Raw genomic sequence first — 57,671 nt, forward strand, 5'->3', positions numbered from 1 at the left:
ATTGTGGCGTTGGTGTCGAAGGATTTCGTAAAATTGGTATTATTGTCTGTTATGATAGCAGCGCCTATTGCCTGGTATGTAATGGATCAATGGCTGCAGGATTATGCCTACCGTATACATATCAATATCACCGTATTTGTGGCGGCAGGCGGGATTGCGTTACTCGTAGCAGTGCTTACCGTAAGCATACAATCCGTAAGAGCAGCCCTTATGAATCCCATTAAGTCTATCAGAACAGAATAAAACAATCTAGCTATGATACAATTAAAACATATTTCCAAGCATTACCCGGTAGGATTTGGTAAAAATGAAGTACTGAAAGATGTCGACCTGACCATTTTCCCCGGTGAGTTCGTGTCCATTATGGGTCCTTCCGGATCAGGAAAATCTACCTTATTGCATATCCTGGGATTGCTCGAAGAGCCATCCACCGGAGAATACCTGTTTGAGGGAGAGCCTGTGCAGCGTATGAGCGAAAAAAAACGTACCCAGCTGCACCGCGGCAGTATTGGCTTTGTATTCCAGGCCTATCACCTGATAGACGAGTTAACGGTATACGAAAACATAGAAACCCCATTACTATATAAGAATATGCCCGCTTCTGAGCGTAAAAGCCGGGTGGCAGATGTGCTGGACCGCTTTAACATGGTGGCCAAAAAAGACCTGTTCCCTAACCAGCTTTCCGGCGGCCAGCAACAGCTGGTAGGTATTGCCAGGGCTATTGTAGCAGAGCCCCGGGTAATACTGGCAGACGAGCCTACCGGCAACCTGCACTCTGACCAGGCACGCGTAATTATGCAAATGTTTAAACATCTCAACGAAACAGACAAGATCACCATCATCCAGGTTACTCACTCAGAACAGAATGCCGCCTTTGGCCACCGCGTTATCGAGATAAGGGACGGAAAGATTCAGTAAATGACTTCATAAATCTGCATTTAACATACATTTCAAAAAAAACTATAAATAGAATGTTATGTTTTATACTAAATTAGTGTGGCCATCTGCCATACCTAATAAAATTTTGCCTTTTATAAAGAAGTGGCAAAGGCTATCATCACAATTACTATATTTTTGTTACGCTATGAAGTTATTCCGTTTTCCGGGAGCCCTCCTGGTAATGTATTTGTTGTTTGCTAACACTGTACAAGTAGCTGCCCAGGATAAGTGGAGCCTCAAACGTTGCGTTGATTACGCTATGGAAAACAACATATCCATCAAGCAACAGGATGTGCAAAAAAGGTTGGCGGAACTGGCGTTGAAACAAAGCCAGTTATCACAGATCCCTTCCCTTGGCGCCGGCTTAAACGGTAACTATAACTCTGGCCGTAGCGTAAACCCCACTACTTATCAATTCGTAACACAATCATTCTTTACCTCCAATGCCAGCCTTAGCTCACAGGTAACCTTGTTCAACTGGTTCTCCAAACGCAATACTATTGCGGCTAATGCCTACCAGGCGCAGGCAGGTGGCTTTTTGCTGGAAAAGGCCCGGAATGATGTGGCATTTAATATAGCTTCTACCTTTTTGCAGATCTTACAGAATAATGAGCAGGTACATGTCAATGAGACCCAGCTAACCCTTACCAAGGCCCAGCTATCTAACACACAGAAGCTGGTCATTGCCGGCTCTGTACCGGAAAGCAACCAGGCAGACCTGGAGGCGCAGCTGGCCCGCGATAGCGCTAACCTTATCACCGCCCAGAATAATGTGATCTTGTCTACCCTGCAAATGAAGGCCCTGCTGAACCTGGGGTTTGAGGTCCCCTTTCAGCCGGAGATCCCTGCGGATATTTCCAATATACCCCTGGCCAGCCTAAATGAGGTAGACCCGGAAATGGTGTTCAGCGCTGCCACAACCACTAATCCGCTGATACGGGCAGACTCCCTGCAGATCAAGGCCCAGGAAAGGAATGTAGCCGCCAATAGAGGCGCTATGTACCCTACTTTGTCCCTTTCTGCCAGCATAGGTACCAGTTATGCCAATAACGTGAATGAGGCGGACCCCGGTAAAATCCTGGGCCCCTTTGTAGATACCCTTGGCCTGGTAAATGTAAATGGGACTCCCTACAAAGTGGTGTCTAATCCGGCCTATAGTTTCGGCACCCGTAAAACACCCTTCAACACCCAGTTAAGCAATAACTTCCAGCAGGGAGTAGGCATTACCCTGAATATTCCCATTTTTAATGGCTGGCAGCTGCGCGCCAATTACAAGCGCTCCAAGCTGAACCTGTATAACCAGCAGCTTACCCGTGACCAGGACAACCAGCAGCTGCGGCAGGATATTTATACCGCTCATGCCAACGCGGTAGCCGCCATCCAAAAGTTCTACGCCGCCAGCAAAGGCGTGGATGCATCGCAAAAAGCTTTTGATTTTGCTACTAAACGCTTTAATTTGGGATTAATGAACACGATCGATTATATTACAACACAAAATAATTTGTTTCAGGCGCAGATTAATAAGGTCTCAGCACAATACGACTACATTTTCAGGATGAAATTGCTGGAGTTTTACCGGGACCAAAAAATTACCCTGTAAGCCCCTTTTTGTAATAAACCGCTCTATGAAGAAAAAGACACTTTTTTGGGTATTAGGAGGTCTGGTAGCATTCATTTTACTTTTAATCGTACTGAAAGCATCTGGTGTGATAGGTAAGGATGAAGGCGCCAAGGTAGCCGTGGATAAAGCGGCCGATAAGGATATTATCGAGGTGGTGGCTGCCACCGGTAAGATCTATCCTGAGATAGAAGTAAAGGTTAGCTCCGATGTATCCGGCGAAATTGTAGACCTGCCTGTACTGGAAGGTGATTCTGTAAAGAAAGGCCAGGTGCTGGTGCGTATCTATGCAGATATCTACGGCTCCCAGCGGGATAAGGCGATGGCTGCCCTTAGCCAGTCGCAGGCGCAGATGGCCAATACCGCCGCCTCCCTGCACGCCTACAAGGCCAAGCTGGAGCAGTACAAAGCCGCATATGACCGTACCAAAGAGCTGTTTGCACAGAAAGTAGTATCCAAAAGTGAATTTGAGACCGCAGAATCTGCCTACCGTTCCGCACTGGCAGATTATAATGCAGCCGTAGAGCAGGTAAATAGTTATAAATATGCCGTAGCCAGCGCACAGGCCGGACTTACAGAAGCCAATAAGAACCTGGGCCGTACCACCATCGTTTCTCCTATGCACGGCATCGTATCCCTGCTCCCGGTTAAAAAAGGGGAGCGCGTAGTGGGCACCCTGCAGATGACCGGTACGGAGATCATGCGCATAGCAGACCTGAACATAATGGAAGTGCAGGTAGATGTAGGGGAGAACGATATTCCCCGCGTGAAATACGGCGATACCGCTGTCATAGAAGTAGACGCGTACTCCAACCGCCAGTTTAAAGGTATCGTTACCCAGATAGCCAGCTCCAGCAAGGGTGCGGCTACTGCCAGCGCTACCGGTACCACCTCCTCCGCGGAGCAGGTGACCAGCTATATTGTACACATCCGCATACTCAATAGCAGTTACCAGGATCTGATAGATCCTTCCCAACCCAAGAACTTCCCCTTCCGCCCGGGTATGAGCGCTAGCGTGGATATCCAAACCCGCCGCAAATCAAAGGTGTTGTCTGTCCCTATTAACGCGGTAACTACGCGCGAGGCAGAAACCGCCAAAGCAGCCGCCGACCGGAAAAAAGGCCAGGAAGGCGACCAGGTGGAAACCACTGCCCCGGCAGCCAAAGACACCAAAGAAGTGGTATTTGTACTACAGAAGGACAATACCGTAAAACAGGTGGAAGTAAAGACCGGCATCCAGGATGATAATAACATCGAGATCCTCTCCGGCCTGCAACCTGGCGAACAGGTGGTAAGCGCCCCCTATGCCGCTGTTTCCCGCGATCTTAAGACCGGTAAAAAGGTAAAGGTAGTACCCGCCGCACAGTTGTTTGAAGGCACAAAATAATAGGCGATAGCCAGTCCCTGACAGTTAGTTGTTAGTAAACGAAGCGGATATTATGTATATATTCGCGCCAATTACTAATGACTAATAACTGGCAACCAGTAACTATTATGAGAGCAGGCATTATCGGCAGTGGTAGCTGGGCTACCGCCCTGGCGAAAATACTAACAGACAACGGGCAGCAGGTACATTGGTGGATCCGGAGCGAAGATACCATCCGCCATATGCAGCAACGCCATCATAACAAACATTATCTCACCTCCGTATATTTCGATACCCATCAGTTACAGTTAAGCAGCCAATTGCAGCAGGTGGTCGCAAATAGCGACCTGCTGGTGCTGGCCGTACCCTCCGCCTTCCTGGAAGAGGTACTGCAGGTGCTGCCGCCCGATGCATTACAGCATAAAAAGGTGATCTCCGCCATCAAAGGCCTGGTGCCCCAGAGTAATCTGTTCATCAACGAATTCCTGGAAGATGGCTTTGGCTTGCCGATGGAGCAATATTTTACCATTACAGGCCCCTGCCATGCAGAGGAGGTGGCCAATGAAAAGCTCTCTTATCTTACCTTCTCAGGGGTAAATACAGACGCCACGCAAAAAGTGGCGGATCTTTTTACCAACAGCTACCTGCAAACCACGGTAAATAATGATGTGATGGGCGTGCAGCTGGCTGCCGTGTTAAAGAACATCTATGCGATGGGCGCCGGCATAGCCCATGGCCTGGACTATGGCGATAATTTCCTGAGTGTGCTTATTACCAACAGCTTCCGGGAAATGCAGCATTTCCTGGAAAAATATACCGCCTGGGCCGGCCCGGCCCATATGCCGGTCATGCAGCATAACTATAACGCCAGTGCCTACCTGGGCGATCTGCTGGTAACCTGCTACTCCCTGCATAGCCGTAACCGTACTTTTGGCAATATGATAGGCAAGGGATACAGCGTAAAAGCCGCCCAGCTGGAGCTGAACATGGTAGCGGAAGGTTACTACGCCAGCAAATGCGTATTTGAAATAAATCATGAAATAGGCGCTTATATGCCGGTAGCACGGGCCGTATATGCCATCCTGTGGGAGCAGCTCAATGCGGAAGAAGCGTTCCTGGCCCTGGAAAAAGGATTTGTTTAGAACGGGAAAGCGGAGTAAAATCTCTGTGTAAAAAAGAGGCCGGGCCGCAAGTCATTTTAATGGTTGGTTCATGACTTTTGCTTTGGCCCGGCCGTTTGGCAGCTAACAACAAACCGGAACGGTTATATGAGCTGTTTGGTCTTAATAAAGTAATGCCTTATCATCCACTCTATATGCGGTAAGAGCGCAGTGTCGGGCAACTGAACATCATCTGCCGGCGTAATAGTATCCTCCTCTGTTAACGAATACTCTGCTTGTACGCCTTCTACTGTCACACGGAATTTTCTTTCCTTGGCGATCTTTTTCAGGCATACCCGCTTGGGAATGCCATTTACTTTAAAAGTACAGGCCAGATTTCTCATGCGTAGTGTTTTTAATGTCCCAATAAATGATAATAAGCGTTTGATTTTGCTATAGTAGGTATGGGGGTGGTCGTGTACTTGCACAACCTCAGGCGCAAATCTAAAAGCTCCTCCTTATTTAAAAGTGAATTTTCTGTTAACGCCCTAAAAGAAATAGTGTCATCTTATTCCTGCATGCCAAAATGAGTGTATCCGTTTCATTTGTGGAGCGGGCGGTTAAATTGTGGAATAATTTCCACACATTTTTATCAGCTGATCCGTGAAACCGGTGGAAGGGCAATACAGCCGCGGTTGGAGTGATATTTGAAAGAATTTGTCCTGCATAGGGCAGTGAACCTACCAGCAAAAAAATTGTGAATATGTTGAATAAGACCTTGCTTTTTGTTACATCCTTTCCGCCGCGCGAGTGTGGTATTGCCACATTTGCCCAGGATCTGGTAAACTCGCTGCACAAGTCTTTTGCAGGGAAATTGAAGATCGACATCTGTGCGCTGTCAGAGGCGGGCAAAGCGCCCGCTGCCTTACAGGGGCCTGTGAAATATGTCGTCGATCCATTCAATATTGATAGTTGTATCCAGTTTGCCCACCAGGTAAATGCTGATGAAAAGATAGACCTGGTGTGTTTTGAGCATGAATTTGGGCTGTATGGAGGCGAATACGGGCATAATATGCTGGCCATGCTCTCCTTACTGGACAAACCTTTTGTAGTACGGTTCCATACCGTATTGCCCTATCCGGACGCTAAATGTCTGAAGGTAGTGAGCATTATAGGGGCGTTGGCCAGCAAGATCATCGCAATGACGCAAACCTCTGCAGAGATACTGTTGTCTGTTTACCACTTGCCGGCGGATAAGATCGTGCACATCCCACACGGGGTGCACGCCCGTATTACGGAAGATATGGCTGCGCTAAAAAAGCAGTACGGCCTGCAAAACAAAAAGGTGCTGACCACCTTTGGCCTCCTGAGCGAAAATAAGGGGCTGGAAACAGCTATCCGGGCTATGCAGCCTATTGCACAGCAGTTTCCGGATACGGTGTACCTGATACTGGGAAAAACGCACCCCGTGGTGCTGGCCCGTGAAGGGGAACAATACCGCCAGCGCCTGGAGCAGCTGATAGCAGAATTAGGGCTAGAGGAGCATGTACGTTTTGTAAATTCTTATCTGAGCCTGGATACCTTACTGGACTATCTGGCTTTAACTGATATCTACCTTTTTACATCCAAGGACCCCCACCAGGCTGTGAGCGGTACTTTTCTGTACGCTATGAGCGCCGGTTGCCCCATTGTGAGCACGGCGTTCTCACAAGCCCGGGAAATGCTGGACGAGTGTTGCGGCTACCTGATAGAGATGGGCAGCCATGAACAGCTGGCGCAATGCGCCTTACGCCTGTTAGGTGATCCGGAGCTGCGTAAGCGGATGAGCAGTTATGCGATCGAAAAAACGCGCAGCGCCATTTGGGATAATGTGGCTATCGCCCATATGTCCATGTTCAACGAGATACTAGCCGAAAAAAATATGCTGCTACCAAGTCTGCCGCCGGCGTACCTGGACCATATGGACCGTATGACGGACGAATTTGGAATGATACAGTTTTCCCGCCACGACCAGCCGGACCCTTCCTCCGGGTATACCCTGGATGATAATGCCCGTGCGCTGATAGCCATGTGTATGTATGTCAGCAATGCCCGGGAAAGCAGTTTTGTGTACTCGCTCTGCCATAAATACCTCGATTTTATAGAATATTGTCAGCAACCTACCGGGCGTTTCCTGAACTATGTGAACGTGCGCGGGTACTTTGATCCTATGAATTACGAGGTAAACCTGGAAGATGCGAACGGGCGCGCCGTATGGGCCCTGGGTTACCTCCTGCAAATGGAAGCGGAGTTGCCTCCGCTGCTGGTGCAGCAGGCCAACCGGATCCTGCAGCCCTGTTTTAACTGGCTGGAAACGCTAACTTCGCCCCGCGCCATGGCTTTTGCCATCAAGGGACTGTACTACTACATGCAATACCGCCCCGGCGGTATAGCAGAAGATATATTGCACACGCTGGCAGGCCGTTTACATAAGATCTACCAGCTGGAGGCAGATGCGCAATGGAAATGGTATGAGCCATACCTGACCTACGGCAACGCCGTGCTGCCGGAAGCCATGATGATGGCCTACCAGGTAACCGGCAATACCGCCTGGCTGCAAATAGCCCGGGAAAGCCTGGACTTCCTGTGCAGCAAAACATTTACGGACAATTACATGAAAGTGATCAGTAACAAAACATGGTATCATAAGCACACAAATGACGATGTTACTGCTGAAGGAGGAGAACAATCTATCGAAGTAGCTTATACCATGCTAACCCTGCACACCTTTTTCCAGGTTACAGGCAACCACGCCTACATGGAAAAAATGCGGCTGGCGTTTAGCTGGTACCTTGGCAATAACCACCTGAAACAGTTGATATATAACCCACTTACATACGGCTGTTACGACGGTTTAGAGAAAAACAACGTCAATCAGAATCAAGGCGCCGAATCGAGTGTTTGTTACCTGATTGCCAGGTTATTAATGGAACAATGGAATAAACACAAGTATGTTACAACACAGAAAACAGGGATCGAGTCTGGTGTCAGACTTAGTCTCAACTGAAAACATGAAAGGGGCGTTTATCCTGATCATAGATGATGAACCAGACATATGCCGGTTGTTGCAGATGAGTTTAGTTAAGCTTGGATATAATGTAAAATATGTACACGAACTACGGGAAGGACTTCAGTATATACAACGCCAGCAGCCGGATATTCTTTTCCTGGATATTCACTTACCGGATGGTTCCGGATTAGAAGCATTACCAGTCATAAAGAAGAAATGTCCAAACCTCCGGGTGATCACGATCAGCGCCTATGATAATGGTATGGAAAAACAAAAAGCACTCAATGCGGGCGCCAGTTTTTTTCTGGCCAAACCCTTTAGTGTAAAGAATCTGGACGAGCTAATGAATGATGTTAAAATTTAGCCGCCCTGTAAATTTATTCGTAACTTTAAAAGCTTATCGCCAACATCATACATACCCATTATGAGAAATATAATGATCATAGATGATGAGATCAATATCTGTACTTTGTTGAGCAAATTCCTCGGCAAACATGGGTTTAAGGTAGACACCACAATGTCAGGGAATGCCGCCCTGAAAATGATGAAGGAAAAACCTTACGACCTCGTACTGTGTGATTATCGTCTCAAGGATACTGACGGCGCCCAGCTCTTACAGGATATCAGGCAATTGAACCCCCGTACCATTGTTATCATCATAACAGGATATACAGATGTGCGCGTGGCAGTGGAAATGGTAAAGAACGGCGCTTACGATTACCTGTCCAAACCATTATACCCCGATGAAATACTGAACCTGGTACATAAAGCATTTGCCCACCTGGATGCGGAAAGCGAAAGGGAAAGCATACATGTGGTATCCCAACCGCAAACGGGTGGCAGTAGCAGCGTTCCTCAGAACGATGGCAAGGCCCCGGTATCCGAAATGCTGGATAAAACTAACAAATACGTATACGGCGAAAGCAGCGGCGCTACAGAGCTGTTCCGCCAGATAAAACTGGTAGCCCCCACAGATTACAGCGTGATCGTGTTTGGGGAAACCGGTACCGGTAAAGAGTCTGTAGCACATCTCATCCATCATCATAGTAAAAGAAGCTCCCAGCCCTTCGTGGCGCTGGATTGTGGCAGCCTTTCCAAAGAACTGGCGGCCAGTGAGCTATTCGGACACGAAAAAGGCTCCTTTACAGGCGCTATCAATACCAAAATAGGGGCCTTTGAACAGGCGCATGGCGGTACCCTCTTCCTGGACGAAGTGGCCAACCTGTCTTACGACATCCAGGTGGCCCTGTTACGCGTAATACAGGAAAAAGTAATACGCCGCGTAGGCAGCCTGAAGGAAATACCGGTGGATGTGCGCATTATTGTCGCCTCCAATGAAAAGCTGTCTGAGTCCGTACAAAAAGGCCGCTTCCGCGAAGATCTTTTCCACCGTTTTAACGAGTTTACCATTTACATTCCGCCGTTGCGCGAACGTAAGGAAGACCTGCCCCTGTTCGTGAATTCCTTTATTGCTCAGGTAGAGAAAGAGCTGCAGAAAAACTGCGGCAAGATCACTGCAGAGGTGTGGGAATGCTTCCAGAAGTATTCCTGGCCAGGCAATATCCGGGAGCTTAAGAACGTGATACGCCGGGCCTGCCTGCTTACGCCGGAGCACCAGGATATTACCATGACCGCCCTGCCGCTGGAAATGAAAGAAGCGTTTACCCAAAGCTTTGAGGAAGACCATGTAAGCGAACTGGCAGCCATTGCCAACGATAATGATCTGAAGACCGTAGCCTTGCAGGCGGAATACAACAAGATCATTAACGTGCTCAAAGAGGTGAAGTATAACAAAACAAAGGCTGCGCAGCTGTTGAACATAGACCGTAAAACCTTGTACAACAAACTGCGGCTGCTGAATATAAATTATTGAATGCGCTGGGAATGAAAAAGAAAGAGTTAACTCAACAACCGCCGGAAAATAAGAAAAGGGGAGGAGTAGCCGGCTTTTTTGAGCGCTTTTCCAGCCAGGTCATTTATGCTACCGGTTCTGCCTGGGCATTTTGTACCGCATTGGGCGTAATTATCTTATGGGCCGTAACAGGCCCTGTTTTTGGCTTTTCCGATACCTGGCAGCTGGTGATCAATACCGGCACCACCATCATCACTTTCCTGATGGTATTTGTGATCCAGAAATCCCAGAATAAAGAGTCCAAATCCGTGCAACTAAAGCTGAATGAGCTGATTGCCGCCAACCGTTCCGCCAGCAACCGGCTGATCGTGGCAGAGGACCTTTCAGAAGAGGAACTGGATGTATTGCATAAGTACTATTGCAAGCTGGCAGATGAAACCAAACGCCGTATTGATATGAGGGAGTCCCATTCTGTGGAGGAAGCTATCGATAATACGGAAGAGAAGATGCAAGACTAGTCTGAAGGATATATAAAAGTGCAGATGTTGATCTTAATGATCGTACATCTGCACTTTTTTTATTAGTTGGTGGGTAATATGATGCTAAAGGTGGTACCCCTGCCCGGCTCACTATCCACATGAATATTCCCTTTGTGGTTAATGATGATATTCTGCGTGCTGGTAAGCCCTAAACCGCTGCCTTTAGGCTTGCTGGTAAAGAAAGGGTCAAAAAGTTTGGCCTTCATATCCTCCGGGATACCAGGCCCGTTATCGCGGATCTGTATAATGGCCTTATCATTATTGCGGGTGGTGTAGATCTCCAGTTCACCCTGGCCGGGCGTCATGGCCTCTATGGCGTTAATGATAATATTCAGCAGGGCGATCTCCACTTTTTCCGCGTCAGCAGGTATCATTACATCCGGTTCTGAGAATTGTTTCTCCACTTTTATCTCGTTCAGCTGCAGGCGGTCCTGCGCCAGTACCAATGCTTTTTCCGTAAGCTCGTTAATGCCGTGCTGCTGTATGTGCAGCTCTATCATACGGGTGCTGTGCAGCAGCTCTGTGATCAGCTGGTTAATGCGTATACAGTTCCTTTCGATAATATCAGTATACAGCTGGCTGTCTTCTGTGGCGGCTGTGGGCTCCAGTTTAAACTGGCTTACCGCCAGCAGGATATTGGTAAGCGGGTTACGCACCTCATGGGCTATTACCCGCGCAATACGGCCGGTGATCACAAACTTCTGCTGTTGTTGTTTTTCCTGCTCCTCCCTTTTCTTTTCTGTAATATCCTGCACTACGCACAGGAAGATCTGGGCGGCGGCGTCCAGCATAACGGCATTCACCATTACATCCAGCTTTTTGCCCGTTTTGGTCACGAAATTGTATTCTGAAGGGCCGCAGCCGTCTTCCCCGAAGATCTGTTCAAAGAAATGCCGGTACTGCTCCTCAAACAGGAACAGGTTCTTCAGGTTCATATACAATATATCGTCTTTCTCGTACTGGAGGGTCCTTAATGCAGCGGGGTTGGCGTCAATGATGTTCTTATCGCAGTCCGCCAGCAGTATCAGGTCATGCGCCTTCTCAAATACGCCGTAATATTTCTTCTCGCTTTCCGCCAGGGTACGCAGGTGGTTCATTTCATCCAGCGCATAACGGATGCTCCTTTCCAGCAGGTCAGCGCTGATCTCGCCTTTTACCAGGTAATCAGAGGCGCCGGCCATCATGGCTTCCTTATCTATGGTATAATCCCCTTTACCGGTCAATACGATCACCGGGGCTTTATACCGCAGCTGTTGAAAATGGTGGAGGATATCAATACCGGTGTAAGGTCCCAGGCGGTAGTCCACCAGGTAAATATCATGGGCTTTGCGGCCTATCTCTTCTACACCCAGGGCGTAGGTAGATGCCCAGTCCAGCTGGTACTGGCCGGGGGAAATATCCTGTAATAACTCATTTACAAGGAAAAAATCGTCCTCGTCATCGTCGATCATCAGGATATGTATCGGTTGATCCGTCATGATTATGTGTGCAAGTTTGGCAATTCAACAAATTCAAACCAATATTTCCACAGTGTTTGGGTAAACTCCACCAATTTGCGGAAAGTGACAGGTTTTATGATAAAACTGTTCACGCCCAGTTCATAGCTTTTTTTTACATCCTTCTCTTCCTGGGACGTGGTTAATACGATAACGGGAATGCGCTTCAGGTAATTGTCTGTCTTGATCTCCTTTAAGGCTTCCCTACCGTCTTTTTTTGGCATATTCAGGTCCAGCAGTATGATCTGGGGTAGTGGATGCCGCAGATCGTCCGCATAGCTGCCCTTTCTTTTCAGATACCGCAATAGTTCTTCTCCATTCTCTACAAATTTAATGTTGTGCCCAATATTACTTTCCTCAAATGCCGCCTTCAGCATTTCCCGGTCATCCGCGTCATCATCTGCAATTAGAATGCTAAACTTTCCGGCTGGCATGTTTTGCATCATTTTTTTTGTTTTAGCGGTAAGATAATTACAAAGGTGGCTCCTTTATTGGGGTAACCATAGGCCTGGATGAAGCCCTGGTGGCTGTCAACGATCTTTTTACAGATGGCCAGCCCAATGCCGGTACCGGAGTACTCGCTGATACCGTGCAGGCGCTGGAAAATGAGGAAAATACGCTCCGCATAGGCCTGGTCAAACCCAATACCGTTATCCTCTATACAGATCCGGCAGAATTGCTCGTCCCAGCGGTTTTCTTTTACTACCGTGATGTCTTTGCCGTTCAATATCTGGTAGCTGATATTGATCTCCAGCTGGCGGCCGGTATGGGCAAATTTGATGGCATTGGTCAGCAGGTTCTGGAACAGCTGCTGGAAATTGGTGATATTACCTTCTATTACCGGCAGTTGCGCGGCATGTACTACGGCATTCTTTTCCTGCAGGGCTACTTCCAGGTCGCTGAGCACATTCTGTAGCAGCGCGCTCATATCCACTTCCGTAATACTTTCCGGGGCAATGCGCCCGGCCCGGGAAAACATCAGCAGGTCATTGATAAGTACCCGCATACGGGATACGGCAAGCACCATCCGGTCTAACAGCTGGGAGGCGTCCGGGGGCAGCTGGTCCCGGTATTTTATCTGCAACCGGTCGCTGAAAGTGGAGATCTTGCGCAGGGGCTCCTGCAGGTCATGCGAGGCTACATAGGCAAACTGTTCCAGTTCCTGGTTGCTTTTATTCAGCAGCATGATGTTCTGTTGCAGGTCGCGCTGATAGGACTTTAGTTTGGACTCTATATGCAGCTGCAGCTTAAATTCCTTGGTGAGGGTAACATAGGAGTAAATGCCGATCAGGATGGCTACCAGCGAGGAGATGAAGATCACCGGCACCCATAGTACGGAGAAGAAGCGGAACAGCTCCGCTTTTTCATGCAGCTGGGTATCCTCTATATGCATCATGTCATCCACCTTCTGCTCTATACGGTCCATTACTTTTTCCCCTTCCGTTACGGACCGTTTTTCGCCATTAGGCGTGTCGCTATGGGCGCCTAGCTTCAGCTGTTTGTATTTGATGTCCAGCAATGTTTTAAGGGTATCCAGGTGGCGTTGCTGCCGCTGGCTATCGGTGGTAATATGGCGTAAAGCGGCGTATTCGTTCGCTATCCGGTTGCTCCGCTCCCCCATATCAGGGTGCAGAAAGGCGCTGTCCTTAGTAAGGTTAAAGCCACGTATGGCCGCTTCCGCGTCCTTTAATTGCTTGATGATAGTTTCCAGACGTTTGGAGACCTCTATGGTATGGTTCAGCCTGGTCGCATTATCCAGCAGGTTTTTCGTAACAAGATAAGAGAAAAACGAAGCTGCGATAATAACAGAGAAAGCTATAAAAAAGCCCAGGCGTATTTTTCGTTGTACCGGATTATGCATGTTTCGATCGAAAAAAAGGGATGACTCTGGAGCCATCTAATTTACTACATCTCTATGAAACTAAATAATTTAAAACTTACGCCGGGCAAGAATTTCCACATAGTGAAAATTGATTTCTACAGCAATGACGGGCATTTCGGACGATTTTAACGATGGTTTACCTCTTACGCAGACACGTATCCGCAAATCCGTTTTCACCGGTTTGCTAATGGAATGAACTTTGTTTTCATAAAAGCACTGTTACTGTATACACATTGTTTCACTAAACTTTAATAAACTATGAAACAGCATCAGGACAAGGATGTGAATAAACATCCAACGCAAAAGCAGCCGGGGAAGCAACAGATGCCTGCTAAAGATGATAACAAGAAGAACCCTTCACAGCAAACACCGGATAAACAAGATATTCCAGACGAAATACCCGAACGCGAAATAAAACGTAGCCCTGCCAATCCGCAAGATAAAAAGCAGGGTAAGTAAACAGAAGACCTATTTTTTCAACGCTTAAAAAACATTAAATATGGCTGGTACCACAAAAACAAAAACAACTGCCTCCAGGTCATCCAGACCTGCTACTGCCACCAGGAGTAAAGGCAACGCAGAACCTCAGTCCAAGTTCCATACGCTTTTCATGGACGAATTAAAAGACATTTACTGGGCAGAGAAACACCTGGTAAAAGCCCTGCCCAAAATGCAGAAAGCCGCTACTTCAGAAGAGCTGGCGGAAGCTATTGGCGAGCACGTAGAAATTACCAAGGAGCATGTAGCCCGGGTAGAACAGATCTTTGAAATGATGGGCGCCAAAGCTGCCGCTAAAAAATGTGAAGCTATGGAAGGATTGATAGCTGAAGGACAGACCGTAGTAGAAGATACGGAAGAAGACACTGCCGTAAGGGACGCAGGTATTATTATCGCATCCCAGAAGATAGAACACTACGAAATAGCCGCTTATGGCAGCCTGCGGGCCCTGGCCAATAAGATGGGCCAAAGCGAAGTGGTTTCCTTGCTGGAACAGACGTTGGGCGAGGAAAAGGAGGCAGATCAGATGCTTACACAGATCGCGGAATCTTCTATCAATGAAGAAGCCGCTGCAGAATAAATGCCGTTCATCTTATTGTAGGTAAACCTTTAAGGCCTCTGCATTGCTTATGTCGGAGGCCTTTTTAAATCATAATCTACCCGGCATGGATGCTGAAATTAACTATATACATGACCATTGCCTGGCTAACGGTCTAACCCTGGCAGTAGCGGAAAGCGTTACCTCCGGCAGGCTGCAGCTATTATTTAGCAAAGCCACCGGCGGGGCGCAGTTCTTCCAGGGTGGCATTACCACCTATAATACAGGACAAAAGACAAAGCACCTGCAGGTGGAACCTATTCATGCCCTGGCCTGTAACGCCGTATCCCAGGAGGTAGCCATACAAATGGCCCTGGGTGTTTGCCACCTGTTTAACTGCAATGTAGGTATTGCGGTAACAGGTTATGCAGCGCCGGCCCCGGAAATGGACATACATGAGCCATTTGCATTCTTTGCTATCACCTGCCGGGGACAGACCGTTATGGCGCAGAAAATAGTGCCCGTAGCCCATGAGCCGGAAGAGGTGGCGCAGGAATATGCCTTGCAGATCATGCATAGCTGCTACCAGTATTTCAGGCAGCAGGGCACTAAAATAAACAGTGAGGCCGTGAAAGGTGAAAAGGAAGATCCGGCTCGCCATTAAGTAATGATAAAGCCTACCGCATTATGCAGAAATCTTCTAAGAAAAAACCCGTACGCCCACCCCAGCATCAGAAAAAACAGCCGGGTATTGAAGCTAAAATGCGCCCGGAACCGGAATATGCAAAGCCTTCTAAGCCATTAGGCGGCCGCCTGCTGGGCAAGGTTGCCGTTATTACCGGCGGGGATAGCGGCATAGGACGCGCCGTAGCGGTGGCCTTTGCAGAGGAGGGCGCGCATGTGGTGATCGCCTACCTGGATGAGGAGGTGGATGCGCGTAAAACCCAGGAACTGGTAGAGGAGCGGGGTGGCAAAGCCTTGCTGATAGCCGGGGATGTATCTAAGGAAAAACACTGCCAGCGTATCATCGACCAAACGCTTAAGAAATTTGGTCAGCTGGATATACTGGTGAACAATGCCGCCGTGCAGTACCCCCAGGCCCGCCTGGAAGATATTACCGCGGATCAGCTGCAACGCACATTTGCCACCAATATCTTTTCGCATTTTTACCTTACTAAAGCGGCCTTGCCACACCTGGCCAAAGGCAGCTGCATCATAAATACCACTTCTGTAACCGCCTATCGCGGCAGCAGCCACCTGATCGATTATTCCGCTACCAAAGGCGCTATTGTAAGCTTTACCCGCTCCCTGTCTTCCGCACTGGCGGAAAAAGGCATACGGGTAAATGGCGTAGCGCCGGGCCCTATCTGGACGCCCCTGATACCCGCCACTTTTAAAGCGGAAGAAGTGTCGAAGTTTGGGACGGACGTGCCCCTTAAGCGGGCCGGAGAACCGTCAGAGGTAGGCCCCTGTTATGTATTCCTGGCCAGCGATGACGCCAGTTATATCACCGGGCAGATACTGCACCCTAATGGAGGAGAGATTGTGAATGGATAAGACCATGGAAAATACTATCGTTATAGACGTAATGGAAGCCGCCAAAGCGGCCCGCCTGCGCTATGTGCGGGCAACTATGCCGGGCTTTACCCGGCTGAAAAACGGCGCCGGCGTATATTATACAGACGCGGATGGCAAAAAGATCACGGACGAGGCCATCCTGGAGCGCATCCGGAAACTGGTACTGCCCCCCGCCTGGGAGCAGGTATGGATCTGCCCGTACGCTAATGGCCATTTACAGGCCGTTGGTACAGACGCCATGGGCCGCCGTCAGTACCGGTACCATGCCACCTGGATGCAGGTGCGTAATGAAACCAAATATGATCGCCTGCTACATTTTGGGGAGAAACTGCCTCAGATCCGCAAACGCATCCGGGCAGGGCTTCGGAAAAGAGCCATGAATAAGGAAAAAGTGATCTCCCTCGCCCTTAGCGTTATGCAGGAAACCACCATCCGGGTGGGCAATGCTTCTTACGAAAAATTATATGGTTCTTACGGGTTGACCACCTTACGCAACCAGCATGTGAAGATCAACGGTAATACCTTGTTCTTCCATTTTAGGGGTAAAAAAGGAGTGGAACAGAAGATCACCCTAAAACACGCTACCCTCGCAAAATTGCTGCGCCAGGTAAAGGATATTCCCGGACAAGAGCTTTTCCAATACTACGATGAGCAGGGTGAGCATAAAGGCCTGGATTCCGGCGAGGTGAATGAGTACCTGAAGGAATGTAGCGGCGAAGATTTTACCTGTAAAGATTTCCGGACCTGGTCAGGCACCGTACATGCGCTGAACCTGCTGGCGGATATGGACCCATTTGACACGGCCACGGCCTGTAAACGAAATATTGTGACAGTGATGGATGGGGTTGCGTGTAAACTGGGCAATACAAGGGCAGTATGTAAGAAGTATTATGTGCATCCAAGGATAATTGAGGCCTACGAGCAGGGCACGCTGGAACCCTATTTACAACAGATCCGGGAGAAGCGCCAGCAACCCGCAAAAGGAGAACTGCGTAATGACGAACGGGTGCTGATGGCTTTTCTGAAAAAGAAACGGTAAAAAATGTGAAAATGTGCTAATATGCTAAGGTGCCAATGGATGCAAATTGAGTAATTATTGCATTTTCATTAGCACATTGGCATATTAGCACATCAGCACATTAAAAAAGTTCCTGCTCTTCCCTGTCTTCTACCGGGATCTTCTTGATAAAATCATCAAACCCGCTTTCTTCATGTGAGCTGTACATGCCGTAAGCGTCCAGCACGTATCCTTTTTCTCCTTCCTTGTCCTCCATTAGATATAAAATGTTGGAATCGGCAGGGTCGGATTCTCCTTCAAAACGGAAGGTACGTACGATCTTCAGATCGTCCGGATTGTATACTTTTTGGCTTTCTGCAGATTGCATCCTACCGTGATCGCTCATTTTAAATTCATGGTCATAACCTTTATGTCTCATCTTTTCCATTACCTGGGAAAGCGTTGTCATTTCGCCTGGTTTGTCTTGCATAACAAAAGGGTTTTAGTTACCGTATAAATTCCAAAAGTTATGCCACCGGCATTCTCTTTGTAAAGTTTAACAGAGCTTCAAAATTGTTTATATGGAAAACGCTGCAAATCGCCGGCACTCAATGTTTTACCGGAATGGGCTTACCATTGTATTCCTGTCATTACTAATCTTGGCCTTGGGTGGGCAGGCGTATACCGGCTGGCAGGAACATAATGAGGAATTAACGGAAAAAGGTGGGGCGGCTATCACCTTTTTGTCTTATCTGACAAGCAACCATTTCCTGGAAGCCACTTTTGAGAACTGGGAAAGTGAGTTTCTCCAGATGGCGGCTTATGTGTGGTTAACGGTTTGGTTAAGACAAAAAGGTTCCGCAGAGTCCAAGGACCTGGATAAGCCGGAGGAGGTGGACCGGGAGCCCAGGCCCCATCCGGATGCGCCGTGGCCGGTTAAAAAAGGCGGCGTTTGGCTAAGCCTCTACAAACACTCCCTGAGCCTGGCCTTTTTCCTGCTATTTATGGTATCATTTGTGTTACATTTTAAGGGCAGCAGGGGCGACTATAATGTAGAACAGCTGGCTATGGGCAAGCCCATCGCATCCATAGCACAATATCTGGTCAATAAACGGTTCTGGTTCGAGTCATTCCAGAACTGGCAAAGCGAATTTCTTTCCGTAGCCGCCATCGTTTTTTTATCTATTTATCTGCGGCAAAAAGGCTCTCCGGAATCCAAACCGGTAGATGCGCCACATAGCGAAACTGGAAAATAGACATAACTAATCAATCACCTTTTAATCATTTAAACTATGAGAGCAATTTGGTCAGGATCCATCGGTTTCGGGCTGGTAAATATCCCGGTTAAATTGTACAGCGCTATACAAGAAAGCCGGCTGGACCTGGATATGCTGGATAAGAAAGACCATGCCCGCATCCGCTATCAGCGGGTGAATGAAAACACCGGCAAAGAGGTGGCCTGGGAACAGATCGTAAAGGGATATTTATACAACGATGAATATGTGATAGTAGAAGATGAGGATTTTGAGGAAGCCAGCCCAAAGAAAAGCAAGATCATAGAAATAGAGGCCTTTGTACAGGAAGAGGAAATAGATGATATCTATTTTGAGACCCCGTACTTTATTGAGCCGGAAAAAGGCGGCGCCAAAGCCTATGAGTTGCTGCTGAAAACCCTGCAGAAAACAGGGAAGGCAGGCTTGAGCCGCTTTGTGCTACGTACCAAGGAGCACCTGGCCGTGGTACGCCCGCGGGAAAATTACCTGTTATTACAGCAGTTACGTTTTGAGCAGGAGCTGCGTGCGCCGGATGATCTATCGCTGCCGGACAGCCGTACAAAAGTGAGCAAAAAAGAGCTGGATATGGCGGAGGAGCTGGTAAAACAATATACCACCGCTTTCGATATCAGCCAGTATAAGGATGAATATACCGCAGAGCTCATAAAGATCATCAAGGCTAAAGCCAGTGGTAAACGCCGCACCGTGAAGAAAATGAAGATCGTACATACCAAAAGCGATGACCTGTTTGATCAGCTGAAGGCCAGCCTGGGTGGCGGCGGTCGTACTACTAATAAAAAACGCGCCTCATGAGTTTAACCACTTATCATAAGAAACGGAACTTTAAGGAAACAGCAGAGCCAAAAGGAGGAAAGTCCACTAAAGGGAAACATATATTCGTGATCCAGCGCCACCACGCTTCCCGTATCCATTACGATTTCAGGCTGGAGGTAGCCGGCGTGCTAAAAAGCTGGGCCGTGCCCAAAGGACCTTCCCTGAACCCCGCAGATAAAAGACTGGCCATGCAGGTAGAAGATCACCCGTATGACTATAAGGATTTTGAAGGGGAGATACCCAAAGGCAATTACGGCGCGGGTACTGTGTACATATGGGATAAAGGCAGCTTTGACCTGCTGCGTGCGGATGGGAAGGACTTTGATAAAACAGCGCTGAAAGAGATAAAGGAAGGCGACCTGAAAATACGTATGTACGGCAAAAAGCTGAAAGGAGAGTTCGCATTGGTGAAGATGAAGAACCGGGAAGATAATTCCTGGCTGCTCTTAAAACATAAGGATGGATATGCAGTAAAAGAGGAGTACAACAGCGAAGACCTTACGCCTAAACGCGTAATTGAAAAAGGTCTTAAATTCAAGGAAGCAGAAAAAGGAAGCTCCCCCAGCACTACGCGTAAAAGCGCCACCACGGCAAAGCGTGCTACTTCAAAACGCGCCGCTGAGCCCGAGGCGGCTGCTAAAAAAAAAGTCCCGTCCAGCGCAAAGCTAAAAGCAGCTCCCGCAAGAAGATATAAACCCACCATGGCCACCCTGGTAGACGCGCCGTTTAGCCGCGAAGGATGGCTGTTTGAGCCCAAATGGGATGGCTACCGTGCTATCGCCGATGTGCGGAAAGGCAAGGTGGACCTGTATTCCCGTAATCACATCTCCTTTAACAAAGATTATCCGACAATCGTAAACGCCGTAGAGAAAATTTCGCACAGTGTGGTACTGGACGGAGAGGTGATCGTGCTCAATAACAAAGGCATATCAGACTTTCAGGCATTACAGAATTATAAGACCACCGGCAAAGGCAAATGTGTTTATATGGTATTTGACCTGCTGTACCTGAATGGCCGGGAATTGCTGGATATGCCTTTAACAGAACGGAAAGAGCTGCTGCAGGAAGTAGTAAAACAACTGGATGATCCGGTGGTGATCTACTCTGCGCACGTAATGAAGGACGGTGAGAAATTATACAAAAAAGCCGCCTCCAAAATCTGGGAAGGCATTATTGCCAAGAAAGCAGATAGCGTATACGAAGAGAACCGGCGTACTATGAACTGGCTAAAGATGAAAGTACTGGCCCAGCAGGAAACCATCATCTGCGGGTATACGGAGCCACGCGGCAGCCGCAAAAAACTGGGCGCATTAATATTGGGCGTAATGGACGATAAAGAGCAGCTCAGATACGTGGGGCATTGCGGTGGCGGGCTGACTGGGGATATGATAGATATGCTGTATGCAAAACTCCAGCCCCTGCGCCGGGACACGCCGGTGTTCAAAGAAAAGATAAAGACAAATACACCGGTTACCTGGGTAAAGCCAGCGCTGGTATGCGAAGTAAAATTCTCTTCCTGGACAGAGGGTGGTATCATGCGGCAGCCCATTTTATTGGGCCTGCGGGAAGACAAGCCTGTACAGGAAGTACATCAGGAAACCGCTAAATCATTACATATGGCTAAAACCGCTAAGACTGCCACAGCTAAGACCACTAAGACTGGCAAGACTACCAAGGCCACCAAAGCTACAAGTGCCACGGCGGCGCCTATGGAAAAAGAGCGTACCATGAAACTGAATGGCAAGGAAGTAACGCTCACCAATCAGCAAAAGATCTTTTGGCCAAAGGAAAATATCACCAAAGGCCAGCTGATAGATTATTACCTGTCCGTAGCCCAATACCTGCTACCCTATCTGAAAGACCGGCCCCTGAGTCTGCACCGTTTTCCCAATGGGATAACAGGCAGCAGTTTCTACCATAAAGACCTGGATACTGATACCACGCCGGCATGGATCAGGACAATTCCTCTGCATGCCGCCTCTACGGGTAAGGATGTGGATTATATGATCTGCAATAACGAAGCTACACTGGCTTATATGATCAACCTGGGATGTATTGAGGCGAACCCCTGGTTGTCCCGCACCGCCAATCTGGATAACCCGGATTACCTTGTAATGGACCTCGACCCGGAAGATATTGCGTTTAAATATGTGGTGGAAACCGCCCTTTGCATTAAGGACGTATTGGAGCAGCTGAATATAAACGGTTTTTGTAAGACCTCCGGCGCTTCCGGCCTGCATATCTATATTCCCACCGGTGGTAAATACACGTTTGATACCTGCCGCCTGTTTGGCGAATATATTGCGCGGCAAACAAATCAGCAATTACCCCGCACTACCAGTATTATACGGGCCAAAGCGCAGCGTAAGAAAAAAGTATATATAGATTTTCTGCAGAACAGCCGCGGGCAAACAGTGGCCGCGCCTTATGCGGTGCGCCCCAAGCCAGGGGCCACGGTATCTACCCCCTTATTATGGGAAGAGGTGAATGAAAAGCTGAATATAGCCGACTATAATATTTTTAATACCCTGGAGCGTATCCAGGAAAAAGGGGATCTGTGGCAACCTGTACAAAAGGAGAAAAATGATCTCAAAAAAGTGATCCGGCAAATAGAGGAGCTGGCAAAGGCAGATGTGGAATAGTAATTGTAAAATATAAAGTAGTGTAGAACAATTTAAATAATTGAGTTATGGCTACAATACATCATCATCACCCTGTAAAAGTCGGTTTCTGGTATAGTATTGTTATTTCAATTATTTCACTAGTGCTGACGGTCATTTTTTATGTGTCTAATGTATATGCCGCGTTATGGACGGGTTATTTCGTGAACCTGGTGCTGTTCCTGGGCGTATTATTCGCCATCTGGCATTATAACCGCCAGCACCATGATCATGTTACCCAGCGCGAATTATTCTCCGTAGGTTTACGTATCACCCTTGTTGTAACGGTAGTACTAACGGTCTTCTCCCTCATCTTCCACTTTATCATACAAGCCAATCCCCCCAGCGGTTCCCTGATGAACGAAGGAGGCAGCCCCCAGGGCGTAGATATGCCCCGCAATTTCTGGGTATTCCTGATCAGTAATGTATTTTTCTCCAATGGCATTGTAGGCCTGCTGGCCGCCTTGATGGGTTCCATGTATTTTAAGCGTAATCAGAAAACCGCTGGCGAAGACTAATCAATTACAAATTATCAATTACGAATTACAACGGAACGACTGACTACCCCATTCGTAATTCGTAATTGATAATTCGTAATTACCTTTGCGCTATGCCTAAAGGTCATATTCTGATTATTGATGATGAGGACCAGCTGCGAAAGCTGCTGAGCCGTTTACTATCGCTGGAAGGTTATACCCTGCACGAAGCGCCTAATGTGCGCGCTGCCCTTAAGCTCCTGGAAAAAGAAGAGATCCAGGTAGTGCTGTCTGATGTTAAGCTGCCGGATGGTAACGGGGTGGAGCTCACACAGACCATTAAAAGCAAACATCCGGAAACAGAGATCATTGTTTTAACCGCTTACGGTAATATCGCAGATGGCGTACAGGCTATCAAAAACGGCGCTTTTGACTACATTACCAAAGGCGATGATAATAACCGTGTGCTGCCCCTGGTAAGTAAGGCCATGGATAAGGCCGTGCTGCAATACCGCGTACGCGACCTGGAAAAGAAGATAGGCGGCAAATACAGCTTTGATAATATTATTGGCGAATCTACGGCCGTAAAGGCGGCCATTGCGCTGGCGGAAAAAGTAGCGCCGGCAGATATTACGGTATTACTGCTGGGCGAGACCGGCGCCGGCAAAGAGGTATTTGCGCAGGCCATTCACCAGGGCAGCCGCCGTAAACAACAGCCTTTTGTAGCCGTGAACTGCAGCGCTTTTGGTAAAGAGATCCTGGAAAGTGAATTGTTTGGTTATGTAGCAGGCGCTTTTACCGGCGCAGCCAGAGACCGTAAAGGCTTTTTTGAAGAAGCCCGGGGCGGCACCATTTTCCTGGATGAGATAGGCGAAATGCCGGTGGAACTGCAGGCCAAGCTACTACGCGTACTGGAATCACAGGAGTTTTATCGTGTGGGCGAAGCAGTGCCCACTAAAACGGATGTACGTATCATTGCGGCCACCAACCGTAACCTGGAAACAGAGATAGGCGCCGGCCATTTCCGCGCAGATCTTTTCTACCGCTTGTCTGCCTTCCAGATCCAACTACCCTCCCTGAATGAACGTAAAAAGGATATTCCCCTGCTGGCAGCCTGGTTTATACAACAGCTGGGCCCTAAGCTTAATAAAAGGGTAAGCGGTATGACCCCGGGTTTTTCACAGGCTTTACAGCAGCATACCTGGAAGGGCAATATCCGCGAACTGCGCAACGTAATAGAGCGCGCCGTGATCCTCTCTGATACGGACCTGCTGGACGAAGGCGTACTGCCCCTGGATTTCCAGTGGAACCAGCAAGCCGCCGATGCCACCTCTCTGAGCCTGGCCAGTATGGAGAAGCTGCATATCATGAAAGTGCTGGCCTACACAAAAGGCAATAAGACCAAAGCCGCGGAACTAATGGAGATAGGGTTAACAACACTCTACAACAAGATCAAGGAATATAACATTAACTAAAACGGCTGTCACAGCCACCAGCCTAGTAATAAACAGGCCAGTACAATAAACGGAGAAGGTATTTCCGTAAGGGTTAGCAGGGCCAGGGTGCTGATCATCAGCAGCACATTGGGCCAGCTGGTTGGTATGGCAAAGAACAGCATAAACGTAGCTGCCCACATAATGCCCACCACCACCGCATTAATGCCCTCCAATGCCCGGTAGATCACCACATATTTTTTAAGATTGTGCCAGATAGGGAAGAAGAACAGCACCAGCAGCAAACTGGGTAAGAATATGGCAATAGGCGCCAGCATACAGCCCAGGAACTGATAGCCCATTCCCAGGTTCCTTGTAACCATACCGCCTACGTAGGCAGACATAGAAAAAGTAGGCCCCGGCATGGCCCGCATGATACCGGCGCCGGTCAGCAGCTCTTCTGCCGTCATGAACTGGGATTTGGCGCGGGTCACATACTGTTCCAGCATCATGGCTATCAACATATCGCCACCGCCAAATACCAGGCTGCCAAAACGGTAAAAGTTCTCAAAAAGGTTAAAGGGCCTGCGCGTGATCCAGTTATGCGTACGGGCCAACTCGGAGAAAACGCCCGCCAGTACAAACAGCAGGGCAAACAACCACAGGTTGGTCCATTGTATTTTCTTAGGCTTTTCTGTAGAGCCGGGGATACGTTTATTACTGAAGTTGGATACAATGCCGCCCAATATGATCATGGAAGGGAAAGTCCAGGGTGATTTCAGGAACAGTAATGCCACCATGGCCACCAGCATAATTCCAAAAGTAGCCGCATTACGGATACTGATACGGTAAGCCCGCAGGCCGCCATAAGCCAGGAAACCTACCGCCATAGGCTGTACGAACTTAAAGATGTCTACATTCAGCGCTTTTTTATCAAAATACTGGAGTAAAAAGCTCAGGGAGCCCATGAGCAGGCAAGCGGGCGTGATCCATATGAGCAGGGTGGCAATTGCCAGTGTTACGCCGCCCCGTTTATAACCTATCAGTGTAAGCGTTTGCGTAGAGGAGGCGCCCGGCAGCAACTGGCAGAAGGCATTATATTCCATCAGCTCCTCTTCCGTAACATCTTTACGTTGTTGCACGAAAGTTTTGAGCATCATGGCAAGATGGCCCTGAGGGCCTCCGTATGCCGTAATGCTGTGGAACAATACAGCCTTTAGAAAAGGAATATGACGTAGGAACACAGCCGAATTTAAAAACAAATTCCAATATACGGGTTTTCAAATTCCGGATGCGGAACATTTTCATCCGGATACCTGCATGATTATTTCTTTAAGCCAATTTCCCGTAAACGTTCATCCAGGTATTCGCCGGCCGTAATGGGCTCATACTCCAGCGGATGCTTGTCGTCTACGCAGCTCTCCAGGCAATCCAGCCGCATGCCGGATTTGGGATGCAGGAAAAATGGAATGGAATAACGGCTGGTATGCCACATTTCCCGTGGTGGGTTCACCACGCGGTGGGTAGTGGATTTTAAACGGTTGTTGGTAAGCCGTTGCAGCATATCGCCTACGTTTACGACGATCTGCTCCGGTAAAGAGGTAACCGGCACCCAGTTATCCTGTTTATCCAGGATCTGTAAACCGTCTGCAGAAGCGCCTACCAATAAGGTGATCAGGTTGATATCTTCATGCTGCTCTGCGCGGATGGCAGATTCAGGTTCTTGTGTAATAGGCGGATAATGGATGGCGCGCAGGATAGAATTGCCATTATGGACATTCTGATCAAAGAATTGTTCATCCAGCCCCAGGTACAATGCAATGGCCCTTAACAGGTGCTGGCCGGATTGCTCAAATGCGCGGTACGCTTTCTGGAAAGTGGGCGTAAATTCCGGCACTTCTTTCACCACTACATTGGGTGGGTATTCGTCTGCTACCGGGTCATCATCTTCCACGGTTTGTCCAAACTGGAAGAACTCTTTCAGGTCTGGCGCATCAAATCCTTTGGCATGCTCTTTCCCAAAAGAAGTATAACCGCGCTGGCCTGCCAGCTCTGGTATTTCGTACTGGTATTTGGTATCGGAGGGCAGTGCAAAGAAGCTTTGCACGTATTTATACAGGTCTGCGATCAATGCATCGGGTATACCATGGTTCTTTACCGCTACAAAACCTACTTCTTCATAGGCTTTACCCAATGCCTGCACAAATTCAGCTTTACTTTTGGCGTCGCCGGAGGTAAAGGCGGCCAGGTCTACAACAGGGATGGAATGAGTGATGGTTGCCATAATGGATTATTTAAGAGAACTAAAGGTACTTAAAAAGCCCTCTATTCGCGTCAATTGCTACCATCGGTTTGTCCCCATCTTACAGAAAAGCTGCCGATCGCATTACCGCATTTCAACCCTGCCTCACAGTCAAACCGGTAATGGATGCCGCCATAAATGCGCGACATACTGGCTTCCTGCGCCATATCAATAAAACGCTGCCCCTCATCCGGGAACAGGTAGCCCAGCACAGCAGCAGCTGCGCCGGAAAAAGTGGAGTGGCCGGATGTATAGGAAGGGAAATTAGGCAGCCCTATGGTTTTTATCCTTTCATCCATTTGTGTGGGACGTGGATAATAGTAGAAGGACTTGGCGTCCCAGCAGCAGATGCCGGCATCGCAGAGGGCCATGTTCAGCAGGGCCATGGCGCGGGCGGTTTTTATTTCGCTGAGTTGATGCCGGGCAATGCTTTCACCGGCTATCTCATTCCAGTGGCCCGGCGGCGTAAAGGAGCCCAGCCCATCTGACCAGAACGTGGCTATCCGCCATTGTTCATCTGTAGGGTGGCTGGTATAGCCGCGCAGCTCTTCCATATCCTTGTTAAACTGTTCAGAGCCTATGGCAGGTGGTGGCGGCGGCCGTAAAGAATCCCGTTGGGCGGTGTTGATGTTCCACAATTTTACATTGCCAAAAAAAGGCAACATAGGCGGGCGGGCCGGTATTTCCATGCTTTTCCAGGTGGTGCTTATGCCGCGCGCTTTGGCGCTTGCGGCCAGCTGTGCCCACTGGGCGGGCGAGCCCAGGGACTGGCCCATACCATCCGTACGGAAACGAGCCATTACTTTGTCCACCACGGCATTGGCAATAGCCTCTCCCGCAGCTATATCGCTGGGGCTGGCCATACCGGATAACAGTTTGGCCCTTTTGTGGCCATTGGCCATATTCAGGATCTCCGCGCTATCCACAGGGAAAAGCGTTTTTAGCATGCGGTAGCCTACTTGGGCCATCACCGCGTCTGCGGATGGGTAGCCGGGCATATCTATCTGGTAGGTCTCCAGCGCCTGCACCAGGTTACTGGCTACTGCGGGTTGGGGCCGGTTATTTTTGAATTTATGGTACCAGCAGGCAATCAGCGCATCATACATAGCCACGCTGAAATAGGCATAGGCCCGGCCTGCATATACCGGGTTGGCAAAAGGGAATGCCGGCGGGCCGGCGGGGTTGGCGGCGCTGGGCGCCGGGTAGGTACCATCTGCGGTGGGTTCCGGCGCCAGGTTATACCGGGCTACCAGGGCGCGGATCTTCTCATTCCAACGTAATACGCCGTTGCCTTTCCATTGGTCAATAAGCGCACGGTCTACATTGCTGATGCTTTGTTGCATTTGTACGATCTGGCCTATTTCCAGCAGGTAGTCTGCACTGCCGGTGGTGCTGGCCGGGGCCACGGAAATATCTGTGGCGCTGCCCAATATGATGGGCCGCCAGGTACCGCCGCTGGCATCTATGGCAGTGGATTCAAAGGAGGGAAGGGCTCTCTCCTGCACTTCTTTATCACAACAAACCACGCAAAATATCATCATAACCAGGCATATGGACAAGGGGAGCGCCTTACTTTTCATCTGTATCTTTTTTAGCGAGTGTAAAAACATATTGGAGGCCGCCCATCCAGGCAAATGCCTTGCCTACATTACGGCCGCTGAGGGTTTGTTCTGCATTGCCAATAACGGCCAGATCGCGGAAGCCCGGCAGCCGCCATAAAGCATAAACGCCCGCCGTGGTCATATTCATACGGTTAAATGGATAGGGCATATCATACCGGCGGATATCAGACCCGGATGTGCTCTGGCTCCAGGTAAAATGTGCATCCGCCCGGAAATGTGGATGGTCATAACCGGCATGTACCGCGCCGTCCCATACATCCGGCACCGGCATTTCATGGCTGTAATGCCAGCCGTCGTTATAATAGCTGCTGCGATCCACGGTGATCTTGCTTTTTGCCGTGTACCCGGTTTGTATGGTGGTAAACAGGCGGTTACGCCATTGTAAGTGGTTGATGAGGCGCAGGTGGGCGGTTTTGGCGCCCAGGCCAATAGAATAAGGCAGAAAGTCCGGCACATAAGAACTGGCCGGTACAGAAAATCCGGCATTGGCAAAGGCGGAATAGCGCATGCCCTTCCGCTGCAGCTGCAGAAAACGGTACTTAACGTCCATGGAAAAATCCTGCCAGCCCTTTTTATGGGCCATGGTACCGGCATTAGAGGTATTGCTGATATAGGGCAGGGCGGCAAATACATTCAGCCGCTGGCTAATGCCCCAGCCCAGCATAGGGGATATCTGGGTAGAGGTGAAGCGCCCGATATTGGGGTTATCGCGCAGTCGCTTGCCTTCCCAATAATCCGTCCACCGGCTTTGGCCGGCAGCTGCTACCACGCAGATCTCTCCTTTCTGCATGGGAAAACCGTCCGCCGGCATCTGCGCACGCGCGCCCATTGCCAGTAGCAGTAACAGTGTGGTGTGACCCGATAAATGTATACGCATAAGGATGTTATAAAGGCCGCCTCTAGCCGGTATCATAACGTGTTCCCTTAATGTTCCATTGTTTGGTGTGTTGGTTGATAGACTCTCTTTCGGACTAAAGGCTCATACTTATACTAAATATACACTTATCATGACAATTAAACAACAGTGGGTTTGATATTCTGATTTACGCAGAACAGGTTACCCGGGTCGTATTTATTCTTTACGGCTACCAAACGGTCGTAGTTATTCCCGTAAGTGGCTTTAATACGTTCTTCTCCCTCTTCCATCATAAAATTAATATAGGAGCCGCCGGCGGAATAAGGGTGTAATGCTTCCCAATAGTCTTTAGCCCAGGTGGTGATGGCGTCGCGGTTGGCGGGATCAGGGTCCACGCCTACGATCACCTGCGCCCAGTTGGCCTTGCGGTAGGCCCAGGCGGTCTCTGAATCGCCCACCCGGCGGGTAGCGCCGTTAATGGGGTACAGGTGCATGGTGGAGTGCATGCTGGGCAGCTGTTCGCCGTATTTCACATGGGCTTCTATGGCTGCATCGCTGATCTCATTTACATAGTCGCCTTTCCAGTACCACTGCAGGCCGGGAGGGTACAATCCGTCAAACATGCTGTTCAGCGCGGGCACGGGTAAATATCCCAGCAGGTCCAGTGCGGGCGGAATACGATTATAGATGGGGTCCAGCAGGGCTTCCGCTTTTTCCGCGGGTCCGGCATAAGCCCATACCACGCCGCACATTTTTTTGTTATGCAGGTGTTCCGGGAACGGCGGTGCCGGAGGTACGGTCATAAAGGCAAAAAAGCCGTTCAGCGCTTCTGGTGCTATCACAATAAACTCACGGTACCATTTCAGTACATCAACGGCCTGGTCCATTTCCCATAACATAGGGCCGCCATATACCTGGCTAAGCGTATGCAGGCGGAACACAAAAGAGGTGATCACCCCAAAATTACCGCCACCGCCACGGATGGCCCAGAACAGGTCTTCGTTTTCAGTGGGGCTGGCTTTTACAAAACTGCCATCAGCCAGTACTACGCTGGCAGAGAGCACATTATCTATGGCCAGGCCATATTTGCGGGTCAGGTGCCCCAGGCCGCCACCTAAGGTGATGCCGCCTACGCCGGTGGTGGAAATTATGCCGCTGGGGGTAGCCAGTCCAAATGGATGCACGGCTTTGTCAAGATCGCCCAGCGTGCAGCCGGCTTCTACCCAGGCAGTTTGCGCCGCGGGGTCCACGGTGATGCCTTTCATGGGCGAAAGGTCTATTACCAGCCCATCATCGCACATACCCAGGCCGGCGCCATTATGGCCGCCACTGCGTACTGCGGTAAGCAGCTGGTTTTCCCGGCAAAAATTGACGGCATTCACCACATCTGCCACATCTGTACAGCGGGCAATAAAACGGGGATGACGGTCAATCATACCGTTATATACTTTACGCACGGTATCATAATCGGCATGGTCTGGCTCAATTAATTCGCCGCGCAGGGATGCCTTAAAGGAAGCGATCTTTTCTCCGGCCACTGTATCAGTAACCGTGTGGGGAGCTGGGGAGTACGTTGACATAAGTATGAATGTTTGGTGTGGTGGATGCTATGTTGTACAGCCTTAGCTAACAAACTGATTGCCGTTCGGGGGATTCTTATGACGGCGATAAATGTAGGAGGTTAACAGTGCCTGGGGTGCGCAGAGTTACTGAATTACTATTGCGGGGGGAGGAATGGCGGGGATTGCCTGAAAACTGGTAAAATGGATAAAAAAGGGTACCTGCTAATGCAGGTAGCCCTTTTCTTCCGGAGTTATGTCCATCATGGCATAACGGACTACATTATTGATCAAGAGTTCGTCCATAAGGTCCACTACATTTTTGTAGTTGGCATTATCATCCGCTTTGATCAGCACCATCAGGTCATTTTTGCCAAAATGCTCAATTACCTGGCGGCGTTTGGCGCGTATCACATCACCAATACCTTCCCGGGTGGCAAAGCTGGCATATTTTATCTGTGGCGGGTGCTGCGGATCATTGCCTATGCCTTCATACCACGCTATCTGGTTCTTTTGCCCCAGCATAATGGTCAGCGCTTTACTGTCGGCCAGCTTCGAGGAGTCGCCATCATCGCGCGGCATTACCATGTCCATGGTCTTGGGTTTTGCCAAAGTGGTGGTCAGCATAAAAAAAGTGATCAGTAAAAAGCCCAGGTCTACCATGGGCGTCATGTCTACGCGGGTGGAATGTACTTTTCGGCGCACAGTCCCCCGGCCTTTGCCGGGGGAGGAAGCAGTGTTGATTTCAGCCATAAAAGAGCGATTTATATATTAGAAATGGATGATTGCTTTTGATTATAGAGATGCAGCAAAAAATCCGATTCCATAAAAAGCATAAAAATTTATGATGGGTATTTTTTTAACAGATAATAAGGGGTGGGGGAGAGGGGCATAAAAAAACTGCCCGCATGAATAACACACGGGCAGTAATGGTTTATGGTTGCCGGCCGCTTGCCATGACCGGTGGTAGGTACACTAGAATTCTGCGCTCTTGGGCGTACGGGGGAAAGGTATTACATCGCGGATGTTGCCCATACCGGTCACAAACAGCACCAGCCTTTCAAAGCCAAGGCCAAAACCTGCGTGCGGGCAGGCGCCAAAGCGGCGGGTATCCAGGTACCAGGACAGCTCTTCTACCGGCAGGTGCATCTGTTCCATACGGGTTACCAGCTTATCGTAGTTCTCCTCACGCTGGGAGCCGCCTACTATCTCGCCAATACCGGGGAACAGGATGTCCATGGCGCGTACGGTTTTGCCATCCTCATTCTGTTTCATATAGAACGCTTTAATGGCCGCGGGATAATCTGTGAGGATCACCGGCTTCTTAAAGTGTTTTTCTACCAGGTAACGTTCGTGCTCGCTTTGCAGGTCTGCACCCCAATCTTCTATCAGGTACTGGAACTTTTTGCTCTTATTGGGTTTGCTGTTTTTGAGTATATCAATGGCCTCTGTATAGGTAAGGCGCATAAATTCATTGTTCACAACAAACTCCAGCTTCTCCAGCAGGCTCATTTCACTGCGCTCCTGCTGTGGTTTCTGCTTTTCTTCTTCTACCAGGCGCTGCGCCAGAAATTCCAGGTCTTCGCGGTTATGCTGTAATACGTAGTTGATCACGTATTTAATAAAGGCCTCTGCCAGGTTCATGTTATCTTCCAGGTCATAGAAAGCCATTTCCGGCTCTATCATCCAGAACTCCGCCAGGTGACGGGCGGTGTTGGAATTCTCTGCCCGGAAAGTAGGGCCAAAAGTATAGATATCGCCAAATGCCATGGCGCCCAGTTCACCTTCCAGCTGACCGGATACGGTAAGGTTGGTGGCACGGCCAAAGAAATCTTCCTTAAAATCTATCTCACCATCTACATCACGCGGCAGGTTGTTAAGCGGCAGCGTGGTAACCCGGAACATTTCACCGGCGCCTTCTGCATCAGAGGCGGTGATTACCGGCGTATGCAGGTATACAAACCCGCGTTCGTTAAAGAACTGGTGCACGGCAAAAGCCAGGGAATGCCGTACCCGGAACACCGCGCCAAAGGTATTGGTGCGGAAACGCAGGTGGGCTATCTCGCGCAGGTATTCCAGGCTGGGTTTGTTCTTTAGCTGCAGGGGATATTTTTCCGGGTCAGAATCGCCCAGTATTTCCACTTCCCGGGCCTTTACTTCCACACGTTGTCCTTTACCCTGGGAAGCGATCACTTCGCCCCTTACGCTAATGGCCGCGCCGGCAGTGAACCGCTTCTGTAATGCCGGATCTGTAGCCGGGTCTATTACGATCTGCAGATTATTATTAGTAGAGCCATCGTTTAACGCTATAAATTGATTGTTACGGAAAGACCGTATCCAACCTTTTACCGTTACGTCGTATTGGACCTTTTCATCGGCCAATATTTGTTTGACTTTCGTTCTTTGGCTCATAATTTGATTTTTTGGATTGCAAAAATAAGGGTTAATGGTCAGAGTCCATAGTACCCGGGTTTCTTTATCACTAGAAAAGGGCCGGTACAATTAGCACAAAAAAATGTTAAATCTGTATACCCCGCCCGGAAACCCGCCAGCACACTATGAAAAAAGAGAGTAAGCGGAACTGGCCACAGGATTGGTTTTAGACAGGCCAGATGTAGTGGACCCTGCCATGGGCAATGATCTTTGAGGGTGACAGCTGTCCAACTTTTTTTGGATAATAATAAAACTTGTATTAATCTTGCATTTATAATCTGCCTGATTAAGTTTAAAGTATCCACCTTCATCAGCAGTTTCTCAACTCAACATCCCTATCAGATTTAATAACCAAATTAAATTTATTGGACTCAAAAAAACAATTATTTGTAATTGGTGTATGTTGGTATGTAGTGGTACCCGCCTCAACACACTCCTAAAATTTGACAACTCACGATGATGTACGACATCTTACAATTGAACGACATGCTCGTTCCTGAGCTGCTTGATATTGCAGAAAAACTCGATGTAACTAACGCAAAGAAACTCAGCAAACAGGATTTAATCTACAAGATCCTCGACAAGCAGGCAGTAATGGCCTCAGAAGGTAACCCGGCCAATGGCGAAGAAAAGAAAACACGTAAACGGAAACCAACAAAGAAAGAAGAAGAAGAAACTCCAGTAGCTGAAGAACCTGCTCCCTCAGAAGAAAAGCCCGCCAAACGCGGAAGAAAACCCGGCACTAAAACAAAAGCAGATCATGATCATGACCATGAACCGGAAGAGGAGCAACCTAAAGCAGAAACAACTAAATCCAAAACAAAGGATTTTGATATAGACCTGGATAGCATTCCTTCCCTCACTTTTGATGACGACGATGATATTGTGCTGCCCGCATTTACAGAAGATGAGCACGAAGAAGAGGAAGAAGAAGAAGCAACTGTAGCCGAAGAAGAAGATGATGAAGATGATTTTGTGCTGCCCGACGAACCAGTGGTTACTACCACCAGGGCGCCACAGCGTTTCCCCGCAAAAAAAGAACCTGTTTTCAACATTGAGTTTGACGGTATTATTGTTAGCGAAGGCGTATTGGAAATGATGCCCGATGGTTATGGTTTCCTCCGCTCTTCTGATTACAACTACCTCAGTTCCCCGGACGATATTTATGTTTCCCCTTCACAGATAAAACTGTTTGGCTTAAAGACCGGCGATACCGTAAAAGGTTCCGTACGGCCGCCTAAAGAGGGTGAAAAATACTTTGCCCTGTTGAAGGTGGAAACCATCAACGGCAAACAACCGGAAGAAGTACGCGACCGCGTGCCTTTCGATTATCTGACGCCTTTATTCCCCTTTGAGAAATTAAGGCTCACCACTACTTCCAATAACTACTCTACCCGTATCATGGATATGTTTACCCCCATTGGTAAAGGCCAGCGCGGACTAATAGTAGCGCAGCCTAAAGTGGGTAAGACCATGTTGCTGAAAGAAGTAGCCAACGCTATTGCCACCAACCACCCGGAAGTATACCTGATGGTAGTGCTGATAGACGAACGCCCTGAGGAAGTAACCGATATGGAGCGTAGCGTAAAGGCAGAGGTGATCGCTTCTACCTTTGACGAACCGGCAGAAAAACACGTAAAAGTATCTGCCATTGCCCTGCAAAAAGCAAAACGCCTGGTAGAGTGCGGCCACGATGTAGTGATCCTGCTGGATTCCATTACCCGTTTGGCCCGTGCGCATAACACCGTGGCGCCTGCATCTGGTAAAGTGCTGAGTGGTGGTGTGGAAGCGAACGCCATGCAGAAACCAAAACAATTCTTTGGCGCCGCCCGTAAAATAGAGAACGGTGGTTCCCTTACCATACTCGCTACCGCATTGATCGATACCGGTTCTAAAATGGATGAGGTGATCTTTGAAGAGTTCAAAGGTACCGGTAACATGGAATTGCAGCTGGATCGTAAACTGGCCAACAGGCGTATCTTCCCGGCCATTGACGTTACTGCATCCTCTACCCGCCGTGATGAATTACTGCTGGAAAAAGATATGCTCAAACGTATCTACATCCTCCGCAATCACCTGGCCGATATGAATACGGAAGAATCCATGAACTTTATGCTGCAGCACATGCGTGGCACAAAGAACAACGAAGAATTCCTGATCTCCATGAATGGATAAAAAAAGGATTGTCGTCAACATAAAAGAAAAGGCCGTATCAATGCGATACGGCCTTTTCTTTTAGTATCCTTTTTTCTGTTGCCCCGGTGCAAATGGTTTGGCAGATTTGGTACCGTATATTTTCTTGGCTTGTCCCGGTGGTAAATTAGTGGAAGGGCCCTCCCGGTGTACTACGCAGCTGCTTAATAATATGCCTGCGGCCAGCACACCACATAAAGCCTTTAAAGTTCGCTTTTTCATTGATGATGGTTTAGCCTGAATAGTGCTAAAATGTTGCCAAAAAACGTTAATTATCAGGTTATTTATGAAAAGTAAGCAAGTCCTTTTTCCTTCGTTCTGTTATCTCCAGTTTGGCGCCACTATTAAGCAGAATATGATGACTGTCCTGCATAACGCGATGAATATGCGATAATTGCACCAATTGGGTGTTATTCACCTGGTAGAACCGCAGGGGGATGAACAGGTCCGCATAATGGCGGAAGCCGCGCTCTGCCTGCAATGCGCTGCCATCCGCCATATAAAAAGTGCATTTATCCGTATTGGCTTCCAGGTATTCTATATTGGCGGTATTAATGGTGGTATCCTCCCCGTTAACAAGCGGCAGCACCATTTCCCAGCTGGTTTGTTTGCCATGGTTGAAGTTATCCAGCAGTACCCGGTAGCGGTGTTTGCTGGCTTGCGACAGTATGCGGCCGGCCACGGTTTGCACCGCCTGCAGCAGGCTTTCCTTATCAATAGGTTTTAAGATGATCTCTACCTCGCTGAAACGGATGGTGTGCAGGAATTTCTTTTCAAAAGCCGTGACAAATACGGCTTCAAATGCGTCCTCCTGCGTACCCTGTAGTACGTCAAACCCGGTACCGTCCGGCATTTCCAGGTCCAGGAATACCAGTTCTGGCTGGTGCTGTTTTATCTTTTGGATACCGTCTGCGCAGTCAGAAGCCGTATCTGCTATCTGCACCTGGGGGCAGTATTTGCCCAGCATAAGCGCAATGATATCCCGGCTGTTTCGTTCATCGTCGATAATAATAGCTTTTATCATAAGTTCACTATTGGGGTATGCTACAGTTGCGGTATCAGGATCCTTACGATAGTACCGCTTTCCGTAAAGTTACGATGGGATTTGTCTATTATTTCTATATGGATGTCCGTATTGTACATTTTATTTAATAATTCCGCCCGGTTAAAACTGATCTCCATACCGGAAGACTGGTGGTGTTTGGGTAAAGTGCGCAGCTCCCGGGAGCGGGTAATGCCAATGCCATTGTCCTCTATCACGCATTCCAGCACATCCGCATCCAGCTGCTGGAAACGGATGATCAGCTGTCCGATGGTCTGATCGGGGTTGGTCATCCCGTGTTTTACCGCATTCTCCACATAGGGTTGCAGCAGCATGGCCGGTATTTCCAGTTCCGTGGTGGCCAGGGCCGGGTCTACCCGGATATCGTATTCCATTTTATTCTCAAAACGCATTTTCTCCAGTCCCAGGTATGTATTCAGGTAGGTGATCTCATCCGTTAAAGTAATAAAATTACGCCGGGAAAAATCCAGTGTTTTCCGGATCAGGTAGGAAAAATCAGACAGGTACTTCTGCGCGTACTCATAATCCCGTTGCATTACAAACAGCTGTATGGAATTAAGGCAGTTAAAAATAAAGTGGGGATTTATCTGTGCCCGTATGGCCTTTAGCTCTATCTCCGTTAGTTTTTTATCGTATTCTATATTCAGCTGGATCTGCCGCTGTTCTTCCAGTTCCTGTTTTTTACGCAGTATTTCGGAGGTTTGTTCCTTTACCAGTTCTTCCAGCTGCTCGTTGAGCTTGCGTTGCAGCTCTTTGTTCTTATTCAGCTGTTTGATCAGCATTTCCTGGGTTTTGGTACGTTCGTGATGCACCAGTTTATTACGGTAGCTTAAGCCAGCCAGGAAAAACATGGCCTGCAATAATATGCCGGTCATCATCAGCATAGAAGGGGCGGAGAGCTCGCCCAATGCGCCTGTTAGTCCTAAAGATTTTATCCGCAACAGGAAAGAGGCCAGGTAGGCCATATAAAAGCAAAGGGAGCCAAACAGGAAGAACCGGATCAGCGGATGATGGCGGGAACGCTTGGCCAGTGCGATAAAGATCACCAGCAGCGGCAACAGCGTAGCCAGGTATACATAACCGTATATAATACCCGGGATATGATATTTTTCCCAGAATATGCAGAAGAAGCAGATGAGTATAACACCGCCGGTGCAGGCGGCAGATATGTTAAAGATCCGTTGCATGTAGGGATACCTTTCCTTCAGGTTCAGGAAGGCGTTGCCAAACAACAGGTACATAAAATAAAAGCAGAACAGCATGGCGGGCGCGTCCCAGTAATACTTAAGCATGGGCCAGCGGTGAAAAACAGACAGCTGGTACGGTTTGCTTTCCAGGCGTAGCGCAAAGAAAAGCACCAGCCCCATAATATAGGCCGCAAAGTACAGGTAAGAGCGGTCCGGCAGCTGGGTATAGTTGATAATGGCAATGGTAAGGAATACCAGCAGCATACCCAGTATTACCTGTATCACCACCGCCGGCGCCCGGTAGGTATTGAGCCCGTTATTACGGAAGCGCTCATATTGCAGCGCGTTAAACAATACCGGCGCAAGGGGTTTGCCGTTAAAGGATTTATTGATGATGTGCAGCAGGAAGGTGCGTGATTGGCCGGCCGGCACCTGTACGGGAAAGCCGTAACGCTCCCAGCGGCCTACATCGTCCTTATCCAGCATCAGACCGGCATGCGACAGTGCGGTCCAGCCGCCATTGCCGGTGCCCACATACCAGTACATGTAATCATGCCAACCCGTAAATAAAGTAAGCGTAGAATCTTTGCCGCCCGTATTGCGTACGGATAATTTCAGCCAGCAATCCCATACCCGGTGGTTCTTATGCGCATTTTGCCAGGCAGGCAGCGATTGTTGTGGCGGGATAAATGGCCGCCCCTGCACCTGTTGCAGGGATAACACATGACCGGTTGTCTCCACAACCGTAATATAGGGGCGCAGATCCACGGTTGCAGGTGGCGCTCCCAGATCTATCAGGAGCGTGTCTTCAGCCGCAGGTTGAGCAAATACGCTGGTGGTGTAACAAAAGATGAGCAGTAAAAAACAGATACGTTTCACAGGTATCATTATATGTTTACAACAAGCCGTCTATGGTCTTCGCCAACCGGTGATCCTTATCTGTTACTACATTGCCTGCATCATGGGTGCTCAGGTATATCTCCACCTTATTGTATACATTGATCCAATACGGGTGATGATCCATTTTTTCTGCAGCCAGCGCTACTTTGGTCATAAAGGCAAACGCTTCCTTAAAATCACTGAACTGGAAAGCCCGGTACAGCTGATTATCCTTTTCTTGCCACATAAAATAGGTTTATGTTTAAACAATGATGTGCGCGGTGCCTATCCGGAAAAATCCGGATAGTTGTTACTGTCCTTTTGCGGGTCCTATGTTAGAAAATAAGATTCACTTTGTTCTTTATCTCTCTTAGATCTAATAAAGACACTAATTGTACCAGCTCAACGTGGCGCAACGCTTCTGTTAGTTTTTTTACATCCTGCGGCCCGTAATAATCGCCTTTTATAAGCCACAGGTAGTCAATATTTTTCAATTCAGGCAACAAAAACTCTGCCTTGCAGTGATTGTTATAAAGATAATGGGATACGGATTTGGTGGGCTCCTGGAATTCGTACACCGTAAAGAAAAAAGACCGCTGGTGTTTGGTCAGTTTGATCTCCAGGGAATTATTTACCCGGAAGGGGTAATGTAATTGCCTGTTTAGCTGCCAGCTTAGCTGGTAATCCCGGGCAGAAGACACAATTCCCATCAGGTGGGTGCTCTCAAAGAAATCTTCTACCAGCTGATCTTGATCCAGTTTTAGTTTTAATGCCGACATAAAGTTGTTACAATTCAGGATTACAGGGTTAAAGGCCTACTTGCACCTATAGATCGTTTTTCTTGCTCCTTGTTCTTCTTTCTTTTTCCCTTGTGTTATTGGATACCAAAATACGGCTTAAAGTGTTGACTTTTACCTTTCCTCGTAATTATTCCCGGTCAGACCGCTTAGCCGGATATGGTCCGGTTCGCCTGGCGGGTGTTATGTTTTTGGGCTGGAAGCCACTGCCAGTGCTTTTGTTGCCGGCAGTCACTGTCTTTGCCAGCCTTGTCCTATGGCTTCCGGTGATTAACCGGCTCCTTTTTCCTGTTCCCGTTCACGGCGGGCAGTCAGCAGGGCTGTTCTTTTGGGCTCCTGCACTTTTTCATAATCGTACGGGCAATGCCTGCAGCCATTACCGCAGCAATGGCCTCTGTCCAGGTGGTATTGCGCCGTAAATACCATGTAGCCCTGCTCGTTATAATAAAAATCAATATGCTCCCTCAGTGGCTGCATCAGAAGGTAACTTTATCTGCCGCCAGTCAATAGGCGCTGCCGGCAGGGTAAAACGCAGGTACCGGATGGTGCGCCCGTTGCTCAGGTGCATACCTTCGTAAAAGGTCTTTATCTGTAACAATGCCGGTACTTCCGGCAATGCATATACGTCCGGGATATCTTCTTCCAGCCCGCAGCCCACAGCTGCTATTACCTCCCGGGTAAATGCATAGAGCTCCGGAGAATCCGTTTTAAGATGGATGACCGCTCCCGGCGCCAGCAGCGGCTGGTACAGCTGTAAGAACTTGGGATGGGTAAGCCGTTTCTTGGATTTGGATTGCCGCAGGAATGGATCGGGGAAGGTGATCCATATTTCGCCAATCTCGCCGGGCGCAAAATACCGGTCCAGCTTGTCTATCTGGGTACGGAGGAAGGCCACATTGGGCAGTGGTTCTTCCAGCGCTGTTTTGGCGCCCCGCCAAATGCGGTTGCCCCTCAGATCTACCCCCAGGAAATTGCGCTCCGGGTAGCGCCGGGCCAGGGCCAGGGTATAATCTCCCTTGCCGCAGGCCAGTTCCAGCGTAAGCGGGTGCTGGTTGCCAAAAAATGATTGCCATTTGCCCGGCATGCCCTCCGGGTATATCAATACGTTAGGAAAAGTTTCTATCTCCGCAAAACGTACCAGTTTCTTTTGTCCCATTGGCGCAAAAATATTCCATTTTGGTGTTAAAACACAAAAGCGGGTTAAATCAGTATCATTCAATGGGTAATGGTGATTTCCCGGGGTAAGGGCACGAGTTGGGAAACCGGAAACAGGATTTAAAAGGCGTGGTGTAACTTCAAACAGGATTTTCTAACAGTATGGCAGCCGGTTTGCCGGGAAGTATATGAAATAATAAAGATGGGTGGTAAAAAAGATTCAGCGGGCATTGGTATCACATGGGTGAACCGTAACAAACATTCCAGGCGGCTTCCGCCAGACGATAATTCGCGGTTTTTTTCAAGATAATAGGGTCAACCGGGCAAAAAAAGGGTATATTACCGCCGGGCAATAAAAAAACGGCCGTCCCGGTTTTCACCAGAACGGCCGTTAACAGCTGTAGGAGAAGGATTCGAACCTCCACGAGGCGGTTAGCCTTAGCACAAATAAGATTAGTGGTCAACCCATTATGCTACGTTTATCCCGGACTCCCCACCCTCGAGACAAGAGGGCATGTCTGCCAGTTCCATCACCCCACAATATTTGCTCTTTAGTAAGTATCACTTGCTGATTCCCTACGTTCAATGATGCAAATCTAAACAGAGAGGCTATTCTTTGCAAATTTTTTAAGAAAAATTTTTGAAATTTCGATATTTTTTAAATATTTGCATGTGTGTTTAAAACAATCAAAAACAAATTGTAAAAATGAGTCACAATTTGAATATTGACAAACTAGATCTTCAGATCATCAGTGAGATGATGAATAACGCAGAGATCTCCTATGCCGATCTGGGGAAGAAACTGTTTGTTTCCGGCGGCACTATCCACGTAAGAATGAAGAAATTACAAGAACTGGGTATTGTTAAAGGTACAAAATTACATGTAGATTTAAAAATGATCGGGTATGACGTAATTGCCTTTATAGGCATCTACCTGGAGAAAAGCTCCATGTATGATACCGTTGCAAAAGAGCTGCGGAAGATACCTGAAATGGTGCGCCTGAACTATACCACAGGCAGCTACAGCATGTTTGCGGAAATTATCTGTAAAGATATCACACAGCTCCGCAGGATACTCCACGATGAATTACAGAAGATCAAAGGAATAGAAAGGACAGAGACCCTGATTTCACTGGAAGAGAGCTTTTACCGTACTATCAACGTTGTGGAATAATCAGTAGCATTCACGCATAGATACCTCATAAAACATCAAAAGCGTTCCGCGTACTTAAAGCATTATTCATTCATAAATCGCTGTATAAGTGTGGCCACCAGTGCTGCATCCACCTTTTCAATGGGGTGAGGCGTATTGGGCAGCACCGCCAGCCGGCCGTCTGGCTGGGCCTTGTATACATCTACTGTTTCCTGGAGGCTTACCATCTGGTCCCGGTCGCCCAACATGAGCAGGGTAGGGGTGCTTATTTCCGCATAATCCGTGGGCTTTAGCAATGGCTGCCGTCCCAGTTCCTGCATCAGCGCCGCAGTGGACCGTAGCACCTGTTTCCAGTCCGCGGGCGCATGCCGCTCCTGCAGTGCTTTGGCAAAAGCTGGCACTTTTTGTTCGATCACGGCGGCGTCCAGCATCTTTACCTCTTTGGCGGCGGTAGCTGCATCCCAGTGGTATTTGGTGCCCAGCGTTATTACCCGGCTCACGCGCAACGGGTAATGCCGCGCCAGGTACATAGCCACATAACCACCCATACTGTAACCGAATATAGGCACGGCCGGCAGGCCATGGCTTTCCAGGTAATGCAGCACATCCTTTGCCAGCAGCGGAATGCTCAGGTCCGCTTCCGCGGCGGGCGCATCTCCATGACCGCTGAAATTAAGGGTATGCACTTTGTAGTGTTTTGCTAATATGGAACCGGTGGTATCCAGCTGCGCTTTGGTGCCCAGCGCGCCGTGCAGTAGTAGGATGGGGTGCATATCGGATGCAGTTTTAGCTTTTTATTTGAGGTTTTTTTGTTAAGTTTGCAAAATACGTTCACTTCACAGCAAAGTACACTTTATTCCTTACTTTGTTTCTTCGCGTAAAGTTGACTTAATAATCCGTAAAAATTGTTGTTTTTAATATCCAGACAATTCAGCTAATGGAATACAATACCACACGTAATCATTTGATAATGAAGGAGTATGGCAGGAATATCCAAAAAATGATAGAATACCTGCTCAGCATCGAGGATACAGACGTACGTCAGGGTCAGGCCATGGCTTTAATAGAGCTGATGGGCACCCTTAACCCCCACTTAAGGAATGTAGAGGATTTCAGGCACAAGCTCTGGGATCACCTGTTCCTGATCTCTGATTTTAAACTGAATGTAGAATCCCCTTATCCCATACCTACCGCCGAAACTTTGAAGTATAAGCCGGAAAGACTGCCTTATCCTAAAAGATATCCCAAGCTGCGGCACTTTGGTAAAAACCTGGAGATGGTGATCGATAAAGCCCTGCACGAAGAGAATCCGGAAAAGAAAGAAGGCTTTACCCAAACTGTTGGCAACTACATGAAGCTGGCTTATAGCAACTGGCATAAGGAAAGCGTACATGATGATGCCGTAAAATCAGAGCTGAATACCATTACAGCTGGCCAGCTGGAATACCATCCTGGTGGTGGTAGCAAGCAGGCGGTGGTTGAATCCGGCAGCTTTACCGCTGGCGGCGAATTTCACCGTACCCCCAGCAGCGGTGGTAGCAGCATGAAGCGGAAATCCTACCAGCAGAATAAGTTCAAGAGTGGTGGCGGTAGCAGCAATGGTAAATCAAATAAGCACAGCAACAATAAATACAACAAAAACAGGAACAAGTGAGCAGTGCTTTCGAAGTAAGAGGCGGCCACCGCCTTAAAGGGGAAATTGTGCCCCAGGGTGCCAAAAACGAAGCTTTACAGATCATCAGCGCCGTATTGCTCACACCGGAAAAAGTAACCATCAGTAACATACCGGATATCCTGGATGTGAACCTGCTGATAGAGTTGCTGGGCGATATAGGCGTAGCAATAAACCGCCTTACCCGCGATACCTGCGAATTTACCGCTGCAAATATTGATATGGCCTATCTCCAGAGCCCGGAATTCAAAAAGAAATCCGGCAGGCTCCGTGGATCGGTAATGATCGCCGGCCCGCTTCTGGCGCGCTATGGCAGGGCTTATATACCCAAGCCCGGTGGCGATAAGATAGGCCGCCGCCGCCTGGATACGCATATCATCGGTTTTGAGAAGCTGGGCGTAAATTTCGTATACGATACAGACGATAATTTCTTCCGCCTGGAAGCTGGCGACGGGGGCTTAAAAGGCACTTATATGTTGCTGGATGAGCCTTCTGTGACCGGCACGGCCAATATCATCATGGCCGCCGTAATGGCAAAAGGCGTTACCACCATCTATAATGCTGCCTGTGAGCCCTATATACAGCAGCTTTGCAAGATGCTGAACAGTATGGGCGCTAAGATCAGCGGGGTAGGCTCTAACCTTATTTCCATAGAAGGGGTTACCTCCCTGACCGGCTGCAGCCACAGCATGTTGCCGGATATGATCGAAATAGGCTCCTTTATTGGCCTGGCTGCCATGACCCAGAGCGAGATCACCATCCGCAATGCGGGCGTGGAGCACCTGGGCATTATCCCGGAAAAATTCCGGCAGCTGGGTATCCAGCTGGAGCTGCAAGGCAATGATATCTATATTCCCGCACAGGATTCTTACGAAATACAGACTTTCCTGGATGGTTCCATCCTTACCGTATATGATCATCCCTGGCCCGGTTTTACGCCGGACCTGTTAAGTATTGTGCTGGTGGTGGCCACTCAGGCCAAAGGCAGCGTGATGATCCATCAGAAGATGTTCGAGAGCCGTCTGTTCTTTGTGGATAAGCTCATCGATATGGGCGCACAGATCGTGTTATGCGATCCCCACCGCGCCGTAGTGATAGGCCTGGGCCGGCAGCATTTGCTGCGCGGTATCACCATGTCATCACCGGATATACGCGCCGGCGTGGCCCTGCTCATCGCGGCCCTCAGCGCGGAAGGTAAAAGCACTATCCAGAACATTGAACAGATAGACCGCGGTTACCAGTATATTGATGAAAGGCTCAGGAAACTGGGCGCAGACATAAAGAGAGTGTAAAACAGCGGTTAGGGGTTAGCTGTTAGCATTTAGGGATTGACCGCAAGTTTATTGCAGACCGCTGAAAGCTAATAGCTAACACCAACCTACCAACGACTAACAATTAATAACCGCCACCGCTGAAAGCTGTTATATACAGCCATCAGCTAAAAGCTAACGGCTATTGCTAAAAGCTAACCGCTAAAGGCTACGCAGCTAACTTAACGCATGTCATTGGAGAAGATCATCATCATCACTGCCCCCTCTGGTGCAGGGAAAACTACCATCGTAAAAAAATTATTAGCGGAAATGCCACAGCTGGCATTTTCCATCTCCGCCAGCACCCGTCAGCCCCGCGGTAATGAAGTGCATGGTAAGGATTATTATTTCCTGAGTACAGACGAGTTTCACCAGAAAATAGAGGAACATGCTTTTGCGGAGTATGAAATGGTGTATGCCGGTAAATATTATGGCACACTGAAAAGCGAGCTGCAACGCATCTGGGACAATCAGCAGGTGCCCCTGGTGGATATTGATGTAAAAGGCGCCCTGTCCATAAAGGAAACCTATCACCAGGCCGCCCTCAGCATCTTTATAGAGCCGCCATCCCTGGAAGCGCTGCGGGTACGCCTCAGTGAGCGTGGTACGGAAACAAAGGATTCCCTGGAGGAACGCCTGGCCAAAGCCCGCTATGAATTGTCCTTTTCCCACGAATTTGATGAGATTGTTGTGAACGATGAGCTGGAAAAAGCATACGCCGCCGTAAAAGCGCTGGTGCTTGCTTTTATCGGCTAAACATATTGAATGGCAGCCGATAGCCCTGGCGTAGTAATTGCTGGGGCATAACCTCAAATAACAGTGAACCGTACGTCGCTGCCATCTGTTAAAAAAAACTTTATATTTGTTCTAATGGACAGTTATACCATCTTTATTTTGGTTTTTCTGGTACTACTGGCCGGCTTCTTTGCAGGCCTGGAGACAGCCTTCGCTAATCTGAACAAGCTCAGTATAGAGCTTAAGAAAAAGCAGGGCAGGTCTACCGGCAAGATCCTGGCTAGTTTTAATGAAAACCCCTCCCGCTTCCTGGCTACCAGCTTACTGGGCCTGGGCATTGTAATGGTGATCTACGGCATCCTGTTTGCCGGCATCTTCCAGCCCCTCTGGGATGCAGTGGTAGCCCCCACCTATCAGCCTTTTTTGCTGTTTATGGAAATATTGGTGGCCACTTTCCTGGTGTTATTCCTGGGCTTTTTTATTCCCCGGGCCGTATTCCGCTCCCGCCCGGAGGGTTTGCTGAGCTTTTTCGCCTTACCGGTTTCCGTTATATCTAAACCCTTGTATGTAATAGGTAATCTGCTGGTATCTATTTCTGAATGGATCCTCAAATACCTGTTCAATGTAAGGATCATAGAAAACAGGCCCTCTTTTGCCCGGGTGGATGTGGAGCACTTCATCCGCCAGTCGCAGCAGCATTTTGCAGAGAACCAGGAGCTGAATACAGAGCTGTTTGAGAATGCGTTGTCCCTGGCCCATGTAAAGATCCGCGGCTGCCTGATACCGCGTAAAGAGATAGAAGCCCTGGAGATCATCAGCCCCATCTCTGAGGCGCGCCGCAAATTCATGGAAACAAAGCTTTCCAAGATCATCATCTACGAAAGTACCATAGATAATATCCTGGGTTACATACACCAACTGGATATGTTCAAGAACCCGGCGGATATTCCGGCCATTATCCATCCCATTATGGTGGTGCCGGAAACCATGAGCGCCATTGACCTGCTCAGCAAATTCAACAAAGAACGCAAAAGTATTGCGTGGGTGGTGGATGAGTTTGGAGGCACCGCTGGTATTGTGACCATAGAGGACGTGCTGGAAGAGATCTTTGGTGAAATAAAGGATGAGCACGACGTGGAGGAGTTTGTAGAAAAGCAGATTGCAGAGAAAGAATATATTTTTTCCGGCCGCCTGGAGCTGGACTACCTGAACGAGCGTTACAATTTCGACTTCCCGGAAGACGAGAGCGAAACGCTGTCCGGTTATATCATCAATCACCATGAAACCATCCCCAGGCTTAAGGAGCGCATTATTATCGACGACTACGAGTTTGACGTGCTCAACGTGACAGACACCCGTATCGAGATGGTGAAAATGAAGATCCTGGGCTAGAATAAGGGTAGTATAAGAGACAAAAAACTACTTATCCTGGTAAAAGATCAAAAGAAAAAAAAGTTGTCCTTGACATTGTTCGAAAATTTTTAATATATTTGCATCGTCAAACGCAAGGAAAGCTTGCAAAATCGATTTAGGAACCGTTTGCTAAATCGATTTAAAAAAAAAGTAGTAGGAATTTAACACGGATTTTATACATTTGCTATAAATGATGTAACACTATTATTTGATTTTTGTTAAAGGGTTGTAAAAAATATTGTTACAACATTGGTAATAAAATAATTCTTTCTATTTTTGTGATAGAAATTTAGACGCAACCAGAGATAAAACTTATTTTGAAAGCTTGCCATCAATCGAATAAGCAGCAGATCTGGAAGCAGAAGACATTCTCGAATTCAACTTTTTTGGGGTTAACAAACAATGGATGAAAGGCCGGCTCTTGATTCTTCTTGGGCTGGCTCTTTTTTTGTACCTATATCAGCGTCTCTTTTCCCCAGATTCCTCATATTCCGTTTAATATCCGTTTTTCATACCTGTTCAGCTTAGCTTCCGTCATTCACCTGCACACCGGACAATTCACTGCATCTGCACATTAGCACATTAACCCTGTCCTGCCGGCGCTGCCATCCAATCCTCCATATGCCCATGCCTCATCCTCCACCCATCAGCACATCTGCACGTTACAACATCCGCATACCGGCCCCCCATCTATTTTTTCCATTTTCCTTTCCACCTTTCTATATATTTGTGATCTTGAATTGGTAATAATTCTACACTGATCTATTTGGTACAATGTTTAAGAAGATTTTTGCGAATAACAGCAACAAGGCAGAAATGTCTTTTTTCGACCACCTGGAGGACCTGCGCTGGCATATTATCAGATCAGTGGTGGCTATCATGGTGTTCAGCATATTTGGTTTTGTATACACCAAGGAAATATTGGATAATGTGATCTTTGGGCCCACAAACGCCGATTTCCCCTCTTATATAGTGATGTGTAAGTTCAGCCACCTGGTTGGGCTGGGCGATAAGATGTGTATTACGCCGGTAAAGGTGCAATTTCAGAACTTTAAGATGGCGGGGCAGATCATGCTGCAGTTTAAACTGGCATTCATCCTGGGGCTGGTACTGGCCTTCCCGTATATCTTCTGGGAGTTCTGGCGTTTTATCAAACCAGCCTTAAAGGAGCGCGAGCTGCGCGGCGCCCGGGGCGTTATCTTCTGGGTATCTTTCCAGTTCTTCCTGGGTATCGCTTTCAGCTATTTCCTGATGGCCCCCTTCACCATTAACTTCCTGGCCGGTTATACGGTAACGGATAAGGCAGTGAACCAGTTCTTCCTGGATGACTACTTCTCCCTGATGACACAGATCATACTGGGTATGGGCGTATTATTCGAGCTCCCCATCCTCGTATTCTTCCTCACCAAGATCGGCCTCATAACGCCGGATTTCATGCGCGCCTACCGCCGCCATGCGATTGTGGTGATACTGGTGCTGGCGGCCGTTATTACGCCGCCGGATGTGGTGGATCAGCTGATCGTATTTACGCCGCTGTATTTGCTCTATGAAATCAGTATCTTTATATCCCGGAAGGCGCTGCGCGAAATGGACGAGAAAGAGAAACACCCGGTAGTAGAAGAAGAATGGTCCTAGTGATCTGTAAACAGAGAAACTGATATGCAACATCCCGCATTATTTAATCTATCGTTGCCGGTAGCCGTAGGCTCTGACCACGCCGGCTTTGAATATAAGGAGGAGATCATTTCCTACCTGGAAGCAAAAGGTATACAGGTAAAGGATTTTGGAGCCTGGTCAAAAGATTCCGCAGATTATCCTGATTACGCACACCCGGTAGCCACCGCGGTAGAAAGGGAAGAAGTAGCTTTTGGTATATTGGTATGCGGCAGCGCCAACGGCGTAGCCATCACCGCCAATAAACACCAGGGCGTACGCGCCGCTATCTGCTGGGGCGAGGAGCTGGCCAGGCTGGCCCGTGGTCATAATGAGGCCAACGTTATCTGCATACCGGCCCGTTTTGTAGACACGGCCGTTGCCAAACAGATGGTGGATGTGTTTATCAACACACCCTTTGAAGGGGGCCGCCATGAGAACAGGGTTCGTAAGATCGCCTGTTTATAACACCATCAGAACATTATACAGCGCTATAGATGCAGCCAGAGAAGTGAAGACAGGATATGCGCTACGCATAATAAGAATTTATTAAGCCGGGAAGAGAATGCGCTGTCTCCCCCGGCTTTTACTTTTTTAATCTGATACTATGCGATTATTTACACTCCTTATCACTTGTTCCCTCCTGAGCACAGCCGCCTTAGCGCAGCACGACGAGCAGATAGTAACCCCCGCCGGTAAACCCTCGGTAGCTGCCCGTTTTGGGGAAGGCATTACAGCCAATGCCGTAAAACAACAATTATCTATCGTGGCCGGCGCCGGCATGCAGGGCCGCGAAACCGCCACGGAAGGTCAGCGCAAGGCCGCTGCCTATATTATATCCCAGTTCTCTAAAGTTGGTCTGCAACCCGGGGCCAATGGCAAATGGGAACAATATTTTTACCTGTACCAGGATACGCTGAGCACCGGCAGCATTGCCCTTAACGGCAAAACCTACCGCTTTGGACAGGACTACTACAGCGGTGTGCAGAACGGCGCTAACCAGGAGCTGAAATCCTCCAGGGTAGTATTTGCCGGTTATGGCATCAGCGATAAAGAATACGATAACTACGAAGGGCTGGATGTAGACGGCGAGGTAGTAATGATCCTGCCTGGCGAGCCGCATGCAAACGACACCGCCTACCAGCTTACCGGCAACCGCCGCCCTTCTCCCTGGGGCGCGCTGAATAAAAAAATAGCAGAGGCCACCGCCCGTAAGGCCAAGGCCATCCTGGTGGTAACAGAAGGGGTGGAGCGGATAGAAAAGATCTCCGGTAACCGCCTGTTCCGCTCCGGTATCTATACCACCCCGCCCAAACAAGCGGAAACGCCTAATACCTACTATATCTCCGCTAATATGGCCGCTGCCCTGCTGGGTGTGAAGAGCCCGGAGGAGCTGTTTAAACCGGCCGCCGCAGACCGTTTAAAACCAACCGTGATCCGTAAGCCGGTACAGATCTCCTTTAAGAAAGGCCTCCGGGAACTGCGTTCCAGCAACGTACTGGCCTACATGGAAGGCACGGATAAAAAAGACGAGATAGTATTTGTGACCGCGCACTATGACCATCTGGGCACGCAAGACAGTATGGTATACTATGGGGCAGACGATGACGGCTCCGGTACAGTAGCCGTGCTGGAAATAGCCGCCGCCTTTGCCCGCGCCAAAGAAGCAGGCCAGGGCCCGCGCCGCAGCATGGTGTTTATGACCGTATCCGGCGAGGAAAAAGGCCTGCTGGGCTCCAAGTATTACACGGAAAATCCTATCTATCCCCTGGATAAGACCGTAGTTGACCTGAACATAGACATGATTGGCCGTATAGACCCAATGCATGAAAAAGATACGAACTATGTATATGTTATTGGCGATGATAAGCTCAGCTCCGCGCTGCGCGGCATCAATGAAAAAGCCAATGCTACTTTTACAAAGTTCCACCTGGACTATAAATACAATGATCCGGAAGATCCCAACCGCTTCTACTATCGCTCAGATCACTACATGTTTGCCCGCAACAATATTCCTGTGATCTTTTATTTCAACGGCACGCATGAAGACTATCACCGCGTAACAGATACTGTTGAAAAGATAGACTACTCCTTATTATCACGCCGGGCACAGCTGGTATTCTACACCGCCTGGGAAATAGCCAACCGGGAGGAGAAGCTGAAAGTAGACAGGCACGAGAAATAATGTGCTGATGTGCTGATATGCTAATGTGCTAATGTCTGGATTGCGAGTGTGCTGATCTACAAATCACGGATGTAGATTAATGCATTCTTTCATCAGCACATTAGCATATCAGCACATTAGCACATTAACTTTATTCGTATAGTCACAAAAAAAATAGGTTATCCCCTTTTTTTTCAATAACTTAGTTATAATAGTTAAACATTAGACAAGGTTGGTATTCGTTATTTGTTTAATGTGAAAGAGAGTCATACAGGTAATACCATTATTATTTCAGGCAAGTAAAGCGGAAAACCCAAGTATCTATCGGATAGCTCCACCGGCTATCCGGCATCAACTGTGAATTATTTAGCAAGCGGTCTCAGAGTCATTATGTAGAATGCAAGCAATTGTGCCCCGCTATTGGTAACCAAAAAAATTACCGTCATGAAGTACAATTCCTGTAGAACGTATCCCCCATGCCGTTAGGAATGGTTATATCGCTATAGCATCAGGCGTAATGTATTGTATAATCCTAAAAAGTGAATTATGTCATCCACCGAATTCAACAATTTGTTAATGGGAAACGCTGATTTCCTAAGACCCTACGCAATTACACTTACCAAGGATTCGGAATCTGCAAAAGACCTTTACCAGGAAACACTTTACCGCGCATTGGCAAACCGTGAAAAATACCTGGCCGGTACTAATATCCGGGCCTGGCTCTACACCATCATGCGCAATATCTTCATCAATAATTACCGGCGCGGCAACCGGCAATACCGGCTGCTGGATAACGCCATGGGCGAGTTCCTGCTGCATCACCAGCAGCCCGCCATTGGTAATTATGCAGAGAATGGCCTGCGGGTAAAGGATGTGCACATGGCTATCTATAATCTGCCCTCTATCTTTAAACAGCCCTTTCTTTTATATTACGAAGGGTATAAATATTATGAGATCGCCGTTATCCTCAACGAGCCCCTGGGCACCGTAAAAAGCCGCATTCACTTTGCCCGCAAAATGCTCAAGTCGCGGATCACGCGCTACTAGCAGCGGATTGCCCGCTGCAGAAAAAATGTGAGTAGCCAGTGGAAATTGTTAGTAACTACCGGCGATTATATTCGCGGCTCTTACTAACAATTTAGCTATTTTTACACCCTGATGAATCCAAATTACTTAGACGAACTGAATGAACGCCAACGTGAAGCGGTGTTGCAAATCAAGGGCCCGCTCATGATCGTGGCAGGCGCCGGATCTGGTAAAACAAAAGTGCTGACCACCCGTATTGCGCACCTGATGCGTAATGGGGTAGACGCTTTTAATATACTGTCCCTCACCTTTACCAATAAGGCGGCCCGCGAAATGAAAGAGCGTGTGGAGAAGATCCTTGGCGGCAGCGAGGCCCGCAACCTCTACATAGGCACCTTCCACTCCGTTTTTGCCAGGTTGTTACGCGGCGAAGCGCATCGCCTGGGTTATCCTAACGACTTTACCATCTACGATACGGACGACGCCAAAAGCGTGATCAAGACCGTGCTCAATGAGCAGAACCTGGATGATAAACATTACAAGCCCAATTTCGTATACAACCGTATTTCCGCCGCCAAGAACAGCCTCATGGGCCCGGCAGAATACCAGCACGACTATTATGTGCAGCAGGAAGACATGCGGGCCAACCGCCCCATGATAGGCAAGATCTACGAATTGTACGCCGCCCGCTGCTTTAAGAACGGCGCCATGGATTTTGACGATCTGCTGTTCAAATTCTATATACTGCTGAAACAGTTTCCGGAAGTGCTGCACAAATACCAGCACAAGTTCAAGTATATCATGATCGATGAGTACCAGGATACCAACCCGGCACAGTACGAGATCATCAAATTACTGGGCGCTGTGCATGAAAATATCTGCGTGGTGGGTGATGATGCCCAGAGTATCTACTCCTTCCGCGGCGCTACGATCCAGAACATCCTCCAGTTTGAAAAGGATTATGACGATGCCAAAGTGGTGAAACTGGAACAGAACTACCGCAGTACCAAATCCATCCTGAACGTAGCCAACGAGGTGATTGCCCACAACAAAGGCCAGATAGAAAAAGCCCTGTGGACCAATAACATGGAGGGCGAAAAGATAAAGCTGGTACGCACCATGACGGATAACGAAGAGGGAAAATATGTAGCGGATATCATCGCAGAGCAAAAGCTGCGCAACCACTACGATAACCGCGATTTTGTGATCCTGTACCGTACCAACGCCCAAAGCCGCTCTTTTGAAGAAAGCCTGCGCCGCAAAGCTATCCCCTACCGGATATTTGGCGGCGTATCCTTCTACCAGCGTAAGGAGATCAAGGACTTCCTGGCCTACCTGCGCATTACCATTAATACGCGTGACGAGGAAAGCCTGAAGCGTATTATCAACTACCCGGTAAGGGGCATTGGTAAGACCACCATCGAAAAAGCGACCGTATTAAGCAATGAGCACAATATCACCCTCTGGGAAGTGCTGGAAAGAGGCCGTGAATTTGGCTTTAAAGGCGGTACGCTGGAAGCGATAGAAGGCTTTATCACCATGATCCAAAGCTTTAAGGCCATCCTGGACAAACACAACGCTTATGATGTGGCCGTACAGGTAGGTAAAAGCACCAACCTGGTAAAAGAGCTGTTTAACGATAAAACTACCGAAGGCCTGGCCCGGTATGAGAATATACAGGAGTTGCTGAACTCCATCAAAGAGTTTACAGAAACCCCTACGGAAGATGGCGAGCTGCTAGACAAGAGCCTGGGCTCCTACCTGCAGCAGATCACCCTGCTCACAGATGCGGACCAGGGCGGCGACGAGAACAGCGATGTAGTGAAACTGATGACCATCCACGCCGCCAAAGGCCTGGAATTTCCCGTGGTATTTTCCGTGGGCCTGGAAGAGAACCTGTTTCCCAGCACCCTTTCCATCAACACCCGCGAAGAGCTGGAAGAGGAAAGACGCCTGTTCTACGTGGCCATTACCCGTGCCAAAGCCCGCCTGTGGCTTACCTATGCCGGCAGCCGCTACCGCTTTGGCAGCCTGGTGCAGAATGAGCCCAGCCGGTTCCTGGAAGAAATGCCGGAACAGTTCATAGACCGTAGCTACGCCGGTGGCAACAACATACGCAGCCCGTTTAATTCAGGTGGCGGCCTGTGGAACAACGGCGGCAATAATATGTTTGACCGTAAAAAGGCGCCTACCTCATCCGGTACGCCTGCTACCTCATCATCTTCGTCATCTTCGGCCTCCCGCCCGGCTCCCAAGCCTACGCCGCCGGCTGGTAACCATGTGCCCACACCGGGTTTTGCCCCCGATGATCCGGCCCTGATGGAAGCCGGTATGGAGGTAGAGCACCAGAAGTTTGGCTTTGGCACCATCCTGAATATGGAAGGCGCTGCCAATAACCGTATTGCTACGGTAAACTTCCCCAAGGGCGGCGGCGAAAAGAAGATTATGCTTAATTATGCCCGCTTAATGATAGTGAAGAAATAGCTGTTAGGGCCGTAGCTTTTAGCTGTTAGCGTTATGCTGGGAGCTAAAAGCTACTCCCTAAAGGCTGATGGCTTAAGCTGATGCTGAAAGCTGGCGCCTGACGGCGGCCTGCAAAAAGGGCTACGTTAAAGGCTACGCTGCCAAGAGCTTAAGCTGTTCTTTACACCAGGCTACCGCCTAAAAAGTCCACCACTAAAAGCTTAAAAAAAAGCTGTTTTCTTGTCTTCTGCCGATCTACAAAAACTCCGTCATTACTGCGCTTACCAGGAGCGCTGCCATAGCGAGGTACAGCAAAAGTGCCGGGAGCTGGGCCTGTACGGGCCGGCAGCAGATGAGGCTATTGCCGCCCTGATAGCAGATAATTTCCTGAACGAGGAACGTTTTGCCAAAGCCTTTGCCGGCGGCAAATTCCGCAGCAAACACTGGGGCCGCCGCAAAATAACGATGGAGCTGCAGCAAAGACAGCTCTCCTCCTATTGTATCAAAAAAGGGCTGCAGGAAATAGACGAAACGGATTACAGGAACACCCTGCAACGCGAGGCGGCTAAGAAATTTGCCTCCCTGGAAGGGGAGCACCCCATCAAACAGCGCCAGAAAACCATGCAATACCTCCTGCAAAAAGGCTTTGAGCCCGCCCTGATCCAGGACGCCCTTGAACAGATCGCAAATGACCCCTCCTAAAACGCCCATTTTTTAAAAAGTTTTTAAGCCCGCAAAGCGTAAATTTGTCAACTACGTATTGTTGAAGGCGGATAGTCTGACCATATCATCACTATTCCCAACGCCTCAGGTGAACAAGAGCACGCAGCAGTCGTAAGCGCAATTATCTCAATTTATGTCAGATCTGAAAGTAACACTTATCCAGTCACAGTTGTACTGGGAGGATATCGCCGCGAACCTGCGGATGTTTGATGAAAAGATCAATGCTATTCCGGAACGCACGGAAGTGATCGTATTGCCGGAAATGTTCAGCACCGGCTTCAGCATGGAATCTGAAAAGCTGGCGGAAACCATGGACGGCAGCGCCGTACAGTGGATGAAGCAAAAGGCGGCAGAAAAGAACGTGATCATCACCGGTAGCCTTATCATCAAAGACGGCGATAATTATCTGAACCGTCTTATCTGGATGCAGCCCAACGGCGTATACGGCGTCTACGACAAACGCCACCTGTTTGGTTATGCCGGCGAACATGAGCATTACCTGCCCGGCGATAAACGCCTGATTGCCCAGGTAAAAGGCTGGAAGATCAACCTCACCGTTTGTTACGACCTGCGTTTCCCCGTTTGGGCGCGTAATGCGTTTGTACCGGAAACGGGCGCACCAGCTTATGATGTGCTCATTAACGTGGCCAACTGGCCGGAGCGTCGTAACGTGGCCTGGAAAACCCTGCTGCAGGCCCGTGCCATCGAAAACCAATGTTATGTAATAGGCGTTAACAGGGTAGGCAATGATGGTAATGAGATCTACCACAGCGGCGATAGCAGTCTTATTGACGCCATGGGCGCCATTGTTTACCAGAAAGCGCACGATCAGGACACTTTCACTTATACGCTGCAGCGCAGCCATCTGGATGAGGTAAGGAGCAAACTGCCCTTCCTAAAGGATGCAGATAAATTCCAGCTGTTTTGATTGCCGGCGTACACCATATCGCCATCATCTGCAGCAACTACGAGCGTAGTAAAGCTTTTTATACGCAGGTGCTGGGTATGCAGATAGTACGGGAGGTATACCGTGAAGAGCGGCAGTCCTGGAAACTGGACCTTGCCCTGGGCGATCAATATGTAATAGAGCTGTTCTCCTTCCCGGAGCCGCCGCCACGGCCCAGCCGTCCGGAGGCACAGGGGCTGCGCCACCTGGCTTTTACCGTGCCGGATGTAGATAAGGCGGTGCTACAATTGCAGGAGCGCGGTGTTATCACAGAGCCGGTACGTATTGATCCTTACACTGGTAAACGGTTCACCTTTTTCCAGGATCCGGATGGCCTGCCCTTAGAACTATACGAAAATTAAATAGCCAGCATGTCAGTAGCTTACACCAATGCACGCATCTTTACAGGCGACCGTTTTCTGAGTGGCCAGGCCGTATTAACGGATCATGGCGTTATACTGGGCGTATTGCCCATGTCAGAGATCCCGGCGGATACGGAGGTAATAGACCTGCAGGGTGCCACGCTGGCTCCGGCGCTTATTGATCTGCAGATCTATGGCGGCAACGGGCAACTATTCCCCTATAGTACAGATGTGGCATCGCTGGCAGCTACCTACGACTATTGTTATAGCGGCGGAGCAGCCCATTTTATGCCCACCATACCCACCACCTCCTGGGAGGTGATGCTACGCTCCATCCAGGCCGTAAAAGAATACTGGAGCCAGGGCCGTAAAGGCGTATTAGGCCTGCACCTGGAAGGGCCTTTTATGAACCCGGAAAAGAAGGGCGCCCATTTAGAACATTACATCGTTACACCTACTGAAAAAGATATAGACCGGTTGCTGGAGCACGGCGAGGGCATTATTAAGATGATGACCCTGGCCCCGGAACGCTGCGATCCCAGGCTGGTAAAACGGCTGCAAAGCGCAGGTATACTCATCTCCGCCGGACATAGTAATGCCAGCTATGAACAGGGATACGCCGCTTTTGAGAACGGTATTCCCGCTGCCACGCACCTGTTCAATGCCATGTCTGCCCTGCAAAGCCGGGCCCCGGGCATGGTGGGCGCTATTTATGATCATGACCGCGTATGCGCCAGCGTGGTAGCAGATGGCATACATGTGGATTTTTCCTCCATCCGCATCAGCAAAAAGATCATGGGCAACCGCCTGTACCTGATCACAGACGCCGTGGCGGAGTGCCGGGAGGGCGACTATATCTATATTTTTGAAAAAGACCGCTATGTGAATGCCCAGGGGACCCTGGCCGGCTCCTGCCTTACTATGATGCAGGCCGTGCGTAACTGCGTACAGCAGGTGGGTATACCCGTGGAAGAGGCCCTGCGTATGGGATCTGCCTACCCTGCCGCCCTGGCGGGTAAAGGCCATGAGCTGGGACGTATAGCCGCCGGTTACAAAGCCAGCATGGTGGCTTTTGACGCCAACCTGCAGGTGGTGCGTATGATCGGTGAATAAGGGCTGTGCCGGCCTTAGGAAATATGTGTGATAATCGTATTTCGTTTTAAGTAACTTCGCGCTTAACAATTTCTTAATCTGGCAAGGTTCAGTATGTCGGCACTAACGCGGTTTTTTACCAAAGATCAAAACAAGTACACTTTTTTACTGGGCTGGCTGGTGCTGGGCTTAATACAGGCCAGCTGTACACAGCTCATGGACGATGAGGCCTACTACTGGGTATACTCCCGCCACCTTGACTGGGGCTATTTCGACCATCCCCCCATGATAGCCCTGCTGATCAAAATAGGTTATTCCCTGTTCCATAATGAATTAGGCGTTCGCTTTTGTATGGTGATCATTAACGTGCTCACCCTCTGGATCACCTGGGAACTGTTACCGCAAAAACATAACCGCCTGTTTTACCTGATCCTGTTTGCCATGGGCGCCATGCAGATAGGCGGTATGCTGGCCGTACCAGATGTGCCGCTCATATTCTTTGCCGCCTTATATTTCTGGGTCTACCGGAAGTTCATGGAGCAACAAAGCTGGAAAAACACCCTGCTGCTGGGCCTTAGTATGGCATTGCTGTTTTACAGCAAATACCATGGTATTCTGCTGGTGCTTTTTACGGTGATCTCCAACCCCAACCTGCTGCGGGTATTTAAGTTCTACCTGGCTTGTATATTAACCACCTTATTATTCCTACCGCATATCCACTGGCAGTATACACACGGTTTCCCATCCCTGCAATACCACCTGGTAGAGCGTAATACGCCGGGGT

The 57,671-nt window shown here is 48.8% G+C and carries 55 protein-coding genes (2 of these 55 running past the window's edge); 35 read left to right on the forward strand and 20 right to left on the reverse strand.

The genetic code is table 11. The features are described from left to right. The 5 genes from F0L74_RS04510 to F0L74_RS04530 all read left to right on the forward strand — a co-directional run. Nucleotides 1–243, forward strand: partial view of an ABC transporter permease gene (locus tag F0L74_RS04510; protein ID WP_149836621.1) — the 3' portion only. The gene continues 2,178 nt to the left of window position 1, outside the view; 243 of the gene's 2,421 nt are visible here — the last part of the coding sequence; its start codon lies off the left edge, out of view; it ends in the stop codon at nt 241–243. Nucleotides 244–255: 12 nt separating this feature from the next. Then, on the forward strand, nt 256–918 hold the full coding sequence (locus tag F0L74_RS04515; protein WP_149836622.1) for an ABC transporter ATP-binding protein: 663 nt from the start codon (nt 256–258) through the stop codon (nt 916–918). Between the two features lie 166 nt (nt 919–1,084). Next, on the forward strand, nt 1,085–2,539 hold the full coding sequence (locus F0L74_RS04520; RefSeq protein WP_213086889.1) for a TolC family protein: 1,455 nt from the start codon (nt 1,085–1,087) through the stop codon (nt 2,537–2,539). Nucleotides 2,540–2,564: 25 nt separating this feature from the next. Next, the gene (locus F0L74_RS04525; RefSeq protein WP_149836624.1) at nt 2,565–3,944 is read left to right on the forward strand and encodes an efflux RND transporter periplasmic adaptor subunit; all 1,380 of its coding nucleotides are present in this window, start codon (nt 2,565–2,567) and stop codon (nt 3,942–3,944) included. A 107-nt stretch (nt 3,945–4,051) separates the two neighbouring features. Then, the gene (locus F0L74_RS04530; RefSeq protein WP_149836625.1) at nt 4,052–5,065 is read left to right on the forward strand and encodes an NAD(P)H-dependent glycerol-3-phosphate dehydrogenase; all 1,014 of its coding nucleotides are present in this window, start codon (nt 4,052–4,054) and stop codon (nt 5,063–5,065) included. A gap of 122 nt (nt 5,066–5,187) precedes the next feature. On the opposite strand, the gene F0L74_RS04535 is transcribed toward F0L74_RS04530, so the two are convergent. Further along, on the reverse strand, nt 5,188–5,427 hold the full coding sequence (locus tag F0L74_RS04535; RefSeq protein ID WP_149836626.1) for a hypothetical protein: 240 nt from the start codon (nt 5,425–5,427) through the stop codon (nt 5,188–5,190). A 359-nt stretch (nt 5,428–5,786) separates the two neighbouring features. On the opposite strand from F0L74_RS04535, the gene F0L74_RS04540 reads away from it, so the two are divergent. The 4 genes from F0L74_RS04540 to F0L74_RS04555 are packed head-to-tail and all read left to right on the forward strand — an operon-like array spanning nt 5,787 to nt 10,442. Beyond that, entirely contained in the window at nt 5,787–8,069 is a 2,283-nt protein-coding gene (locus tag F0L74_RS04540) for a glycosyltransferase (protein ID WP_149836627.1), read from the forward strand. Beyond that, complete coding sequence (locus F0L74_RS04545) at nt 8,014–8,436, forward strand: response regulator transcription factor (RefSeq protein ID WP_149836628.1); 423 nt, start codon at nt 8,014–8,016, stop codon at nt 8,434–8,436. Before F0L74_RS04540 ends, F0L74_RS04545 begins: the two co-directional genes overlap by 56 nt. A 60-nt stretch (nt 8,437–8,496) precedes the next feature. Continuing rightward, nucleotides 8,497–9,945 carry a sigma-54-dependent transcriptional regulator gene (locus F0L74_RS04550; protein WP_149836629.1) on the forward strand — a complete coding sequence of 483 codons (1,449 nt, stop codon included), beginning with the start codon at nt 8,497–8,499 and terminating at the stop codon, nt 9,943–9,945. Nucleotides 9,946–9,956: 11 nt separating this feature from the next. Next, nucleotides 9,957–10,442 (forward strand): low affinity iron permease family protein, encoded by a 486-nt coding sequence (locus F0L74_RS04555; protein WP_149836630.1) that lies wholly within the window; start codon nt 9,957–9,959, stop codon nt 10,440–10,442. A gap of 62 nt (nt 10,443–10,504) precedes the next feature. Here the strand turns inward: F0L74_RS04555 and F0L74_RS04560 are convergent, their stop codons facing one another. Genes F0L74_RS04560 through F0L74_RS04570 form a run of 3 tightly spaced genes read right to left on the reverse strand, consistent with a single transcriptional unit; the run spans nt 10,505 to nt 13,820 of the window. Then, nucleotides 10,505–11,941, reverse strand: coding sequence for a hybrid sensor histidine kinase/response regulator (locus F0L74_RS04560; RefSeq protein WP_149836631.1), 1,437 nt, complete (start codon nt 11,939–11,941; stop codon nt 10,505–10,507). 2 nt (nt 11,942–11,943) lie between these two features. Further along, complete coding sequence (locus F0L74_RS04565; protein WP_149836632.1) at nt 11,944–12,405, reverse strand: response regulator; 462 nt, start codon at nt 12,403–12,405, stop codon at nt 11,944–11,946. Continuing rightward, nucleotides 12,402–13,820 carry a sensor histidine kinase gene (locus tag F0L74_RS04570; protein ID WP_188315857.1) on the reverse strand — a complete coding sequence of 473 codons (1,419 nt, stop codon included), beginning with the start codon at nt 13,818–13,820 and terminating at the stop codon, nt 12,402–12,404. The genes F0L74_RS04565 and F0L74_RS04570 overlap by 4 nt, the downstream gene beginning before the upstream one ends. Before the next feature lie 279 nt (nt 13,821–14,099). On the opposite strand from F0L74_RS04570, the gene F0L74_RS04575 reads away from it, so the two are divergent. From F0L74_RS04575 to F0L74_RS04595, 5 genes are all read left to right on the forward strand, one after another. Continuing rightward, nucleotides 14,100–14,300, forward strand: a complete 201-nt coding sequence (locus F0L74_RS04575) for a hypothetical protein (RefSeq protein WP_149836634.1) — start codon at nt 14,100–14,102, stop codon at nt 14,298–14,300. 40 nt (nt 14,301–14,340) lie between these two features. Then, nucleotides 14,341–14,919 carry a YciE/YciF ferroxidase family protein gene (locus F0L74_RS04580; RefSeq protein ID WP_149836635.1) on the forward strand — a complete coding sequence of 193 codons (579 nt, stop codon included), beginning with the start codon at nt 14,341–14,343 and terminating at the stop codon, nt 14,917–14,919. Between the two features lie 85 nt (nt 14,920–15,004). Further along, nucleotides 15,005–15,541: a CinA family protein gene (locus F0L74_RS04585; protein ID WP_188315858.1), complete on the forward strand. Its 537-nt coding sequence runs from the start codon at nt 15,005–15,007 to the stop codon at nt 15,539–15,541. A gap of 23 nt (nt 15,542–15,564) precedes the next feature. Further along, nucleotides 15,565–16,434 carry an SDR family oxidoreductase gene (locus F0L74_RS04590; RefSeq protein ID WP_149836637.1) on the forward strand — a complete coding sequence of 290 codons (870 nt, stop codon included), beginning with the start codon at nt 15,565–15,567 and terminating at the stop codon, nt 16,432–16,434. Between the two features lie 4 nt (nt 16,435–16,438). Further along, complete coding sequence (locus tag F0L74_RS04595; RefSeq protein WP_149836638.1) at nt 16,439–17,494, forward strand: DNA topoisomerase IB; 1,056 nt, start codon at nt 16,439–16,441, stop codon at nt 17,492–17,494. A 100-nt stretch (nt 17,495–17,594) separates the two neighbouring features. Here F0L74_RS04595 and F0L74_RS04600 read toward each other — a convergent pair whose 3' ends face one another. Beyond that, nucleotides 17,595–17,942 (reverse strand): hypothetical protein, encoded by a 348-nt coding sequence (locus tag F0L74_RS04600; RefSeq protein WP_149836639.1) that lies wholly within the window; start codon nt 17,940–17,942, stop codon nt 17,595–17,597. 91 nt (nt 17,943–18,033) lie between these two features. Between F0L74_RS04600 and F0L74_RS04605 the strand changes: the two genes are divergently transcribed. From F0L74_RS04605 to F0L74_RS04625, 5 genes are all read left to right on the forward strand, one after another. Continuing rightward, nucleotides 18,034–18,708 carry a DUF6766 family protein gene (locus F0L74_RS04605; protein ID WP_188315859.1) on the forward strand — a complete coding sequence of 225 codons (675 nt, stop codon included), beginning with the start codon at nt 18,034–18,036 and terminating at the stop codon, nt 18,706–18,708. Between the two features lie 36 nt (nt 18,709–18,744). After that, nucleotides 18,745–19,539, forward strand: a complete 795-nt coding sequence (gene ku, locus F0L74_RS04610; RefSeq protein WP_149836640.1) for a non-homologous end joining protein Ku — start codon at nt 18,745–18,747, stop codon at nt 19,537–19,539. Beyond that, nucleotides 19,536–22,202, forward strand: a complete 2,667-nt coding sequence (gene ligD / locus F0L74_RS04615) for a DNA ligase D (RefSeq protein WP_149836641.1) — start codon at nt 19,536–19,538, stop codon at nt 22,200–22,202. Before ku ends, ligD begins: the two co-directional genes overlap by 4 nt. A 47-nt stretch (nt 22,203–22,249) precedes the next feature. Beyond that, nucleotides 22,250–22,738 carry a hypothetical protein gene (locus F0L74_RS04620; RefSeq protein WP_149836642.1) on the forward strand — a complete coding sequence of 163 codons (489 nt, stop codon included), beginning with the start codon at nt 22,250–22,252 and terminating at the stop codon, nt 22,736–22,738. Between the two features lie 92 nt (nt 22,739–22,830). Further along, entirely contained in the window at nt 22,831–24,171 is a 1,341-nt protein-coding gene (locus F0L74_RS04625) for a sigma-54-dependent transcriptional regulator (protein ID WP_149836643.1), read from the forward strand. Nucleotides 24,172–24,179: 8 nt separating this feature from the next. On the opposite strand, the gene chrA is transcribed toward F0L74_RS04625, so the two are convergent. The 7 genes from chrA to asnS form a co-directional block, all read right to left on the reverse strand. Then, nucleotides 24,180–25,373: a chromate efflux transporter gene (gene chrA / locus F0L74_RS04630; RefSeq protein WP_149836644.1), complete on the reverse strand. Its 1,194-nt coding sequence runs from the start codon at nt 25,371–25,373 to the stop codon at nt 24,180–24,182. A gap of 80 nt (nt 25,374–25,453) precedes the next feature. Then, nucleotides 25,454–26,413: an isopenicillin N synthase family dioxygenase gene (locus F0L74_RS04635; protein ID WP_149836645.1), complete on the reverse strand. Its 960-nt coding sequence runs from the start codon at nt 26,411–26,413 to the stop codon at nt 25,454–25,456. A gap of 50 nt (nt 26,414–26,463) precedes the next feature. Further along, on the reverse strand, nt 26,464–27,972 hold the full coding sequence (locus F0L74_RS04640; RefSeq protein WP_213086890.1) for a phosphatase PAP2 family protein: 1,509 nt from the start codon (nt 27,970–27,972) through the stop codon (nt 26,464–26,466). 28 nt (nt 27,973–28,000) lie between these two features. Further along, the gene (locus tag F0L74_RS04645; RefSeq protein WP_149836647.1) at nt 28,001–28,930 is read right to left on the reverse strand and encodes a hypothetical protein; all 930 of its coding nucleotides are present in this window, start codon (nt 28,928–28,930) and stop codon (nt 28,001–28,003) included. Nucleotides 28,931–29,067: 137 nt separating this feature from the next. Beyond that, on the reverse strand, nt 29,068–30,489 hold the full coding sequence (locus F0L74_RS04650; protein ID WP_149836648.1) for an FAD-binding oxidoreductase: 1,422 nt from the start codon (nt 30,487–30,489) through the stop codon (nt 29,068–29,070). A 204-nt stretch (nt 30,490–30,693) separates the two neighbouring features. Beyond that, nucleotides 30,694–31,221 (reverse strand): ExbD/TolR family protein, encoded by a 528-nt coding sequence (locus F0L74_RS04655; RefSeq protein ID WP_149836649.1) that lies wholly within the window; start codon nt 31,219–31,221, stop codon nt 30,694–30,696. 222 nt (nt 31,222–31,443) lie between these two features. After that, nucleotides 31,444–32,880, reverse strand: a complete 1,437-nt coding sequence (gene asnS / locus F0L74_RS04660; RefSeq protein WP_149836650.1) for an asparagine--tRNA ligase — start codon at nt 32,878–32,880, stop codon at nt 31,444–31,446. 480 nt (nt 32,881–33,360) lie between these two features. Here asnS and rho point away from each other — a divergent pair, with 480 nt between their 5' ends. Continuing rightward, nucleotides 33,361–35,076, forward strand: a complete 1,716-nt coding sequence (gene rho / locus F0L74_RS04665; protein WP_149837232.1) for a transcription termination factor Rho — start codon at nt 33,361–33,363, stop codon at nt 35,074–35,076. Between the two features lie 60 nt (nt 35,077–35,136). Here rho and F0L74_RS04670 read toward each other — a convergent pair whose 3' ends face one another. The 7 genes from F0L74_RS04670 to trmB all read right to left on the reverse strand — a co-directional run bounded on the left by F0L74_RS04670 (nt 35,137) and on the right by trmB (nt 40,176). Continuing rightward, complete coding sequence (locus F0L74_RS04670; protein WP_149836651.1) at nt 35,137–35,316, reverse strand: hypothetical protein; 180 nt, start codon at nt 35,314–35,316, stop codon at nt 35,137–35,139. A 58-nt stretch (nt 35,317–35,374) separates the two neighbouring features. Beyond that, complete coding sequence (locus F0L74_RS04675) at nt 35,375–36,118, reverse strand: LytR/AlgR family response regulator transcription factor (protein ID WP_149836652.1); 744 nt, start codon at nt 36,116–36,118, stop codon at nt 35,375–35,377. A gap of 20 nt (nt 36,119–36,138) precedes the next feature. After that, a complete protein-coding gene (locus tag F0L74_RS04680; RefSeq protein ID WP_188315861.1) occupies nt 36,139–38,223 on the reverse strand; it encodes a histidine kinase in 2,085 nt (694 codons plus the stop codon). A 16-nt stretch (nt 38,224–38,239) separates the two neighbouring features. After that, complete coding sequence (locus F0L74_RS04685) at nt 38,240–38,470, reverse strand: 4a-hydroxytetrahydrobiopterin dehydratase (RefSeq protein WP_149836654.1); 231 nt, start codon at nt 38,468–38,470, stop codon at nt 38,240–38,242. Nucleotides 38,471–38,558: 88 nt separating this feature from the next. Continuing rightward, entirely contained in the window at nt 38,559–39,002 is a 444-nt protein-coding gene (locus tag F0L74_RS04690; protein ID WP_149836655.1) for an IPExxxVDY family protein, read from the reverse strand. Between the two features lie 288 nt (nt 39,003–39,290). After that, nucleotides 39,291–39,497: a C1orf53 family protein gene (locus F0L74_RS04695; RefSeq protein WP_149836656.1), complete on the reverse strand. Its 207-nt coding sequence runs from the start codon at nt 39,495–39,497 to the stop codon at nt 39,291–39,293. Next, nucleotides 39,472–40,176: a tRNA (guanosine(46)-N7)-methyltransferase TrmB gene (gene trmB / locus F0L74_RS04700; RefSeq protein ID WP_149836657.1), complete on the reverse strand. Its 705-nt coding sequence runs from the start codon at nt 40,174–40,176 to the stop codon at nt 39,472–39,474. Before trmB ends, F0L74_RS04695 begins: the two co-directional genes overlap by 26 nt. 705 nt (nt 40,177–40,881) lie before the next feature. Here trmB and F0L74_RS04705 point away from each other — a divergent pair. Next, on the forward strand, nt 40,882–41,349 hold the full coding sequence (locus F0L74_RS04705; RefSeq protein ID WP_029465139.1) for an Lrp/AsnC ligand binding domain-containing protein: 468 nt from the start codon (nt 40,882–40,884) through the stop codon (nt 41,347–41,349). A 62-nt stretch (nt 41,350–41,411) separates the two neighbouring features. Here F0L74_RS04705 and F0L74_RS04710 read toward each other — a convergent pair whose 3' ends face one another. Further along, nucleotides 41,412–42,101: an alpha/beta fold hydrolase gene (locus F0L74_RS04710; RefSeq protein ID WP_149836658.1), complete on the reverse strand. Its 690-nt coding sequence runs from the start codon at nt 42,099–42,101 to the stop codon at nt 41,412–41,414. Nucleotides 42,102–42,298: 197 nt separating this feature from the next. On the opposite strand from F0L74_RS04710, the gene F0L74_RS04715 reads away from it, so the two are divergent. From F0L74_RS04715 to F0L74_RS04780, 14 genes are all read left to right on the forward strand, one after another. After that, nucleotides 42,299–42,982 (forward strand): DUF4290 domain-containing protein, encoded by a 684-nt coding sequence (locus F0L74_RS04715; RefSeq protein ID WP_246197621.1) that lies wholly within the window; start codon nt 42,299–42,301, stop codon nt 42,980–42,982. Further along, entirely contained in the window at nt 42,979–44,292 is a 1,314-nt protein-coding gene (murA, locus tag F0L74_RS04720; RefSeq protein ID WP_149836660.1) for a UDP-N-acetylglucosamine 1-carboxyvinyltransferase, read from the forward strand. Before F0L74_RS04715 ends, murA begins: the two co-directional genes overlap by 4 nt. A gap of 207 nt (nt 44,293–44,499) precedes the next feature. After that, nucleotides 44,500–45,066, forward strand: a complete 567-nt coding sequence (gene gmk / locus F0L74_RS04725) for a guanylate kinase (RefSeq protein ID WP_149836661.1) — start codon at nt 44,500–44,502, stop codon at nt 45,064–45,066. A 114-nt stretch (nt 45,067–45,180) separates the two neighbouring features. Continuing rightward, nucleotides 45,181–46,437: a hemolysin family protein gene (locus F0L74_RS04730; RefSeq protein ID WP_149836662.1), complete on the forward strand. Its 1,257-nt coding sequence runs from the start codon at nt 45,181–45,183 to the stop codon at nt 46,435–46,437. 795 nt (nt 46,438–47,232) lie between these two features. After that, on the forward strand, nt 47,233–48,093 hold the full coding sequence (gene tatC, locus F0L74_RS04735) for a twin-arginine translocase subunit TatC (protein ID WP_149836663.1): 861 nt from the start codon (nt 47,233–47,235) through the stop codon (nt 48,091–48,093). Nucleotides 48,094–48,117: 24 nt separating this feature from the next. Then, nucleotides 48,118–48,579, forward strand: a complete 462-nt coding sequence (rpiB, locus tag F0L74_RS04740; protein WP_149836664.1) for a ribose 5-phosphate isomerase B — start codon at nt 48,118–48,120, stop codon at nt 48,577–48,579. A gap of 139 nt (nt 48,580–48,718) precedes the next feature. Then, the gene (locus F0L74_RS04745) at nt 48,719–50,296 is read left to right on the forward strand and encodes a M28 family peptidase (protein WP_149836665.1); all 1,578 of its coding nucleotides are present in this window, start codon (nt 48,719–48,721) and stop codon (nt 50,294–50,296) included. 525 nt (nt 50,297–50,821) lie between these two features. Then, the gene (locus tag F0L74_RS04750; protein WP_149836666.1) at nt 50,822–51,322 is read left to right on the forward strand and encodes an RNA polymerase sigma factor; all 501 of its coding nucleotides are present in this window, start codon (nt 50,822–50,824) and stop codon (nt 51,320–51,322) included. Nucleotides 51,323–51,433: 111 nt separating this feature from the next. Then, nucleotides 51,434–53,785: an ATP-dependent helicase gene (locus F0L74_RS04755; RefSeq protein WP_149836667.1), complete on the forward strand. Its 2,352-nt coding sequence runs from the start codon at nt 51,434–51,436 to the stop codon at nt 53,783–53,785. Nucleotides 53,786–54,004: 219 nt separating this feature from the next. After that, complete coding sequence (locus F0L74_RS04760) at nt 54,005–54,466, forward strand: regulatory protein RecX (protein ID WP_149836668.1); 462 nt, start codon at nt 54,005–54,007, stop codon at nt 54,464–54,466. 154 nt (nt 54,467–54,620) lie between these two features. After that, a complete protein-coding gene (locus F0L74_RS04765; RefSeq protein ID WP_149836669.1) occupies nt 54,621–55,415 on the forward strand; it encodes an amidohydrolase in 795 nt (264 codons plus the stop codon). Continuing rightward, nucleotides 55,412–55,795, forward strand: a complete 384-nt coding sequence (gene gloA2 / locus F0L74_RS04770; RefSeq protein ID WP_149836670.1) for an SMU1112c/YaeR family gloxylase I-like metalloprotein — start codon at nt 55,412–55,414, stop codon at nt 55,793–55,795. Before F0L74_RS04765 ends, gloA2 begins: the two co-directional genes overlap by 4 nt. A gap of 9 nt (nt 55,796–55,804) precedes the next feature. Then, entirely contained in the window at nt 55,805–56,908 is a 1,104-nt protein-coding gene (gene nagA / locus F0L74_RS04775) for an N-acetylglucosamine-6-phosphate deacetylase (protein ID WP_149836671.1), read from the forward strand. Nucleotides 56,909–57,001: 93 nt separating this feature from the next. Next, a protein-coding gene (locus F0L74_RS04780; RefSeq protein ID WP_149836672.1) for an ArnT family glycosyltransferase crosses the window boundary here: on the forward strand, nt 57,002–57,671 show its start. 1,016 nt of this gene lie beyond the right edge of the window; 670 of the gene's 1,686 nt are visible here — the first part of the coding sequence; it begins with the start codon at nt 57,002–57,004; the stop codon falls past the right edge of the window.

This window comes from Chitinophaga agrisoli, from assembly GCF_008386695.1.
Taxonomy (GTDB): Bacteria; Bacteroidota; Bacteroidia; order Chitinophagales; family Chitinophagaceae; genus Chitinophaga; species Chitinophaga agrisoli.

Coding starts and splice junctions, on each gene's coding strand:
- F0L74_RS04515 (WP_149836622.1), top strand. CDS start 256: ATGATACAATTAAAACATATTTCCAAGCATTACCCGGTAGGATTTGGT.
- F0L74_RS04520 (WP_213086889.1), top strand. CDS start 1,085: ATGAAGTTATTCCGTTTTCCGGGAGCCCTCCTGGTAATGTATTTGTTG.
- F0L74_RS04525 (WP_149836624.1), top strand. CDS start 2,565: ATGAAGAAAAAGACACTTTTTTGGGTATTAGGAGGTCTGGTAGCATTC.
- F0L74_RS04530 (WP_149836625.1), top strand. CDS start 4,052: ATGAGAGCAGGCATTATCGGCAGTGGTAGCTGGGCTACCGCCCTGGCG.
- F0L74_RS04535 (WP_149836626.1), bottom strand. CDS start 5,427: ATGAGAAATCTGGCCTGTACTTTTAAAGTAAATGGCATTCCCAAGCGG.
- F0L74_RS04540 (WP_149836627.1), top strand. CDS start 5,787: ATGTTGAATAAGACCTTGCTTTTTGTTACATCCTTTCCGCCGCGCGAG.
- F0L74_RS04545 (WP_149836628.1), top strand. CDS start 8,014: ATGTTACAACACAGAAAACAGGGATCGAGTCTGGTGTCAGACTTAGTC.
- F0L74_RS04550 (WP_149836629.1), top strand. CDS start 8,497: ATGAGAAATATAATGATCATAGATGATGAGATCAATATCTGTACTTTG.
- F0L74_RS04555 (WP_149836630.1), top strand. CDS start 9,957: ATGAAAAAGAAAGAGTTAACTCAACAACCGCCGGAAAATAAGAAAAGG.
- F0L74_RS04560 (WP_149836631.1), bottom strand. CDS start 11,941: ATGACGGATCAACCGATACATATCCTGATGATCGACGATGACGAGGAC.
- F0L74_RS04565 (WP_149836632.1), bottom strand. CDS start 12,405: ATGATGCAAAACATGCCAGCCGGAAAGTTTAGCATTCTAATTGCAGAT.
- F0L74_RS04570 (WP_188315857.1), bottom strand. CDS start 13,820: ATGCATAATCCGGTACAACGAAAAATACGCCTGGGCTTTTTTATAGCT.
- F0L74_RS04575 (WP_149836634.1), top strand. CDS start 14,100: ATGAAACAGCATCAGGACAAGGATGTGAATAAACATCCAACGCAAAAG.
- F0L74_RS04580 (WP_149836635.1), top strand. CDS start 14,341: ATGGCTGGTACCACAAAAACAAAAACAACTGCCTCCAGGTCATCCAGA.
- F0L74_RS04585 (WP_188315858.1), top strand. CDS start 15,005: ATGGATGCTGAAATTAACTATATACATGACCATTGCCTGGCTAACGGT.
- F0L74_RS04590 (WP_149836637.1), top strand. CDS start 15,565: ATGCAGAAATCTTCTAAGAAAAAACCCGTACGCCCACCCCAGCATCAG.
- F0L74_RS04595 (WP_149836638.1), top strand. CDS start 16,439: ATGGAAAATACTATCGTTATAGACGTAATGGAAGCCGCCAAAGCGGCC.
- F0L74_RS04600 (WP_149836639.1), bottom strand. CDS start 17,942: ATGCAAGACAAACCAGGCGAAATGACAACGCTTTCCCAGGTAATGGAA.
- F0L74_RS04605 (WP_188315859.1), top strand. CDS start 18,034: ATGGAAAACGCTGCAAATCGCCGGCACTCAATGTTTTACCGGAATGGG.
- ku (WP_149836640.1), top strand. CDS start 18,745: ATGAGAGCAATTTGGTCAGGATCCATCGGTTTCGGGCTGGTAAATATC.
- ligD (WP_149836641.1), top strand. CDS start 19,536: ATGAGTTTAACCACTTATCATAAGAAACGGAACTTTAAGGAAACAGCA.
- F0L74_RS04620 (WP_149836642.1), top strand. CDS start 22,250: ATGGCTACAATACATCATCATCACCCTGTAAAAGTCGGTTTCTGGTAT.
- F0L74_RS04625 (WP_149836643.1), top strand. CDS start 22,831: ATGCCTAAAGGTCATATTCTGATTATTGATGATGAGGACCAGCTGCGA.
- F0L74_RS04635 (WP_149836645.1), bottom strand. CDS start 26,413: ATGGCAACCATCACTCATTCCATCCCTGTTGTAGACCTGGCCGCCTTT.
- F0L74_RS04640 (WP_213086890.1), bottom strand. CDS start 27,972: ATGATGATATTTTGCGTGGTTTGTTGTGATAAAGAAGTGCAGGAGAGA.
- F0L74_RS04645 (WP_149836647.1), bottom strand. CDS start 28,930: ATGCGTATACATTTATCGGGTCACACCACACTGTTACTGCTACTGGCA.
- F0L74_RS04650 (WP_149836648.1), bottom strand. CDS start 30,489: ATGTCAACGTACTCCCCAGCTCCCCACACGGTTACTGATACAGTGGCC.
- F0L74_RS04655 (WP_149836649.1), bottom strand. CDS start 31,221: ATGGCTGAAATCAACACTGCTTCCTCCCCCGGCAAAGGCCGGGGGACT.
- asnS (WP_149836650.1), bottom strand. CDS start 32,880: ATGAGCCAAAGAACGAAAGTCAAACAAATATTGGCCGATGAAAAGGTC.
- rho (WP_149837232.1), top strand. CDS start 33,361: ATGTACGACATCTTACAATTGAACGACATGCTCGTTCCTGAGCTGCTT.
- F0L74_RS04670 (WP_149836651.1), bottom strand. CDS start 35,316: ATGAAAAAGCGAACTTTAAAGGCTTTATGTGGTGTGCTGGCCGCAGGC.
- F0L74_RS04675 (WP_149836652.1), bottom strand. CDS start 36,118: ATGATAAAAGCTATTATTATCGACGATGAACGAAACAGCCGGGATATC.
- F0L74_RS04685 (WP_149836654.1), bottom strand. CDS start 38,470: ATGTGGCAAGAAAAGGATAATCAGCTGTACCGGGCTTTCCAGTTCAGT.
- F0L74_RS04690 (WP_149836655.1), bottom strand. CDS start 39,002: ATGTCGGCATTAAAACTAAAACTGGATCAAGATCAGCTGGTAGAAGAT.
- F0L74_RS04695 (WP_149836656.1), bottom strand. CDS start 39,497: ATGCAGCCACTGAGGGAGCATATTGATTTTTATTATAACGAGCAGGGC.
- trmB (WP_149836657.1), bottom strand. CDS start 40,176: ATGGGACAAAAGAAACTGGTACGTTTTGCGGAGATAGAAACTTTTCCT.
- F0L74_RS04705 (WP_029465139.1), top strand. CDS start 40,882: ATGAGTCACAATTTGAATATTGACAAACTAGATCTTCAGATCATCAGT.
- F0L74_RS04710 (WP_149836658.1), bottom strand. CDS start 42,101: ATGCACCCCATCCTACTACTGCACGGCGCGCTGGGCACCAAAGCGCAG.
- F0L74_RS04715 (WP_246197621.1), top strand. CDS start 42,299: ATGAAGGAGTATGGCAGGAATATCCAAAAAATGATAGAATACCTGCTC.
- gmk (WP_149836661.1), top strand. CDS start 44,500: ATGTCATTGGAGAAGATCATCATCATCACTGCCCCCTCTGGTGCAGGG.
- F0L74_RS04730 (WP_149836662.1), top strand. CDS start 45,181: ATGGACAGTTATACCATCTTTATTTTGGTTTTTCTGGTACTACTGGCC.
- tatC (WP_149836663.1), top strand. CDS start 47,233: ATGTTTAAGAAGATTTTTGCGAATAACAGCAACAAGGCAGAAATGTCT.
- rpiB (WP_149836664.1), top strand. CDS start 48,118: ATGCAACATCCCGCATTATTTAATCTATCGTTGCCGGTAGCCGTAGGC.
- F0L74_RS04745 (WP_149836665.1), top strand. CDS start 48,719: ATGCGATTATTTACACTCCTTATCACTTGTTCCCTCCTGAGCACAGCC.
- F0L74_RS04750 (WP_149836666.1), top strand. CDS start 50,822: ATGTCATCCACCGAATTCAACAATTTGTTAATGGGAAACGCTGATTTC.
- F0L74_RS04755 (WP_149836667.1), top strand. CDS start 51,434: ATGAATCCAAATTACTTAGACGAACTGAATGAACGCCAACGTGAAGCG.
- F0L74_RS04765 (WP_149836669.1), top strand. CDS start 54,621: ATGTCAGATCTGAAAGTAACACTTATCCAGTCACAGTTGTACTGGGAG.
- nagA (WP_149836671.1), top strand. CDS start 55,805: ATGTCAGTAGCTTACACCAATGCACGCATCTTTACAGGCGACCGTTTT.